This is a genomic window from Sulfurimonas sp., assembly GCF_047622445.1.
Taxonomy (GTDB): Bacteria; Campylobacterota; Campylobacteria; order Campylobacterales; family Sulfurimonadaceae; genus Sulfurimonas.
Map to the genome: position 1 here is coordinate 57672 of NZ_JBLHOE010000001.1, position 57671 is coordinate 115342.

General features: G+C 32.7%; 60 protein-coding genes (2 of these 60 cut by a window edge). 40 read left to right on the forward strand and 20 right to left on the reverse strand.

All coding sequences use genetic code 11. The annotated features are described in order from the left end of the window. A protein-coding gene (locus ACI9TV_RS00290; RefSeq protein WP_415248754.1) for a TonB-dependent receptor crosses the window boundary here: on the reverse strand, positions 1-1201 show its 5' portion. The gene continues 776 nt to the left of window position 1, outside the view; the window shows 1201 of its 1977 coding nt (coding positions 1-1201); the start codon lies at positions 1199-1201; the stop codon falls past the left edge of the window. Between the two features lie 168 nt (positions 1202-1369). Further along, on the reverse strand, positions 1370-2368 hold the full coding sequence (locus ACI9TV_RS00295) for an agmatine deiminase family protein (RefSeq protein WP_415248755.1): 999 nt from the start codon (positions 2366-2368) through the stop codon (positions 1370-1372). A 27-nt stretch (positions 2369-2395) separates the two neighbouring features. Between ACI9TV_RS00295 and ACI9TV_RS00300 the strand changes: the two genes are divergently transcribed. Next, entirely contained in the window at positions 2396-3400 is a 1005-nt protein-coding gene (locus ACI9TV_RS00300) for an alanine racemase (protein WP_415248756.1), read from the forward strand. Between the two features lie 40 nt (positions 3401-3440). Here the strand turns inward: ACI9TV_RS00300 and ACI9TV_RS00305 are convergent, their stop codons facing one another. The 5 genes from ACI9TV_RS00305 to ribA all read right to left on the reverse strand — a co-directional run bounded on the left by ACI9TV_RS00305 (position 3441) and on the right by ribA (position 6453). Continuing rightward, positions 3441-3833, reverse strand: a complete 393-nt coding sequence (locus ACI9TV_RS00305; RefSeq protein ID WP_415248757.1) for a hypothetical protein — start codon at positions 3831-3833, stop codon at positions 3441-3443. Next, positions 3833-4063, reverse strand: a complete 231-nt coding sequence (locus ACI9TV_RS00310) for a PP0621 family protein (RefSeq protein WP_415248758.1) — start codon at positions 4061-4063, stop codon at positions 3833-3835. Before ACI9TV_RS00310 ends, ACI9TV_RS00305 begins: the two co-directional genes overlap by 1 nt. Continuing rightward, entirely contained in the window at positions 4060-4656 is a 597-nt protein-coding gene (gene rsmG, locus ACI9TV_RS00315; protein WP_415248759.1) for a 16S rRNA (guanine(527)-N(7))-methyltransferase RsmG, read from the reverse strand. Before rsmG ends, ACI9TV_RS00310 begins: the two co-directional genes overlap by 4 nt. Before the next feature lie 37 nt (positions 4657-4693). Next, positions 4694-5788: a diguanylate cyclase domain-containing protein gene (locus ACI9TV_RS00320; protein ID WP_415248760.1), complete on the reverse strand. Its 1095-nt coding sequence runs from the start codon at positions 5786-5788 to the stop codon at positions 4694-4696. 89 nt (positions 5789-5877) lie between these two features. After that, complete coding sequence (gene ribA / locus ACI9TV_RS00325; RefSeq protein ID WP_415248761.1) at positions 5878-6453, reverse strand: GTP cyclohydrolase II; 576 nt, start codon at positions 6451-6453, stop codon at positions 5878-5880. Between the two features lie 57 nt (positions 6454-6510). On the opposite strand from ribA, the gene hemB reads away from it, so the two are divergent. Then, positions 6511-7482: a porphobilinogen synthase gene (hemB, locus tag ACI9TV_RS00330; protein ID WP_415248762.1), complete on the forward strand. Its 972-nt coding sequence runs from the start codon at positions 6511-6513 to the stop codon at positions 7480-7482. Between the two features lie 20 nt (positions 7483-7502). Here hemB and ACI9TV_RS00335 read toward each other — a convergent pair whose 3' ends face one another. Then, complete coding sequence (locus tag ACI9TV_RS00335; protein WP_415248763.1) at positions 7503-10103, reverse strand: HD domain-containing phosphohydrolase; 2601 nt, start codon at positions 10101-10103, stop codon at positions 7503-7505. Between the two features lie 128 nt (positions 10104-10231). Between ACI9TV_RS00335 and argF the strand changes: the two genes are divergently transcribed. Both argF and ACI9TV_RS00345 read left to right on the forward strand, forming a co-directional pair. Next, on the forward strand, positions 10232-11158 hold the full coding sequence (gene argF, locus ACI9TV_RS00340) for an ornithine carbamoyltransferase (RefSeq protein WP_415248764.1): 927 nt from the start codon (positions 10232-10234) through the stop codon (positions 11156-11158). After that, positions 11158-12348: a hypothetical protein gene (locus ACI9TV_RS00345; RefSeq protein ID WP_415248765.1), complete on the forward strand. Its 1191-nt coding sequence runs from the start codon at positions 11158-11160 to the stop codon at positions 12346-12348. Before argF ends, ACI9TV_RS00345 begins: the two co-directional genes overlap by 1 nt. A gap of 13 nt (positions 12349-12361) precedes the next feature. Here the strand turns inward: ACI9TV_RS00345 and trpS are convergent, their stop codons facing one another. Beyond that, on the reverse strand, positions 12362-13330 hold the full coding sequence (gene trpS / locus ACI9TV_RS00350) for a tryptophan--tRNA ligase (RefSeq protein ID WP_415248766.1): 969 nt from the start codon (positions 13328-13330) through the stop codon (positions 12362-12364). A 131-nt stretch (positions 13331-13461) separates the two neighbouring features. On the opposite strand from trpS, the gene hpf reads away from it, so the two are divergent. Next, entirely contained in the window at positions 13462-13791 is a 330-nt protein-coding gene (gene hpf, locus ACI9TV_RS00355; RefSeq protein ID WP_415248767.1) for a ribosome hibernation-promoting factor, HPF/YfiA family, read from the forward strand. 29 nt (positions 13792-13820) lie between these two features. After that, positions 13821-14342 (forward strand): CopD family protein, encoded by a 522-nt coding sequence (locus ACI9TV_RS00360; protein WP_415248768.1) that lies wholly within the window; start codon positions 13821-13823, stop codon positions 14340-14342. A 12-nt stretch (positions 14343-14354) separates the two neighbouring features. Here ACI9TV_RS00360 and der read toward each other — a convergent pair whose 3' ends face one another. Then, positions 14355-15860: a ribosome biogenesis GTPase Der gene (gene der / locus ACI9TV_RS00365; protein WP_415248769.1), complete on the reverse strand. Its 1506-nt coding sequence runs from the start codon at positions 15858-15860 to the stop codon at positions 14355-14357. Positions 15861-15966: 106 nt separating this feature from the next. Further along, entirely contained in the window at positions 15967-16569 is a 603-nt protein-coding gene (locus tag ACI9TV_RS00370; RefSeq protein ID WP_415248770.1) for an LPP20 family lipoprotein, read from the reverse strand. A 91-nt stretch (positions 16570-16660) separates the two neighbouring features. On the opposite strand from ACI9TV_RS00370, the gene ACI9TV_RS00375 reads away from it, so the two are divergent. After that, a complete protein-coding gene (locus ACI9TV_RS00375) occupies positions 16661-17101 on the forward strand; it encodes a phosphoribosyltransferase (RefSeq protein ID WP_415248771.1) in 441 nt (146 codons plus the stop codon). A gap of 11 nt (positions 17102-17112) precedes the next feature. Here the strand turns inward: ACI9TV_RS00375 and ACI9TV_RS00380 are convergent, their stop codons facing one another. The 4 genes from ACI9TV_RS00380 to ACI9TV_RS00395 all read right to left on the reverse strand — a co-directional run bounded on the left by ACI9TV_RS00380 (position 17113) and on the right by ACI9TV_RS00395 (position 19691). Then, a complete protein-coding gene (locus ACI9TV_RS00380) occupies positions 17113-18036 on the reverse strand; it encodes a diguanylate cyclase (RefSeq protein ID WP_415248772.1) in 924 nt (307 codons plus the stop codon). Positions 18037-18141: 105 nt separating this feature from the next. Continuing rightward, positions 18142-18537: a hypothetical protein gene (locus ACI9TV_RS00385; RefSeq protein WP_415248773.1), complete on the reverse strand. Its 396-nt coding sequence runs from the start codon at positions 18535-18537 to the stop codon at positions 18142-18144. 1 nt (position 18538) lies between these two features. After that, positions 18539-19294, reverse strand: coding sequence for a DnaJ domain-containing protein (locus tag ACI9TV_RS00390; RefSeq protein WP_415248774.1), 756 nt, complete (start codon positions 19292-19294; stop codon positions 18539-18541). Positions 19295-19349: 55 nt separating this feature from the next. Continuing rightward, positions 19350-19691, reverse strand: coding sequence for a cytochrome C (locus ACI9TV_RS00395; protein ID WP_415248775.1), 342 nt, complete (start codon positions 19689-19691; stop codon positions 19350-19352). A gap of 144 nt (positions 19692-19835) precedes the next feature. Between ACI9TV_RS00395 and ACI9TV_RS00400 the strand changes: the two genes are divergently transcribed. The 14 genes from ACI9TV_RS00400 (at position 19836) to aguB (ending at position 35356) form a co-directional block, all read left to right on the forward strand. Then, positions 19836-21002, forward strand: a complete 1167-nt coding sequence (locus ACI9TV_RS00400; RefSeq protein ID WP_415248776.1) for a diguanylate cyclase domain-containing protein — start codon at positions 19836-19838, stop codon at positions 21000-21002. 65 nt (positions 21003-21067) lie between these two features. Beyond that, positions 21068-21955 carry a DMT family transporter gene (locus ACI9TV_RS00405; protein ID WP_415248777.1) on the forward strand — a complete coding sequence of 296 codons (888 nt, stop codon included), beginning with the start codon at positions 21068-21070 and terminating at the stop codon, positions 21953-21955. A gap of 51 nt (positions 21956-22006) precedes the next feature. Continuing rightward, the gene (gene kdsA, locus ACI9TV_RS00410) at positions 22007-22798 is read left to right on the forward strand and encodes a 3-deoxy-8-phosphooctulonate synthase (RefSeq protein WP_415248778.1); all 792 of its coding nucleotides are present in this window, start codon (positions 22007-22009) and stop codon (positions 22796-22798) included. Positions 22799-22930: 132 nt separating this feature from the next. Further along, entirely contained in the window at positions 22931-23395 is a 465-nt protein-coding gene (ribH, locus tag ACI9TV_RS00415) for a 6,7-dimethyl-8-ribityllumazine synthase (protein WP_415248779.1), read from the forward strand. Continuing rightward, positions 23395-23799 (forward strand): transcription antitermination factor NusB, encoded by a 405-nt coding sequence (nusB, locus tag ACI9TV_RS00420; RefSeq protein ID WP_415248780.1) that lies wholly within the window; start codon positions 23395-23397, stop codon positions 23797-23799. Before ribH ends, nusB begins: the two co-directional genes overlap by 1 nt. A 3-nt stretch (positions 23800-23802) precedes the next feature. Next, the gene (locus tag ACI9TV_RS00425; protein WP_415248781.1) at positions 23803-26208 is read left to right on the forward strand and encodes a multiheme c-type cytochrome; all 2406 of its coding nucleotides are present in this window, start codon (positions 23803-23805) and stop codon (positions 26206-26208) included. After that, on the forward strand, positions 26208-26651 hold the full coding sequence (locus tag ACI9TV_RS00430) for a DUF302 domain-containing protein (RefSeq protein ID WP_415248782.1): 444 nt from the start codon (positions 26208-26210) through the stop codon (positions 26649-26651). Before ACI9TV_RS00425 ends, ACI9TV_RS00430 begins: the two co-directional genes overlap by 1 nt. Beyond that, positions 26636-27685: a dehypoxanthine futalosine cyclase gene (locus ACI9TV_RS00435; protein WP_415248783.1), complete on the forward strand. Its 1050-nt coding sequence runs from the start codon at positions 26636-26638 to the stop codon at positions 27683-27685. Before ACI9TV_RS00430 ends, ACI9TV_RS00435 begins: the two co-directional genes overlap by 16 nt. Further along, on the forward strand, positions 27685-28965 hold the full coding sequence (locus tag ACI9TV_RS00440) for a M16 family metallopeptidase (RefSeq protein ID WP_415248784.1): 1281 nt from the start codon (positions 27685-27687) through the stop codon (positions 28963-28965). The genes ACI9TV_RS00435 and ACI9TV_RS00440 overlap by 1 nt, the downstream gene beginning before the upstream one ends. A gap of 183 nt (positions 28966-29148) precedes the next feature. Continuing rightward, entirely contained in the window at positions 29149-30441 is a 1293-nt protein-coding gene (locus tag ACI9TV_RS00445) for an Ig-like domain-containing protein (protein ID WP_415248785.1), read from the forward strand. Between the two features lies 1 nt (position 30442). Further along, positions 30443-32077 (forward strand): hypothetical protein, encoded by a 1635-nt coding sequence (locus ACI9TV_RS00450; RefSeq protein WP_415248786.1) that lies wholly within the window; start codon positions 30443-30445, stop codon positions 32075-32077. Positions 32078-32384: 307 nt separating this feature from the next. Further along, on the forward strand, positions 32385-34178 hold the full coding sequence (gene recG, locus ACI9TV_RS00455) for an ATP-dependent DNA helicase RecG (protein ID WP_415248787.1): 1794 nt from the start codon (positions 32385-32387) through the stop codon (positions 34176-34178). A 39-nt stretch (positions 34179-34217) separates the two neighbouring features. Continuing rightward, positions 34218-34496 carry a peptidylprolyl isomerase gene (locus tag ACI9TV_RS00460; RefSeq protein WP_415248788.1) on the forward strand — a complete coding sequence of 93 codons (279 nt, stop codon included), beginning with the start codon at positions 34218-34220 and terminating at the stop codon, positions 34494-34496. 11 nt (positions 34497-34507) lie between these two features. Next, positions 34508-35356, forward strand: a complete 849-nt coding sequence (gene aguB / locus ACI9TV_RS00465; protein WP_415248789.1) for an N-carbamoylputrescine amidase — start codon at positions 34508-34510, stop codon at positions 35354-35356. Here the strand turns inward: aguB and ACI9TV_RS00470 are convergent. From ACI9TV_RS00470 to miaA, 3 genes are all read right to left on the reverse strand, one after another. After that, the gene (locus ACI9TV_RS00470) at positions 35351-36763 is read right to left on the reverse strand and encodes a diguanylate cyclase (protein ID WP_415248790.1); all 1413 of its coding nucleotides are present in this window, start codon (positions 36761-36763) and stop codon (positions 35351-35353) included. The genes aguB and ACI9TV_RS00470 overlap by 6 nt on opposite strands. Positions 36764-36861: 98 nt before the next feature. Next, on the reverse strand, positions 36862-37122 hold the full coding sequence (locus ACI9TV_RS00475) for a hypothetical protein (RefSeq protein ID WP_415248791.1): 261 nt from the start codon (positions 37120-37122) through the stop codon (positions 36862-36864). Between the two features lie 67 nt (positions 37123-37189). Next, entirely contained in the window at positions 37190-38092 is a 903-nt protein-coding gene (gene miaA, locus ACI9TV_RS00480) for a tRNA (adenosine(37)-N6)-dimethylallyltransferase MiaA (protein WP_415248792.1), read from the reverse strand. A gap of 79 nt (positions 38093-38171) precedes the next feature. Here miaA and mqnP point away from each other — a divergent pair, with 79 nt between their 5' ends. The 17 genes from mqnP to ACI9TV_RS00565 all read left to right on the forward strand — a co-directional run bounded on the left by mqnP (position 38172) and on the right by ACI9TV_RS00565 (position 51991). Continuing rightward, positions 38172-39029 (forward strand): menaquinone biosynthesis prenyltransferase MqnP, encoded by an 858-nt coding sequence (mqnP, locus tag ACI9TV_RS00485; protein ID WP_415248793.1) that lies wholly within the window; start codon positions 38172-38174, stop codon positions 39027-39029. Beyond that, the gene (locus ACI9TV_RS00490) at positions 39029-39547 is read left to right on the forward strand and encodes a hypothetical protein (protein ID WP_415248794.1); all 519 of its coding nucleotides are present in this window, start codon (positions 39029-39031) and stop codon (positions 39545-39547) included. Before mqnP ends, ACI9TV_RS00490 begins: the two co-directional genes overlap by 1 nt. Then, on the forward strand, positions 39547-40083 hold the full coding sequence (locus ACI9TV_RS00495) for a DUF6115 domain-containing protein (RefSeq protein WP_415248795.1): 537 nt from the start codon (positions 39547-39549) through the stop codon (positions 40081-40083). Before ACI9TV_RS00490 ends, ACI9TV_RS00495 begins: the two co-directional genes overlap by 1 nt. Next, a complete protein-coding gene (locus tag ACI9TV_RS00500) occupies positions 40084-41262 on the forward strand; it encodes an FtsW/RodA/SpoVE family cell cycle protein (RefSeq protein WP_415248796.1) in 1179 nt (392 codons plus the stop codon). Next, positions 41263-42288, forward strand: coding sequence for a UDP-N-acetylglucosamine--N-acetylmuramyl-(pentapeptide) pyrophosphoryl-undecaprenol N-acetylglucosamine transferase (locus tag ACI9TV_RS00505; RefSeq protein ID WP_415248797.1), 1026 nt, complete (start codon positions 41263-41265; stop codon positions 42286-42288). It abuts the gene before it with no gap. Then, a complete protein-coding gene (locus ACI9TV_RS00510; protein WP_415248798.1) occupies positions 42281-42883 on the forward strand; it encodes a DedA family protein in 603 nt (200 codons plus the stop codon). Before ACI9TV_RS00505 ends, ACI9TV_RS00510 begins: the two co-directional genes overlap by 8 nt. An 8-nt stretch (positions 42884-42891) precedes the next feature. Further along, positions 42892-43350, forward strand: coding sequence for a DUF420 domain-containing protein (locus ACI9TV_RS00515; RefSeq protein ID WP_415248799.1), 459 nt, complete (start codon positions 42892-42894; stop codon positions 43348-43350). Positions 43351-43367: 17 nt separating this feature from the next. After that, positions 43368-43835 (forward strand): peroxiredoxin, encoded by a 468-nt coding sequence (locus tag ACI9TV_RS00520; protein WP_415248800.1) that lies wholly within the window; start codon positions 43368-43370, stop codon positions 43833-43835. 175 nt (positions 43836-44010) lie between these two features. Then, positions 44011-44778, forward strand: a complete 768-nt coding sequence (gene rpsB, locus ACI9TV_RS00525) for a 30S ribosomal protein S2 (RefSeq protein WP_415248801.1) — start codon at positions 44011-44013, stop codon at positions 44776-44778. Then, on the forward strand, positions 44778-45830 hold the full coding sequence (gene tsf / locus ACI9TV_RS00530) for a translation elongation factor Ts (RefSeq protein ID WP_415248802.1): 1053 nt from the start codon (positions 44778-44780) through the stop codon (positions 45828-45830). Before rpsB ends, tsf begins: the two co-directional genes overlap by 1 nt. Positions 45831-45930: 100 nt before the next feature. Continuing rightward, positions 45931-46572: an ABC transporter ATP-binding protein gene (locus ACI9TV_RS00535; RefSeq protein ID WP_415248803.1), complete on the forward strand. Its 642-nt coding sequence runs from the start codon at positions 45931-45933 to the stop codon at positions 46570-46572. A 4-nt stretch (positions 46573-46576) separates the two neighbouring features. Further along, complete coding sequence (gene fliR / locus ACI9TV_RS00540; RefSeq protein WP_415248804.1) at positions 46577-47341, forward strand: flagellar biosynthetic protein FliR; 765 nt, start codon at positions 46577-46579, stop codon at positions 47339-47341. Between the two features lie 81 nt (positions 47342-47422). Then, on the forward strand, positions 47423-49135 hold the full coding sequence (locus ACI9TV_RS00545) for a DNA topoisomerase IV (protein ID WP_415248805.1): 1713 nt from the start codon (positions 47423-47425) through the stop codon (positions 49133-49135). Further along, positions 49135-49758, forward strand: coding sequence for a guanylate kinase (gene gmk / locus ACI9TV_RS00550; protein ID WP_415248806.1), 624 nt, complete (start codon positions 49135-49137; stop codon positions 49756-49758). The genes ACI9TV_RS00545 and gmk overlap by 1 nt, the downstream gene beginning before the upstream one ends. 53 nt (positions 49759-49811) lie before the next feature. After that, complete coding sequence (locus ACI9TV_RS00555; protein WP_415248807.1) at positions 49812-50066, forward strand: twin-arginine translocase TatA/TatE family subunit; 255 nt, start codon at positions 49812-49814, stop codon at positions 50064-50066. A 3-nt stretch (positions 50067-50069) separates the two neighbouring features. Continuing rightward, positions 50070-51671 (forward strand): arginine--tRNA ligase, encoded by a 1602-nt coding sequence (gene argS, locus ACI9TV_RS00560; RefSeq protein ID WP_415248808.1) that lies wholly within the window; start codon positions 50070-50072, stop codon positions 51669-51671. After that, positions 51671-51991 carry a hypothetical protein gene (locus tag ACI9TV_RS00565; protein WP_415248809.1) on the forward strand — a complete coding sequence of 107 codons (321 nt, stop codon included), beginning with the start codon at positions 51671-51673 and terminating at the stop codon, positions 51989-51991. The genes argS and ACI9TV_RS00565 overlap by 1 nt, the downstream gene beginning before the upstream one ends. Before the next feature lie 88 nt (positions 51992-52079). Here ACI9TV_RS00565 and ACI9TV_RS00570 read toward each other — a convergent pair whose 3' ends face one another. Both ACI9TV_RS00570 and ACI9TV_RS00575 read right to left on the reverse strand, forming a co-directional pair. Continuing rightward, positions 52080-55112 carry an ABC transporter substrate-binding protein gene (locus ACI9TV_RS00570; protein ID WP_415248810.1) on the reverse strand — a complete coding sequence of 1011 codons (3033 nt, stop codon included), beginning with the start codon at positions 55110-55112 and terminating at the stop codon, positions 52080-52082. 8 nt (positions 55113-55120) lie between these two features. Continuing rightward, positions 55121-55840: a L,D-transpeptidase family protein gene (locus tag ACI9TV_RS00575; RefSeq protein ID WP_415248811.1), complete on the reverse strand. Its 720-nt coding sequence runs from the start codon at positions 55838-55840 to the stop codon at positions 55121-55123. Positions 55841-55893: 53 nt separating this feature from the next. Between ACI9TV_RS00575 and ACI9TV_RS00580 the strand changes: the two genes are divergently transcribed. Both ACI9TV_RS00580 and ACI9TV_RS00585 read left to right on the forward strand, forming a co-directional pair. Next, on the forward strand, positions 55894-56517 hold the full coding sequence (locus tag ACI9TV_RS00580) for an acyl-CoA acyltransferase (protein WP_415248812.1): 624 nt from the start codon (positions 55894-55896) through the stop codon (positions 56515-56517). Between the two features lie 183 nt (positions 56518-56700). Beyond that, positions 56701-57671, forward strand: partial view of a Na+/H+ antiporter NhaC family protein gene (locus ACI9TV_RS00585; RefSeq protein ID WP_415248813.1) — the 5' portion only. It continues 229 nt past the right edge of the window; the window shows 971 of its 1200 coding nt (coding positions 1-971); the start codon lies at positions 56701-56703; its stop codon lies beyond the right edge, outside the window.

Genomic DNA, 57671 nt, shown 5'->3' on the forward strand with positions numbered 1-57671 from the left:
TAACATGATCAGTAGGAACTATATCTGTAGAGTCATATCTAGCTCCAATTTCTACATCGAGGTTTCCAAAAGATTGTTTTGCTTTTGCAAAAATAGCTTTATTTTCAGTTGTAGTATGCGTTAAGCTTGTTGCATAGTTACTTGTTAATCCTGTACTAGCACTAGTCATAAATGTTTGTCCAGTCCACGTTCTCTTACTTCCATCTAAACCAAATAAAATGTTAGTTCCATCAAGATCTACAGTGTTTTTTAGTTTTACACCTTGCATTGTAGTTTGAAGTTGGTTTGTTTTATAGTTAGTCGTACCCATCATTCTATACTTAAGACTCATTGGATGATCAACGTCTGAATAATAATATTGCACATTTAGATTTTTATATGCGTTTGTTAGATTGTTTATATTGTATTCTATGCTATAGATATTTGAATCATCATACATAGCATCCATTTTCGTGTTTGCATATAAAATATCATCACTTCTATTTCCAGTATAGCTTAAGCGAAGCTCTTGCTTGTCAGTTACACTTATAAATGCTTTTGCCATAACAGATTTTTTATCATATGCATCCATATTTTCATATTTTGGTTGGTATTTAAACATACCTGAGTTTGGATTGTTTTTAAGCTGCTGAGAAAGAGTATTTCCGTCTCCATCTTCATATTGCCCACTAGATTCTGTTGACGCAGTTACTAAAACTCTGATCGTATCATTTCCGCCACTTGCAGTAGCTCCAAGTTTTTTATATCCCCAGCTACCAACACCAGCAGTAACTTCACCAGTAAAACCCTTAGTAGGCTTTTTCGTTGTAATCTTGATACCACCACTCATAGTCCCAAATGTTGTTATATCATAGGGGCCTTCAGTAATTTCGATTGTCTCGATTTGGTTTGCTAAAACATGAGAAATTGGAGGATCCATTCTATTTGGACATGCACCATGAACCTTCGTTCCATCAACTTCTACAGAGATATTATCTCTTTTTTGTCCACGAATATATACATCATTAGCAATGCCACTACGACGAACCATATCGATACTTGGCACGTTCTTACTTAATGCTTCAGCCACATCAGCTGACGTTTGAGCATTCTGGGCTACTTCTGTAATTATAGTTGACTCAACACCAATTGGTGCGAGTTCTATCTCAGCTGCAGATAGTGACAACACTGCAATTAAAGATAATGGGATAATCTTTTTCATAAAATTCCTTCATTATTATATGCCTTGGATAATAGTAAAAAAATGTTACATTAGTGTTAATTTTGGTAGAATTCCATTATGAATACAATAGAAAAAGTAAAAAAAATAGTTTTAATAGCAATAGGTTTTGGTATGGCAACATACTTGATTATGAGTGGGACTGCGATGTTAAATCAAGAGTCGAACATCACGGGGGAAATTCATAGTAACACAGTGAAGTGAGCCATGTTGTTTGATGAGAGTTGAGCAGTCTATGGGAATAATTTCGTGATTTATAAATGTATTTTTAAAAACTTCAAGAGCTGTTTCATCTTCTTTTATATTATATACAGGAACTAAAACAGCGCCATTTACAAAAAGAAAATTTGCATAAGTCGCTGGAAGTCTTTGGCTATCATTATATATTGGTGAAGCAAAAGGTAAAGCAATTAATGTAAAGTTCTCATCCTTGGCAATGGATTGAAGCTCTTTTTCCATAAGCTGGAGTTCTTGATAATGTTCATCCTCTGTATCTTCACATTTAATGTACATAATTGTATCTTCACTAATAAACCTAGCAAGAGTATCGATATGTGAATCTGTGTCGTCTCCGGCTAAGTAACCGTGTTGAAGATAGTGAATTTTGTAAGAACCGAGTGTTTGGACGAGTTTTTTTGTAATTTGTATAGAGTCTAAACTTGGATTCCTATTTTTGTTTAAAAGACATGCGGAGGTTGTTAAAATAACTCCTTCACCATTGCTCTCAACTGCACCACCTTCTAAAACAAAATTTACAGGTTTTAAGTCTTTGAGATAGATATTTTGCATCGCTAAACTCAAATTATTATCTTTAGAGGACTCAAACTTATTTCCCCAAGCATTAAAAGTAAAATCCAATAGTGTTACCTCGCCATCTATTTCAACAGATAAAGCAGAACAGTCTCTTGCCCATGTATCGTCTGTTTCATGTTCTGCAAAGTAGAGATTATCATGAGAGCTAAAGAGTGATTTCACATAGGTAATATCGGCACAAATAATGAAGCATTTTTGATACAAAGCAATAGCCTTGATGATATTTATAAAAACTTCCTCAGCTTGGGTTAAATACTCTACCCAGTCGGTACCCTTGTGGGGGAAAATAATCTGAGTAAAGCTTTGTTCTTCAAATTCCGCAATGAATCTTTTCATTTAATTTACCTCGGGTATAATTCTTTTATGGCTTACATAATTCTCAATAAAAGTAATTTTTTTAATAACCTTGATGTTATCGCAAAGAAGACTAAAAGTAAAGACAAAATAGCACTTGTTTTAAAAGACAATGCATATGGACATGGTATTTTAGAAGTAGCATCTATGGCACAAGAGTATGGCATAAAAAGAGCAGTTGTACAATTAAGCAAAGAAGCAAAAAAAATAGAACAGTATTTTGAATATATTTTAGTTTTAGCAGATTTTCCAGAAATAGCAAGTGAAAAAATAAGATATACAATCAATGATATTAACACAATAGAAAAATTCTCAAGTGGCACAAATGTAGAACTAAAAGTTGATACAGGGATGCATAGACATGGTATAAAAATGGATCAACTTCATGATGCTTTAAAGAGAATAAAAAAACAAAACTTACACTTAGAAGCTGTTTTTACACATCATGGATCTGCAGATGAAGAAACAGATATGTTTACTACACAAAACAAAAATTTTGAAAAAATAAAAGTAGAAGTTAATAACTTAGGATATACAGATATTAGATTTCATTCTTGTAATTCAGCAGCACTTTTTCGCACCAAAGATTTTAATGAAGATATGGCAAGAGTAGGTATAGCTGCTTATGGGTACTTAGAATTAACAAGTACTCTTACTAAGATCGAACTTAGACCAGTTTTATCAGTATATGCAAATGTGATTTCAACAAGAGAATTACAAAAGGGTGAAGCAGTTGGTTATGGAGCGACTTTTGTAGCTGAGCAAGATTGTGTAGTGAGTAGTTATGACTTTGGCTATGGAGATGGATTTTTAAGAGGGTGTTCTAACAACTACACTTCCCCGAAAGGTTTAGAATTAGCAGGAAGAATTTCTATGGACAACAGTTCATTTGTAAGTTCTGAGAAAAATATACTTATTTTTAATGATGCCAGAGTGGTAGCAAAGTCTGCTAAAACTATCTCTTATGAAGTTTTAACATCTTTAAAATCTGATTTAAAAAGAGAGATTATATAATAAGATAAAAATTACTGGTTTATATTTATACTAGTGATAACTAGGAATTTATTTTGATAATAGCATTAGAAAATATTATTCCATCGACTCCAAGTAATGCTAAGCTTTCGATTTCACTTTCTTCTTCTATAAGTACTAATATCTTGGCATCAAAAAGATAGTCGTTCGCAATCTTATTAGCTTTTTCTGCTAAGTCACTTTTCACGACAATAAATGAAGCATCAAGTGATGAAGCGTAAATGATTTCTGTGATTGTTTGACAACAAATTGATAGAGCTATCTGATTGACTTTTGCATGATTGATTATATCTAGATTGTTTTGCGAAAACTCTACATGGATGACAGAGGAGGAGGGTGTATTTGTTATACTATCAATATCTAATACATGATAAAAAGAAATACTAGGAATAAATCTATGTCCAAAAAGCAACATTATGCTTTATCCACACACTCGTTGGAGCAATAGTATTTATTTGAAGATATAATCGTTTCGCTAAGTTCAGTATATGTTCCACAACTAGCACACTCAACCATATCATTACTCTCTAACTTTTCCTTTTTCTTTTCTTTGATGTCAGCGGGCTTTCTTAATGGTTTTTTCTTTATAAATATAAAATATACAATGCCAATAACAGCGAGTACCAGTAAAACTTTTAATATCATACATTTTCTCCTAGAAGTAAGTAGTGTCGAGAAGTTCCATCATCTTGTGATGTTTGTATAATTTTATGAGGCATTTTTTCATCAATCTCATCAAATACTTTCTGTCCCTTATAAAAAAGGAGAGTGGAAGTAGAGTCTCGAAAGTTCTCACTTAGCTTTAAAAGCATCTGTGTGTCAGTGACGGCACGTGAAGTGATGAGCTCGAAATGTTCAGGTTCCATATCTTGGACTTTCTTCTTTACCACTTGAACATTATCAAGTTTTAAATCAGCTTTGATAAACTGTAAAAAACTAGCTCTCTTCACTAAAGGCTCGACTAAAGTGACTTGGGTATCCGGAAGAGCCATTGCTAAAATCATACCTGGAAAACCTGCACCAGTTCCTATATCTAAAAGATTTTTATAGTGCTTTAAAAAGCTCACAGGAAATACTGCATCATAGATAAAGCTATTGACTGTTGTATCATCTTTAGCACCAGTTAAATTATGAATCTTATTCCACTTGAAAAGATGTTCTTTATACTTTTGAATATTGTAAAAAAAGTTATCAGGTAAGCTAATATTGTCGTTAATAAGTGTAGTCTTTAAATCCACTAAAATCCTTTAAAAAAGCATTTTATCTAATTTTAGTTTAACATGGCATATAAAACTGGTAGTTATCTTTTCCAAGGTCTTTTGCTAAATACATAGCAGTATCTGCATGGCGAAGTAAATCTTGTTCATTTTTAGCATCTTTTTTGTATATACTAATACCTATACTACAAGTAAGTTTAAGAGTTACATTAGAAACTTTGAGAGGTGCTTTTGTAGCCTCAACCAGTTTTTTGGCTAAATTTGCAAGAGATTCACATGATTCGAGTTGTTGGACAAGACATAAAAACTCATCTCCCCCAAATCTTGAGACTGTATCTTCTTGTCTAAGGGTGTTTTTGAGCCTTGAAGCAATTTCACATAAAACTGTATCGCCGATAGAATGTCCGAGCGAGTCATTTATCTCTTTAAACCTATCTAAGTCGATAAAAAGTACTGCAAAGTCTTTGTTAGAGCGATTAGTTTTGATAATGGCTTGATTTAATCTATCTTGAAATAAGACTCTATTAGGTAGTTTAGTCAGGTTATCATAATGAGCTTGTTGAAGTAAATCTTCTTTTTCTTCAAGTAATTGCTTTTGCGCAATATTCTTGAAATGTAATAGTTTTTCTTTTGTTGTGACTTTTATTTCATATAAGTAGATAGTTGATACAGCACTTAAAAAAGGTATTAAAACATATAAGTACTGTTCAACTGTATAAGGTTTGTTTAGTAATTGGGCTAGTACTATAATTGAAATAAAAGAAGCTATAGATGTTAGTAAACCCTCTCTTATCCCAGCTTGATAAAAGGAAAAAATAATTAATACTATAAACCATGAAGGACCTAACAAATACAACATATCATAGGTAAACATCATGGAAACGATAATAAAAAAGATTATAATTAAAATTTTTGTAATTAAATATGTATTTTGAATAGATTTATTTAAGTAATAGATACCAATAAAAGAAACAAGAATAAAACTTATATCAATAATCATGAGTAATCTGTTGGGATAGAAAAGGCGTATAAGGACAAGCCCCGTTGCAAGTATTACTATAACCAAAAGTATGCGTATCAATAGACGGTGCTTTAGTATTAGTTCATTTTCGTCATTAGTGCCAATTGGATAATTATTATCGACTTTTTGCATGCTTTAATTGTATAACAAAAAATATAAAACAACGATGAAAGATTATATACTTTCTTTTGAGCCCCTGTATTAGGTTTTACACAGTTATTTTAGAAAAGGTGACCCATTTCATCTTTTTTAACACTTAAATAATCTTCATTGTGTTGATTAGAATCCATGATAATTGGTACTCTTTCAACAACCTCAATATCATTGAGAGAAGCAATCTTATGAGGGTTGTTTGTAAGAAGTTTTATTTTTTGGATATTAAAATGATTAAGGATATATGGAACTACTTCATAGGTTCTTTGATCAGCTTCGAAGCCTAGTTGATGATTCGCTTCAATTGTATTTAAACCTTGATCTTGCAGGGCATATGCGTTGATTTTGTTTAAAAGACCAATGTTACGACCCTCTTGACGTAGATATATGACCATTCCGTTTGTTTGCTCAGCAAGTTTAAGTGCGAATTCTAGTTGATCACGGCAGTCACATTTTAGGCTACCTATTGCATCTCCAGTAAGACATTCGGAGTGAATTCTCACAATTGGAATCTTTTCAAAATTTTCTTTGTAAATAACAAGATGCTCTTTACAACCATCTCTACAAGCCTCTTTAAAGGCCTTTACTTTAAAATTACCAAAACGTGATGGTAAGTTTGCAACTTCTGATATTTCTATGTTCATTAATTTAATCTTTAAAATGGTAAAATTTTGCAAGATTATATCGAAAAAAGGTTTATAATGTTTCAAAGATTTCGTAGAACTCGTTTAAATAAGCATCTTCGTGCCTTAGTGCGTGAAACTCAGGTAAGTGTAGATGATTTTATTTATCCACTTTTTATACGTCCAGGTAAAGGAATAAAGAAAGAAGTCTCTTCTATGCCAGGTGTTTTTCAAATGAGTATAGATGAGGTTTTAAAAGAATGTCAGGTTTTAAAAGAACTTGGACTATATTCAATAATTCTTTTTGGTATCCCTGATGTGAAAGATTCTATTGGGAGCGATAGTTTATGTGAACATGGGATTATCGCTTCTTCAATTCGTGAGATTAAAAAAGTACATCCTGATATGTTTGTAGTGACTGACCTTTGTTTTTGTGAGTATACAGACCATGGACATTGTGGTATTATCGATGAAGTACATGAAACTGTACATAATGATGCCACACTGAAAATATCAGGACAACAGGCTGTTATCCATGCAAAAGCAGGAGCAGATATGATTGCACCATCTGGAATGATGGATGGAATTATAGAAACACTCAGAACTTCACTTGATGAGGCTGGATTTGAGAATTTACCAATTATGGCGTATTCAACCAAATTTTCATCTGGATATTATGGACCGTTTAGAGATGTTGCGGAATCAACTCCAAGTTTTGGAGATAGGGCATCGTATCAAATGGATCCTGCAAATCGTCGTGAAGCGATTGCTGAATCTATATCTGATGAAGCGCAGGGTGCAGATATTTTAATGGTAAAACCAGTATTAGCCTATCTTGATATTGTTAGAGAAATAAAAGATAGTACCTCACTTCCGATGGCTGTTTACAACGTAAGTGGTGAATATGCAATGTTAAAGTTTGCCGGAATGAATAATTTAATTGATTATGATAGAGTACTGATGGAGACTATGATTAGCTTTAAACGTGCAGGAGCAGATATTATTATCTCTTACCATGCAAAAGAAGTAGCAAAGCTTTTAAGTTCTTAAAGCCTCGTTACTTTTAGTTTCTATATTTTGAACTGAGAACGTATTTTTAAAAATATATTTAAATTTTGGAAAAATATATCAACTAGCTTTGGATCAAAGTGTTTACCTCGTCCATCTTTTATAAGTTGAAATATTTTTTCATCATTCCAAGCTTTTTTATAGCACCTATCACTTCCTAGCGCGTCAAATACATCAGCAATAGCAGTAATTCTTCCAAATATATGTATATCCTCACCCTTTAAACCTTTTGGGTATCCATTCCCATCCCACTGCTCATGATGGGTATAGGATACAATAGCCGCAGTTTGTAATATTTCTCGCTTTGAACTCTTTAGCATTGAATAACCTAATACTGAATGAGACTTCATTATTTTCCATTCATCATCTGTAAGTTTTCCAGGTTTATTTAAAATTGAATCAGGAATTCCTATCTTACCTATGTCATGCATAGGGCTAGCCATTTTCAATAATTCTGCTGTTGTTTCATCAAGTCCATAGTGTAGAGCAAGAACTTTAGAGTACTCGGCTACTCTTTTTACATGATGTCCAGTTTCTTTACTCCGTGATTCACCAATCGCACCCATAGTATAAACAATATCTTTTTGGGTATCTTCTATTTCTTGCTGAATGTTGATTAAATCAGTTATATCATGTAAAACAATCATGAATTCTTCAATAGTTTTATCTTGATTAAAAATTGTATTTATGGAAATATCTGCGTATATGATGCTATCATCTTCTCTTTTAAAAGGGACTATCCCCGACCAGGTAGCTGTTCTTTGGAGAAGTGCATACATGTGGTCAAATTCTTTGTAAAGAAATTGAGGTTCTAATATTTCGGATATGTTTTTATCAAGTAAATCTAGAGGAGTTTTTTGAAAAAGAGCAGCAAAAATATCATTACTATGTATAATTTTAAAATCTTTATCGATCCGAAAGAAAGAGGTACTAAGATTAATTGTTTTTTCATATTGATCTAAAAGATAACTTTTTGTTTCTGTTTGTTTTTCTAGATAATCTATGGTACCTTCAAGTAATTCTTTTCTTTGCATCTCCTCGGTAATATCATCACGGATAGAGACATACTTAATAATTTCATTATTTATATCTAAAATAGGAAAAATATTTGATTTTACAAAATAATTTTTACCATCTTTAGATTTATTCTTAATAATACCACTCCAATGTTTTTTACTTTGAATTGTTTTCCACATATCTTCATATATTTTACTTGGCATATTAGAATGACGTACTATATTATGGGGGTTACCTATAAGTTCTTCTTTTGAATATTTAGATAAGTCTACAAAGCGTTGGTTGACATCAGTAATGATACCTTTAGGGTCTGTTGCAGAATAAAGAGTTGTTCCTTTAATAAGGTGTTCTAATTGTTTTAAGCTATTATTTTTTTCTTCAACATGTTTAGAAGTAGTTTTAATCAAATGTGTAAGTGCAGAAAGTGTACGGGTTGAAGCATCTTGGTCTAGACTGTGAAAATCAAGGGAATGTTTTACATCAGTATCTTCACTAAGTCCAATAAATGTGGAGGATACATTTAACATTTTATTGTATTGATTATGTTTGAAAAATTCTCCATAGGTTATAAATCCACTTGTTGGTGCGATTTTTTGAAGCATTTCAAATTCATGATTAAGATGATTTTTAAAAAAATACTTTCGAGCAGAACATGAGTATATAAATATACTTTCAATAGGTAACTTAGAAAAGTTTTCTATTGAAGTTTTTACATTGAGAGCATTAAGAGCTAAATCTCCAAACCCAAATTTAACTTTAGAACCTTCTCTCATATGTCCTGCCATTACAAGTGATCCACTTTGTCCAACTGCAACAGGTGACCTAGCAATAGACATTTTATCTTGCGTAAAGACAAGAGGAAACTCTACAGCAGAAGAAGGGAGGTTATCTGCAACATCATCACCTAAAAATTCTCGATAAACATCTTGTGCTTTTTTATTGTCAATTTCATGAATGATGCTATTTTCAGACTTAGTGACTGTCATTGTTTCACCAATATCTTGCCAATTAAATAAATATTCATTAAATACTTGGAGTATATCAGAATCAAATATTGCGACTCCAATAGCACTAGTAGAGACATTTATATCTGCTCCTACGATAGTTTGAAAAGAAAACTTTCCATTATCTCCTGCGTTACCACCTGCAATGTTTATATTTGGGTTATGTCTTGCAATCGCTTCTATAAAATTTTCGCCATCATTATTATAAACATTGTTAAAGACTAAAATAAGTTTTGTTTTTGAACTGATAAAATTTGAAAATAATGTATCAGCCATTTCTTGTTCTGATTTACCTTCTAAAAGGTGTACACTCACTTTAGTAGACTTAAATGTACTGATAGATACAACTGTAGTATTTTCTTGCATTCCACCCTCAAGAATTTCTCCAGCAGTTGATGTAGCAATAATAGAAGCGTATGGGAGAATAGTCTTAATCTGTTGAAGTGTTAATTTAAGTTTTTCTGGATTGTTATTACCTATGAAAACTTGTACAAAGTGTTCTTGGCTAACATCAATAGTACTGTCTTTTATAAAACGAGAAAACTGCTTTTGAGATATAAAAAAATGGTTTATAGTTGTCAACTTGTTGATCCTATTATAGTTATTATATAATTTAGTTATAAATTTATTATATCTAAATTGAAGAAATATTTTGATGATTTAGAATAAAAACAGTATAATAACTTTAATATGAATATTTGGATAATTAAATGAGACACTTTTTAACACTTAAAGATTTTACAAAAGAAGAGATTTTAGAAATAATTGAAATCGCTCTTGAGATAAAAAAGAATTTAAAGAACAAAATATATAACAAAGAACTCGCGATGCAAACTCTAGGGATGATCTTTGAGAAGAGTTCAACACGCACACGTGTGAGTTTTGAGACAGGAATGTTTCAGCTTGGTGGTCATGCACTCTTTTTATCAAATCGTGATATTCACTTAGGTCGCGGTGAACCTGTAAAAGATACGGCAAGAGTGATAAGCTCTATGTGTGATATGGTAATGATTCGAACATTCGAGCAATCGATGATAGAAGAATTTGCTGAGTACTCAAAGGTTCCAGTTATAAATGGGCTTACAGACTCATACCACCCCGTACAGCTTTTAGCTGACTATATGACAATGGTTGAGTATGGAATACATGAAAATGCAATTGTGGCGTATATTGGTGATGGTAATAACATGACACATTCATGGTTGATGTTAGCTGCGAAACTCGGATTTGAGCTTCGTATCGCAACACCAAAAGGTTATGAAGTCGATTCTGTAATACTTGAAGATGCAATAAAGATGGCTAAGAAAAGTGGCGCTATCATTAAAGTTTCAAATAATATCGATGAAGCACTGTATGGTGCGACAATTGTTACAACTGATACATGGGCTTCAATGGGTCAAGAAGAAGAAAAAGAAGCAAGAGTTAAAGCATTTAAAGGTTATATGGTAGATGGACTCAAAATGTGTCTTGCGAAAAAAGATGCAAAATTCTTACATTGTCTTCCTGCGTATAGAGGTCAAGAAGTTTCAGCAAAAGTATTAGAAGATCATGCAGATATAGTTTTTGATGAAGCTGAAAATAGACTCCACGCTCAAAAAGGTTTGATGGTTTGGTTGGATCAACAAAGAGATAAATAATGAAATTATTTTTCCTTTTTCTAGTACTTAATATCTCATTATTTGGTTCTGCAAGTGTAGAAGTTGGAAAAATGTTTGAAAACTCTCAAAAATGTAAGGCATGTCATCTTCATATTGTAAATCAGTGGAAAGAATCATGGCATGCTAAATCACATTATGCAAACGATGAGTATTTTGCTAAAACTATTGACTATGTTAAAAGAAAAACAAGAAAAAGTTTAAATGGTGTAAAGGTGCAATGCGCAACATGCCATAATCCTAGAATTTCAGTTACTAGTACAGGTATAGACTATGAGATAGATGCTGTTATGGGTTTAGATAAAGACTCTGATGTAAATAAAGCACTGAGTAGTGAGAATATTAGTGAGGGAATTAACTGTGTTGTATGTCATAACATAGATAAAATTCATACATCAGCAGATGAAAGTATTCGTGGGATTAACAGAGTAGAATGGACTAAGTCAGGTGTGATGAGTGGACCCTATGAAGACTCAGCTTCACCCTATCATAAAGTAGAACATCGTGAATTTATGGATAATAAACCAGATCAACTTTGTTTTGTTTGTCATGCTAATGACAGATCTGTAAGTGGTCTTGTTTTTACAGATATGAAGAGTGAGTACAAGAAAAATAAAAAGTCTTGCGTAGATTGTCATATGGGTAAAAGAGAAAATGGACTTGCGGCTACAATTAGAGATACTAATGGGCAAAGGAAACAAAGGAAAGTACGTACGCACAGATTTGAAGGTGCACATACTCCTTATATGTGGAAAGATGCTTTAGAACTTACTCTTACGCAGAAGAAGAATGATTTACTTATAGAGATTAAAAATCCACAACCGCATAATATTCCAAGTGGTTTTGGCTCACGTGAACTCGTAGTTGAGGTTATTTTCCATAGTAAAGCTAAGGATGTAAAAACCAAAATTTTTTCTTTAACAAAACATTATACAAGTAAAAGAAATAAGCCTACTATTCCGCACTTAGCAGTAAAACAGAGTAAGGATATGAGTATACAAGCAGATGAAAAAAAAATTCTTAAAGTAAATATTGAATCAAATAGTGATAGAGTAGATGTGAATCTTTATTATGTATTAGTAAATGATGAGGTACGTACTTTGTTAAAACTCGAAGAAAAGATTTGGAGCAAGAGAAACTTTATAGCTCAAGACACTCTAAAGTTACAATAAAAATAAGATACTTTTAGTATCTTATTCCTGTTGCTGTTCTTATTTTTTCAATCATCTCAGCAGAGATTGCAGAAGCTTTTTGCGCTCCAAAGTTAAGAATTTCTCTTACTTCCCCTTGATTATTGAGGTAGTGTTCTCTTTTAGTTCTGTATTCACTAAAATAATCCCACATAACTTCCCCAAGGTAAAGTTTAAAATGGCCATGCCCTTCACCACCAGATGCATATCTATTTTGTAGGCTAAGTAAATCATTTTCATTTAAAAATAGTTTTGCCATATTATAAACATTACAGTTAAGAAACTCTTTTGGCTCTTCCATCGCGACGTTCTCAGTTACAATTTTTTTAATAGTTTTAAGTTGTTTTTTCTCTTCACCAAAAATATTAACAGTATTTCCATAACTCTTGGACATTTTTTGTCCATCTGTTCCTGGAACTGTTGCTACTTCTTCTTGTATCTTAAATTCTGGAATCTTAAGCACATCTCCGTACTCATTGTTAAACTTAACAGCGATATCACGCGCGATTTCAACATGTTGAATTTGGTCTTTTCCAACAGGTACAATATCTGGTGAATAGAGTAAAATGTCCGCAGCCATTAAAACAGGGTAGGAAAAAAGTGAATGGTTTGCTGCAATCCCCTTGGCTGTTTTGTCTTTGTAGCTATGAGCACGTTCAAGTAAGCCCATAGGTGTAAACCCAGAGAGAACCCAGTAAAGTTCTAGAACTTCTTTTACATCTGATTGAATCCAAAAAGTAGATTTTTCAGGATCTATTCCTAGTGCTAAAAAATCTGTTGCAGTTTGCATAGTAAGCTTAGCTAATTTTTCGCCACCATTTCCGCTACTCATAGCATGGTAGTTCGCAACAAAAGCAAAAGTCTCATTACTTGCTTGTGCTTCAACCATTTGTTTAATAGAACCAAAATAGTTCCCAATATGCAAGTCTCCGGATGGTTGAATTCCAGTTAAAAGTCGTTTCATTATTTTTCCTCAAGTGCTCATTATATAGATATTAATTTTTTTTGAAATTATATCCAAATGTAAACTAATTTTCGTTATCATCTATATATAAAGAGAAGAGAACACGAGCTTCTTGATATAAAGGATTTATTATGAACGTACAGATTAGAGCAAAAGATTTAAACCTTAACGCACAAACAAAAGTGCATATCGAAGCAGCAATTGATGCTTTTACTAAATATCAGTTAGATATTACCACTGTAAATGTTAGTTTAAATGCTGAGAAAAAAGGTGTTTCCATCGAGTTTGATATTCATATTGCTCATGCACAACCAGTTGTAATTAATCAAAGCGATGATAATTTAGATGCTGCGATAGATTTAGGTATAGAAAGAGCTTCAAAAGCACTTCGACGTTTACACACTAAAGTGATTGAAAAACAAGCTACTTCTGTAAAAGACTTAGAAACTTTAGACGCATAGTTCTTATAAAAGACTTCTAAATGGATATTATGGATTATTATTTATGGATTGTTGTTTTTCATATTATGGCATTCATGTCATGGATGGCAATGCTTTTTTATCAACCAAGGTTATATGTATATCACACAGAGCATAAACATAAACCTGATTTTGTAAACGTTGTGAAAATTCAAGAATATAAAATGTATAAATATATAGGGCTTCCTGCAATGTGGGCAACGGTATTTAGTGGGGCTTGGATGCTATTTCTTAGACCAGAGTTACTACAGGGCGATATATGGATGTATGCTAAAATTGTAGTAGTTATTGTACTAATGGCATATTCATTTTCTTTAGAGTATTATAGAGTGCAACTAGAACGTGAAAATTATTCTAAAAGTGGAAATTTCTTTAGAGCTTATAATGAAGTACCAACTGTATTATCTTTATTAATTGTAGGTTATGTGATAACTAAAACATTTTCTTTTGTATTTACTTTTATAACTTTGGCGATTGGTGCTTTTATAATTTATAGAGTAATAAAGCAAATACCAAAAGATATTACACAATAGAGAGAAATAAACTTATTTCTCTCCTTTCTTTTTCGCTTTAAATAGTACAGGTGTTCCAGTAAAATTAAATGCCTCACGAAGTTTGTTTGTTAAGTATCTTCTATAAGTAAAGTGTAGACCTTTAGGTTTATTCATAACAATCGCAATTTTTGGTGGTCGTGTTTCATACTGTGTCGCGTAATAGATACGAATAACTTGTCCACGCATAGATGGAAGTTGGTGTCTTCTCATCGCTTTTTCCATTGCTTCGTTTAGTCTAGATGTAGAAATTCTTTGTGAGTAATTCTCATTAATTTCTAAAATTAAGTCATGAAGCTTATCAACTCTTTGATGAGTCAATGCAGATAGAGTAATAATAGGTGCATACGCAAGAAATTTAAATCTATCACGGATGTCTTCTATTATCTTATCATGCTCTTCACGTTTAGAAATATCCCACTTGTTTAAAACGATGATACACCCAAGACGGTTACTGTCTACAAGTCCGGCAATTTTTTCATCAAGGTCTAAAAAAGGCTCAGATGCATCAAGTACAACCAAAGCCATATTTGAGTTTTCTAGCATCTCACGTGTACGCATAAGAGCGTACTTTTCAATCCCTAGAATTTTACCACGACGACGAAGACCCGCAGTATCTACAAATGTAAGTTGCTTATCTTTATAGTCAACTGTCTCATCAATAGGGTCTATTGTTGTTCCAGCAACTGAACTTACAACACAACGCTCTTCACCGAGTAGGGCATTAAGAAGTGAAGATTTCCCAACATTAGTACGACCAATGATTGCAATTTTTATATGATTGATATCTTCTTCGTTAAATTCTTTCATTTTATCGTTTTGACCAAAAATGGTATCATCTTCAATAACGCCATCCATCTCGTCATCATCCCAATATGTGAAACCATCATCTTCTTCATCATGCTCGGCTTGATTTTCAAAGAAGTCTTCATCGCTAAGTTCTGGTTTAATAATGTTTATTCCATCATCTTCTTCAGTCTCTTCATCATGATCTTCTTCTTTGATGATGTCTGAATCTGGAACTTTTGAAGCTATCCAGTCAATTAATTCGACAGTATTTCGGTTATGTGCAACAGAGATACCAAAAATGGCGTCTGTTCCGAACTCATAATATTCCCAAAGTTTTTCTTTCATTTTATCGTTGTCAATTTTGTTTACAACAAGAGCCATATCTTTACCCATAGCTTGAAGTTCATAAAAAAGTTTTTTATCTTCTTCTTCAGGTAAGCCTTTACCATCAACCATATAAAGAATGATGTCTGCTTTGTATGCAGCTTTTAGGGACATCTCTTTAATTTTGTCAAAAAGCTCACACCCTTTATCCAGTCCACCAGTATCTAGTAGTTGTACCTCTTTGTTGATTATGACAGCTGTACGTCTTTTTACATCTCTTGTAGTTCCTGCTTGTTCAGAAGTAATAGCATCTCTTTTTTTAACAAGACGATTAAAGAGTGAAGATTTTCCAACATTTGGACGACCGATAATGGCAATTTTTTTCATGAGTGACCTTGTGAAGATAATTAAATATTATTGGAATTATAGCTAAAATTAAAGTAAGTGAAGAACATCCCTCAAAAGAGGAAGTTTGAGAGCGGTAAAGTGAAAGTTATTCTGTTGGAAATTCAGCGTCTAGAGAATCTAAAGCTTGTTTAGATTTAAATTGTTGCCAAAGTGCATTATCTGATTTAAAGCTTGTTCTTACTGCATTTTTAACTTCTTGGTTTACGCCAGAAGCTGGAACAGTCACTAACATATAAAGTGTACCCGATGGTGCATCCCAAGTATCAATTCCTTTAGAACCTTGTAGGTCAACTTTTGCAAGTTGTTTTGAAACAGCAGTTGTTACCATATCTACAGTTTCATGCTCTCCATTTCCAGTTGTACCAGTGTATGTTTCAACTTTATCTTTCACTTGAGATTGGATTTGTTGTGCTAAATCACTTCTTCCATTTGCAAGTGCTACTCTTCTCATATGACCCATTCCCGCAGCACTTTTAGGAGCGATTCCAACACCAGCATAGTAATCAGCCACTATTGGGATACATGTCCACTTAGGAGCTGAAACACCTTCTTGTTTACAACCAAATTCATTTACTGAAGCTGCTATTACCTCTGCCTCAGTCGGTGGTTTAGGTGGCTCTTCACTACATCCTGTGAATGATAAAACTGCAAAAGCAGTTACTGTGATTGATAATAAAGTTTTAATCATTTTATTTACCTTTTTCTTATGTATTGGGATGATTTTACCATAAAATAGTGACTCAATTGTGTAGTAGCAATTACTTAGTTATAATTCTGATATGAAATATTATTCCTATGAAAACTTTAAAGATGACACAAACATTCTTATAAAAAATGTAAAAGATTTTAATCCTCAAGTTGTAGTAGCTATTGCGAGAGGTGGTCTTACTTTAGCACATACAATGGCAGAAGGCTTAGATATTAGAGATGTACAAAGTATACGTACAGAATTATATGATGGTATACAAAAGAGAGAAAGAATAACACTCTTTGGTAGATGTGAGCTAGAAAATAAACAAAGAATTTTAGTTGTAGATGATATCGCAGATAGTGGTGAAACCTTAGAGTTTGTAATGACTAGTTTAAAAAAATCATATCCTAATGTGGAGATGAAATCGTGCACATTATTTTACAAAAAAACATCAGTGATTGCACCTGATTTTTGGATAAATGAAGCCAATGAGTGGATAGACTTTTTTTGGGAGAGTGATTTTAAATAGAAAGTTAAAATTTATTCGCCATTAGATTGCTTGGATACAACCATATTTCGGCCAGAATTTTTAGCTATATATAAAAGTTCATCAGATTTTTTTATCATTGTATCCATCTCCTCTCCCTCATATTCAACGACACCAAAACTAGCAGTAATTTTTAAATTCTTAGCACTGTGTGAAGCATCTTCGACTTTAATGCGTATTCTTTCAGCACGATTAATAGCTATTTTAGAAGTCGCGTTTGAGAGAAATATGATAAACTCTTCTCCACCTAAACGTATAAGTGAATCATCTCGTCTGATAGATCCCATAATAATATCTGAAAAACTTACTAAAACATCATCTCCAATATCATGTCCATAGGTGTCATTTACTGATTTAAAATGGTCTATATCAACCATTATAATAGAAAAAGGTTCACTATAGGCCTTTACTCTTGATGTTAGGCTGTGAAATACATCTTCACAGCCATAACGGTTATAAGCACCAGTTAGTTGGTCCATAGTACCTCTGCCTTCACTTTGTATAAGAGAGTCTTGCATTACATGTAGATTTAATTGTGTAATACTTAGATAGTTTAATAATCTTGAGGCTTGGTGTTGCCAGTTTTGTTTACACATTGTAGAAATAATATTAAAATTTAAAAATTCGCTTGATAAGTTTTCAATTTCTTTGATATCTGAAAGCATAATGATTGGTGCGAATTTATTTTCATAATCGCTAGAGATATGATCTAGAAACTCTAGAGCATTGGGCTGACCTATAGATAAGTCAAGTACAATGATGTTAGCCTTATAATCCATTAAGTGCTCTAAAGCATCCATGAAAGTAGATTCTTGTGAGAGCTTTAAATCAACAGTCTCAGATATTTCTTTGCAACCAGAAATAATTTCTTTTGTGTCTGATATTAGTAATACTCTGTAATTAAAATCTGCATTCATAATTATTTCTCATCAAGTTATTTATCGTTAGTGTTATTATATATGTTTATCCTGATAGTTAACCTAAATCTTTTAATTTTAGTATATGTTTTAAGTTTATGAGAGCTATTGGTGAAATAATGTGAGTAGGTAAATGAATTTCTTTTTTGAAAGTGATTTTTTCGAAGACCTATAAATAATATGCTCGATATTATTCTCTGCATCTATACTTGAAATTCTATTTTTTTTATTTTCAATGTCATTTGCGACTTTTTTAGATTCAGCGTAAGGATCATACTGAGCATCCTCTCCAAGTTTAATATCTGAGAATACGTTATCTTCAGCATATGGTTGTTTAATGATAGGTGTTTCATATTTATGGCTTATTGGGACGAATTTTATTTTGGATGTTTGAGAAGATTTTTTTTGGATGTTTGTAGTGAGAGTATTTGGTTTAATAAAATCAAGATTAAAAGCTTCAATATTCATAGCAAATATAAAGATTAAAGCAAATGTTCTCATACTATTTTTTCGCTTCTTTAATCATCTCATAGGCTTGATTAATCTCTTGCGTTTTTTCAGTTGCTTCTTGCATATAGGCTTCACTCTTGCCTTGTGATTTAATAATATCAGGATGGTATTGACGTACAAGTTTTCTGTATGCTTTTTTAATAGTGGAGATATCATCATTATCACTCACACCTAAAAGTTTATAAGCATCAGCAATGTTAGCCTTTGGTTGTACATTTCGCATCATTTTTTCAAACTGATCAAAAATAGTATGGTAAGCATTTGGATCAAAGTCAAAAGCTGCTGCAATCGTTTGTAAAACTTCGTCTTCACTATCACTTACTTCACCATCTGCAAACGCCAGTTGAATTAAGAATCCCATAAATTGTTGTTGTTTACTTCTATCTTTTCGTATAGTATGTGCTAAATCTTGAGCGACTGCTTCAAGGTTATCTGGTATATCTTTTTGTTCTTCGAAAATCTCTTTTAAGATACTTTTAGTCTTCTCTGGTTCTGGAAATACAGCCGCAATATCATCAAACATGATTCCAACAAGTTGGGCTTCAAGTGCATCAACTTTTCCATCTGCTTTTGCAACTTTAGCAACGAGTGCTACAAACATACCAAGTTCGCTATTTCCAATTGACTCTTTTGTAACAGTCATATTTTTGAAAGATTCTTTAGTATATTGTGTGCTATAAGAAGAGTAACTTTTAAATATATAGTAAAAAACTGCACCTAAAATTGCGAATAAAATTATATTTCCCATAAAAAACCTTTGATAAATGTAGACGAATTATAGCTCGTTTTGATGAATAAATATTTTAATTAGATGGAAATTTTGTATCGTATAGATATGCAGAGATTATTTCTAAAGTACTGCAATCATAACCTAGTTCAGGCATAAGCTCATACGTTTTTACAGCATCAAGCATAATGGAAGTTTTTTTACTTGGTTTTTTTACCCATGTAGACATAGCATACACAAAATTATTTTTATCTGGAAATGCTCTTAAATAATTTTCTTTAATTTCACTAATTGAGGGAGCTGAAATAGCTGTACTTTCATGGTGACAAGTGATACAGTTTCCATTAAAAAGTAATGCACCCATATCTTTTGCATTTAAAGAAGAAATTAATAATAAACTTAAATAAAAATGTTTCAATGTGTCTGTTCATCTCCTACTTTTTATAGAGATTATACACCAAAGAAGTGAATAGTAATGTTATGAAAGCTAGTTGATGGAAGGTTAATATTTTATTAACTGTAATGGTATATAATGACTTATTATATACGATTAGGTGTATGCATGATGATTAAAAGAATTTTAGTTTTTTTCCTTTCTCTGGGTTCTCAACCTTCTGATAGCAAAGAGCTAAGCCTTAAGAAATCTTCACTTGTTCTGGTCCCATTGATCATTGGACCAGCTGCATTTATATGGGGATTATTATATATATATTTAGACCATCCAATATCCGGTGCCATACCTTTATCGTATAGTATAATCTCAGTATTTAATCTCTGGCATTTTCATAAAACAAAAAATATTATGCTTTTACAAAGACCACAAATGATGCTTGTTCTTTTATTGCCATTTATGCTTATGTGGTCACTTGGTGGATTCGCGTTAGGAAGTTTTGTTTTTATATGGGCCTTTTATGCTCCGATAGCTTCTTTAACATATGAGAGAGAAAATCGTTCTTTTTATTGGTTTTATGCTTTTTTATTTTTAATTGCTATCTCAGTTTTACTAGATTCTTATTTTGCACAAGATCATGTATCGTGCATGCCGATAGCTGCTGTAGAGATGTTCTATTTTCTAAATATTACAGCAGGTTTATCTGGTATATATCTTTTACTAGAACATTTTATAGGTACAAAAGAAAAAAATGCTCATGCCCTTTTGCAAAAAGAGCATGAAGCATTAAAAATAACTACGCAAGAATTGGAAGAAGTAAATATAAAATTAAATACTTTAGCAAAATATGATACTTTAACTCAAATATCAAATAGATATAACTTTAGAGAAAATTTAATAAAAATGATTGCACACGCGAAGAGAGAAAATTTTTTTGTAGCATTGTTCTTCTTAGATTTAGATGGTTTTAAAAGTATAAATGATAATTATGGCCATGCTGCTGGTGATAAAGTATTGGTAGAGATTTCAAATCGTTTGAAGTTTTTACTTAGAGAAGGAGATACTGTAGCTAGATTAGGTGGAGATGAGTTTACGGTAGTTTTAGGAAACCTTACTAGTATGGAGTATATAGATACAATTGCAATACGTATAATTGATGAAATAAATAAAGATTATGAATCTATAGTAGCTCCTTCACCAATTGGAGTGAGTATAGGTATCTCCCTATATCCTGATGATGCTCATGATATTGACAGTCTAATAAATAATGCAGATCAAGCTATGTATGATGTAAAATATAATGGAAAAAATTCGTATAAACGTTATGGACAAGAATGAAATAGCTACAATTGGTGTTTAAAAGCTAAAGCTTAATGCAGGGAGGAACTAAATGCCGAGTCGTGATGAAAAGAATTAAAGAATTAAATGCAGGTGTAAAGTACATGTTAATTGCATCTTTTACATTTGCAATAATGGGCGCCTTTGCAAAGATAGCAAGTGCATATATGCCTTCACTTGAAGTTGTGTTTTTTAGAAATATTGCAGGTGTGATTTTAGTAGGAATTGCAGTTCTTAAAAAACCATTACAAAACAAAGGAGGAAAGCCATTCTTACTCTTTTTTCGTGGTTTTATGGGCTTTACAGCATTACTCGCCTTTTTTTATAACATTGCACACATTCCACTTGGGGATGCTATGACATTTTCAAAAACTTCACCTATATTTACAGCTATATTTGCTTGGATGTTTTTGTCAGAAAAATTATCTTTAAAAGCATGGGCAGCGATAGGAGTTGGCTTTATAGGAATTTTGTTTATTACACAACCTAGTAGTATTGGACTCTCAAAGTATGATGTGCTTGGAATATTTTCTGGTGTTGGTGCAGCTTTAGCATATACATCTATTCGTGAGCTAAAAAATTATTATGATACTCGCGCTATAGTACTTTCTTTTATGGGAATTGGAACAATCGGGCCTGTTATTTTGTTTATGGTCTCGCCGTATTTAGATATGCCAGAACTTGATTTTATGCTTGGCACATTCATTATGCCACAAGGAATAGTTTGGTTTTACGTGATTGGGATGGGAGTTTTTGCAACGATTTCTCAACTACTTATGACTAAAGCATATGGTGAAACAAAGGCTGGAATTGTAGGGGCTGTAAGTTATTCAAATATCGTCTTTTCTATCGCTGTAGGAATGCTTTTGGGGGATACTTTTCCAGATGCAATTACAAGTATAGGAATTGTTTTAATTATTTTAGCTGGTATCATGGTTGCAAGGTCTAAGTAGAGGTTAATTGCTTTATGATATAATCATTTTCTATTTTTCAAGGGGTAAAGAATGACATTATTGACAGGACCATGCGTTATTGAGAGTGAAGAAAATATTTTTAAAATAGCTAAATCTTTAGAGCAGTATCAAAACGATTCTGAGATTGATTTCTATTTTAAAGCTAGTTTTGACAAAGCAAACCGTACATCACTGGAGAGCTTCCGTGGTCTTGGAATTGATGAAGGTTTGAGAATTTTGCAAAAAGTTAAAGATGACTTTGGATACAAAATTGTTACAGATGTGCATGAATCTACGCAGGTAAAGCAAGTTGCAGAAGTTGCGGATATGCTGCAAATTCCAGCTTTTTTATGTAGACAAACAGATCTGTTAGTGGCGTGTGCGCAAACAGATAAAATTGTTAATATTAAAAAAGGTCAGTTTCTTAGTGGCTCTGCGATGGAGTACCCAGTTTTAAAAGTACTGCAAACTCGTGGATGTAACGAAGCTACGTATGAAAACTCACTTAAACATGGTGTGTTTTTATGTGAGAGAGGAAACTCTTTTGGATATGGAAATATGGTTGTTGACATGAGAAATCTTGTAACTATGCGAAAATTTGCACCAGTTATTTTTGATGCAACGCACTCTGTACAAATGCCAACAGCTGAGAATGGAAAAACCGGTGGAGATAGTTCTATGGTTCCTTACTTAGCATCTGGCGCAGCAGCAGTTGGTGTTGATGGTTTCTTCATGGAAACACATTTTGACCCAGCGTGTGCACTTAGTGATGGACCAAATATGGTAACACTTGAAACACAAGAAGCTTTAATAGCAAAAATTAAAAAAATACAAGCAATATAATCTCTCTTTTGTAAAAAGAGAAGCTTTAGTGACCCAAGCGGTTTTAGCGTAAGTAGCGGAATTACTTCCAGTACTGTGATAATAGATGAAGGGTTCCCTTCATTTTATGAAATAAAATTAAGGAATATAAATATGAATTTAGTTGAAGGTAAGTTAAAAGTAGTAAATGGCAAGAAAATTGCGATTGTGAGTACAAGATGGAATCATTTTATTGTAGATAGATTAGTTGAAGGTGCTCAAGATGCATTTTCTCGTCATGGTGGAAATCAAGAAGATTTAACTCATGTTTTAGTTCCCGGTGCATATGAATTACCAATGGTAATTGATCAACTTTTAGCAAGTGGAAAATATGACGCTATATGTGCTTTAGGTGCTGTTATTCGTGGTGCTACACCACATTTTGACTATGTATCTGCTGAAGCTACTAAGGGTATCGCTTCTGTGTCATTAGCACATAGAAAACCTGTTTCATTTGGTTTACTTACTACTGACACAATCGAGCAAGCAATCGAGAGAGCTGGTACAAAAGCTGGAAACAAAGGTTTTGAATCAATGACAGTTATCATCGAATTACTTGATCTTTATGAGACTCTGTAGTGGCAACTAGACATCACGCAAGAATGGCAGTAGTTTCACTGCTCTACGCATATGATTTAGGAAATGGAAATATTGCAGAACATACAGCAGAAATCTTAGAAGAAAAAAAGATTCGTAATAAGCAAAAAGACTTTGCCTTAGCACTGTATGAAGGTGTAATGGAAAATATTGAAACTTGTGACGCAGCAATTATTAAACACTTAAAAGAATGGGACTTTGAAAGACTTGGTACTATTGAAAGAGCTACACTTAGACTTGCTTCGTATGAAATTATTTTCGGTGAACTTGACTCTGCTGTTGTTATTAATGAAGCAGTTGAAATTACAAAAGCTTTTGGAACAGAACAGTCCCCTAAATTTATAAATGGTGTTTTAGATGCTATTTCTAAAGATAAACCTGAGTAATTAATGAAAACTGCGTTACTTTTCTTACTTCTTAGCACATACCTCTTTGGGGCTAACCAGTGTATAAAATGTCATGAAGGTCTAGAACATATTCGTCATGGAAGTTCTGGCATGATGCAGGCTATTTTAGAAGTTGCAAAAAATGCTGGACATGAAGGTAATGACTGTATCGTTTGTCATGGCGGTACTCCTACGCAAAAAAGTAAGCAATATGCCCATAAGGGAACAGTAAAGTATTTTAAAGAAAATGAAGGTCCTAAAGAGTTTTATCCCGCTCCTGGATCTACATGGATAAATCAAAATACCTGTGGAATGTGTCACCAAGAGCAAGTAAGTGCTCAGATGAATTCTTTGATGATGACAGAACAGGGAAAAATTCAAGGTGCACTTTGGAGTTTTGGTGGAAAAAATGGCTACAACCATGATATAGGAAATTACAAAACAAAAAATCCTGATGATCCGCATAAACGTCTTGGTACTGATAAATATAAAGCATACATGAGTAAGTTGGCCTTGATGGAACCTCAAGCATTTCCTAGTGAAATGAAAGAACTTCCTCGTGCTCCAACAGCTGAAGAGGTTGAAAAAGACCCATCTTTAGCAGTTTATACTTATCTTCGCCAAGAGTGTTTACGTTGTCATACAGGTTCAAAAGGTCGTCAAAAGAGAGGTGATTTTAGAGGAATTGGCTGTGCATCTTGTCATATTCCTTACTCAAATGAAGGTTACTATGAAGGTGGCGATAAGTCTATTAACAAAAAAGAAAAAGGTCACCTTCTCGTACATGCTATCCAATCATCTCGAGATGCAAAAGTAAAAGTACACGATGTTGAATACTCTGGAATCCCAGTTGAGACTTGTTCTACGTGTCATAATCGTGGAAAGCGTATTGGTGTATCTTACCAAGGTTTAATGGAAAAAGCATATAATTCACCATATGATGATGAAGGAAGTGGACAACCAAAATTACATACAAAACGCTATATGCACATGCAATCAGATGTCCATTTTCAAAAAGGGATGTTATGCCAAGATTGCCATACATCCAATGATATGCACGGTGATGGTTTCTTAGGTGGAGCAAATGCTGCAGCTGTTGAAGTAGAGTGTCAAGATTGTCATGGAACTACAAAAATGTATCCTTGGGAATTACCACTTGGGTTTTCAGATGAGTTTAACACAACGCAGGCAACGGGCGTTGCTCGAGGTGTAACAAAAACTATGGCTGAGTATCTTAAAAAAGGTAGCTACAATGAACCTCGAGACGGTTACCTTATAACTGCTCGTGGAAATCCTTTAACACATGCTGTCAAAGATGGCACGGATATTATTATGCATCTTGCAAGTGGAAAAGACATAAAGCTTACACCACTGAAGAAACTTAAAGAGACAGACAAGCTTTCTCCTAAAGGTCTTCTTGCAATGGATAGCATCTCTTCTCATACAGAGGAGATGGAATGTTATGCGTGCCATGCTGCATGGGCACCTCAATGTTATGGTTGCCATGTTAAGATTGATTACTCAAAAGGTAAACAAAATCCAGACTATTTAAAAGCTTCACATGACCATGATATCCATGGTAAAACTGGTGGGATGAAAGATATGAGAAAGTATCTTGTAGATGGTGCAGTTACAGAGACAAGAAGTTTTATGCGCTTTGAAGATCCACCACTCGCACAAAATGGTGAAGGAAGAATTTCGCCAACAGTACCAGGATGCCAAACAACGATTACAGTGATAGGTAAAGATGGAAAAGCATTACTTAAAAATCATATCTACAAAGTCAAAAATGTAGAAGGTGCTGGTGAAGAAGGACAAAATGCTATAGATATGGCACCTATTCAACCTCACACTATCTCAAAAGAGGGACGTTCTTGTGAGTCGTGTCATACTATGCCTAAGGCAATGGGAATGGGAATAGGTGGAAGTAAAAGTACGATGGATCCATCTTTAACTACAATTACAGACATTATGACAGTAGACGGAAAGATCCTTCCTACTATTGTAGATGAACAAATGCCAGCTATTGCAAATCTAAAATATGATTATTCTAAATTTTTGGATGAAAATGGAACACAACTGCAAACTGTTGGACATCATTGGACACTCTCAGGTCCACTTAGTAAAGCACAACGTGATAAACTCGATCGTAGTGGTGTTTGTTTTTCATGCCATCAAGATATACCAAAAGGGAATCTTGGAGTATCTGCACTGACGCATATAGCTGATATGACAGAGGTAAATATAGATAATAAAATGCATAAAAATATTGTTAACAAATCGCTTAATATAGCTGCATGGTTCCAAGTTATCATAGGTATTTTAGTTAGTATTTTAGTTGCATATGGTATCTATTTACAATTCTTTAAGAAAAAACGAACAAATCCACGAAATGAAGGTTGGAAGTAATGAAAAAACTTATAGTGCTATTGTCGTTATCGATGAGCTTAATCGCGAATGATATCATTGTAAAAGAAAGTTCATGTAATGTTGACACAACAGTAGACAATATAAAAAATATTGTAAGAGCAAAGGGTTTAAGTGTTTTTGCAATCATTAATCATCATGGAAATGCAAAGTCTGTAGATATGAAGTTAAATGAATCAAAGATGGTAATTTTTGGTAACCCAAAACTTGGAACTGCTTTAATGCAGCAAGATATGAAAGTAGGGCTTGATTTACCGATTAGAATTTTAGTATATATGGATACTGACTCTAAGGTAAAAATGGCTTATAGAGATGGCTCATGGTTAGAGAATAGACATATTCTAAATGCTCCTCAAAAAATTAAAAAAATGAATATGGCAATGGATAAAATCACAACAAAAGCTGGAACATGCATAAAAGACTAACAAAAGAAGAAGCACTTGATTTAATTAAAAATGCTGACTTAAATACACTTGGAAAAATGGCAAGTGCTAGAAAAAAAGAACTTCACCCTAAAGGTATCACTACATTTGTAATCGATAGAAATATTAACTATACAAATATCTGTTGGGTAGATTGTAAATTTTGTGCTTTTTATAGACATGAAAAAGATGCGGATGCTTATGTACTTACATTTGATGAGATAGATGCAAAGATAGATGAACTCTTAGAAATTGGTGGAACACAAATCCTTTTTCAAGGTGGAGTTCATCCTAAACTAAAGATAGCATGGTACGAGGATTTAGTGGAACATATACACACGAAATATCCAAGTATTACTATTCATGGTTTCTCTTCTATTGAGTTAGACTTTATCGCTAAAGTTTCTCGTATTACAATCCAAGAAGTTCTATCTCGACTTAAAGCTAAGGGTCTTGCTTCCATTCCTGGTGCTGGAGCTGAAATACTCTCAGATAAAGTACGCGATATTATTGCACCTAAAAAAATTGATGCAGAAATTTGGGTTAACGTTCATCGTCAAGCGCATAAGCTAGATATTATGAGTACTGCTACAATGATGTACGGAACAGTTGAATCCGATGAGGATATCGTAGATCATTTTGAAATGGTCCGTAATCTTCAAGACGAGACTGGCGGATTTAGAGCTTTCATCATGTGGAGTTTTCAAGGAAAAAATACTGAACTTTTAGCTTTGATTCCAGATATGGAAAAACCATCTTCAAATCGTTATCTAAGACTTCTTGCAGTTGCGAGACTTTATCTTGATAATGTACCAAATATACAAAGTTCTTGGGTTACACAAGGTCCATATATTGGTCAAATGGCTTTACGTTTTGGAGCGAATGATTTAGGTTCAACTATGATGGAAGAAAATGTTGTAAGCTCAGCAGGAGCAGCATACTCCATGGCAAAAGAAGAAATGGTTCATCTTATTCAAGATATTGGCGAAATACCAGCAGTACGAAACACTGCATACGAAACATTAAAGTTTCTGTAATGAGATACTTTTTAACACTACTACTTTTAGGACAGATAATTATGGCAGCGACAATACAATACATTGAGACAAACGGTTTAAAAATACCTCTAATTTATGAAGAAGATAAAAGACTTCCACTTGCTACTATGCAATTTACTTTCACAAATGCTGGAAGTATTACAGATACAGACAAAGCAGGTCTTGCAAAGATGTCTGCTAGAGTAATGAATGAAGGTACAAAAAAACTTGGTTCATATGCTTTCGCAGAGCAATTGGAATCTCAGGCTATTCATATATCTGCATCAACAGGTGCAGAGACTTTTGTATTGGAAGTAGGTTCGTTAACTGAGAATTTTGATGTAGCCTTAGGTTACTTTGCATCACTCTTAGCAGATCCTAACTTCACCGAAGATGCATTAAGTAAAGTAAAAACTACAACTATAGGTGCTTTAAGTAGAAAAGAGAATGACTTTGATTATATAGCTTCGAATGAATTGAAGTCTATCCTTTTTAAGGGCACACCTTTAGCTAATCCCTCTTCTGGAACAGTTGAAAGTATTGAGAGTATTGAACTCAAAGATATAAAAAGTTTTATTCAAAAGAATTTAATTAGCTCTAAGTTGATTGTTATTTTGGGTGGAGATGTAGATATTGAAGCTGTAAAAGAAAAGGCAGCACAAATAATTTCTACGCTTTACAAGGGTAGAAGTGAAGAAGTTGTTAATTATGAAGTTGTAGAAAATGCAAAAGATAGCGTTCTCCTAAAAGAAACTGAACAAGCGTATGTTTACTTTGGTTCACCGTACAATATGAAAGCAGACGATGAAGAATACTATAAAGCAAGAGTTGCTACATACATCTTAGGTACTGGTGGTTTTGGAAGCCGACTTATGGAAGAGATACGTGTAAAACGTGGACTTGCGTATTCTGCATATGCAAGAGTCAGTGTTACAAAATCAAGTTCATATATGACAGGGTATTTACAAACAAAATTAGAGTCAATGGAAGAAGCTAAAGCGACTGTAAAAGAAGTGATCGCTAAGTTTGTAAAAAAAGGTGTGACACAAGAAGAGTTAGACCAGACCAAGAAGTTTTTACTTGGAAGTGAGCCACTAAGAGTTGAGACAATGAATCAAAGACTTAACCGTACTTTTATGGAGTATTATAAAGGTCAAGAGCTTGGTCATTCACAAATTGAATTACAAAAGATAGAATCCTTAACTCTCAAAGATTTGAATAAGTTTATCACGAAACATAAAGAGATTTTAGACCTAAGTTTTGCAATAGTTACAAAATAGTTATTTTCTTTAGTCAACAAGGTTTGGATTATTACTTTCTAAACCTTTAATCTATCCTCCTCCTAATTAAATCAACATCAAATATGCCCTAATATACATAATCTATTTATTTATATTATATAGGATTAAGTTTCAATATAAAAAAACATGATATAATTTTTTTATCACAAAAAAAGGATTTCAATGTTTAAACTTATTATAAAGTTATTTATAATGTTTAGTGTTTCAATGAGTGCATACGCTCAAAGTGGTTTTAGCCAAGAACATTTAGTTTCTGTATCTCCAGACAATTTAACTCAATTTGTAGCAAATGACACAAGCATAGAAATAGAGTTTGATTTAAATATAGATGAAAAATCTATAAAAAAGAATACTATAGTTTTAAAAAGGGAAATAGAAAATACTAAAAACGTCATGATTGATGGTACTACAACTATTAAAAATGCTACTACTTTCATTTTTACCCCTAATGAAGCATTACTAAATGCTAGGTACAATGTAAAAGTAAAAAAAATAAAACTACAGGACTTCTCTAACGAAAATAAAACTAGATTTCAAAAGTATGCACAAAAGATATGCTCATATTTTTATGATGATGTAGAAAAATGTTTTTTATATAGATATGCATGTAGTATTAAAACGAAAGAAATCAAATACTCATTTAATGTAGAAGACATTCAAGTGCAAGTTATAAGTTTAACACTCAATAAATCAAATATACAACTAAATGAAAACAACCAAACAGATATAAATGTAACTGCAAGTTATGATGATAACTCAACTCAAGATGTAACTCAAGATGTAGAATGGATAATGAGCAATAACTCAGTTATATCTGTATCTAATAATATAATTACACCTTTAAGTGAAGGAACAACAACATTACAAGCAAAGTTGAATAATCAAACATCAGCACAAATACAAATAACTGTATACAAAGAGATAAACGGTTATAAACTTCCACCTGAACCAGACCCAACTATAAACAACTCTACTCTTCTTGGAATAGACTCTAATGATAATGGCGTTCGGGATGATGTAGAGATATATGTTATAAAAAGATTTGCACAAGACCTAGAATTTCCTAAAACTAAAACAGCTATAGCTATGCAATATGCTTGGGCTTCTCAGAAGATACTTGAAAGTCCATTTATTGAAAGTAAAAGATATTCGAACGATGCGATTGATTGTCAATATTATTGGTTCCATCAAAAACAAAAAGATATTAATCAAAGAATTATAGACCTTGATGAAACAGATTTTAATGCAGCAATTCAAGAAAGTTTAAAAGCTGGTAAATGGAGAAAAGAAAATAAAGTATTTAATGATTCTGAAATAAAAGAAAAAATTCATAATACTAGAGAAAGAATAGAGCAAAAATTTTCTTATAACGCTGCATTAAGCGGAAGTATATTTAATGGACGTAGTGAAAGTATTGATAACTGTCAAATAAATATAGATAGTTTAGGAGAATAATATGAAAAAAATATTTATATTAATTTCAACAATTTATATTTTCTTGAACGTGGCTTATGCTCAAGCGATCAATGAGTGTAAAACAGACATTTATTTTGGTAATGGTGTTTGGAATAGTCCAGAAAGTGCAGATGATAGCATTAAAGCAATGAATAAAGAAATTATTAATCCATTTATAATAAAAAACAATCCAAACCTAAAAGCGAAATATGGAGAAGTTAAACTCCAATACAATTGGGGACAAGGCACTATGCTTGATGTCTTAGAAACATATTATCAACTAAAAGCAGCAGGACAAGTGAATAATTATCAATTTTTTACTGTTATGGCAATTTTAACAGGAGGAAGTTCTATTTTGACAATCAGTGCTGTTTCTTCACAAGCACTCATGGAACCATTGACCAGAGGTTGGGAACAAGGAAATGTTAATGAGATGTGGCAAAAATATTATAATGAAAGTTTTAAACTTTCCCACAAAGTACTATTAATCTCACATTCACAAGGAGGCTTGTTTGCTAATCGTGTTCATGACATAATAGCTCCAACCCAATACCAAAATTACTTTGCAAACTTACAAGTTGCATCTCCCGCAAGTGTTGTAAAGGCTACTAAAGGTGACTATGTGACTTTATCAACAGATTTAGTTTCTGTTGACCCTATAGTAAACTTCATCCCAGGAAGTATGAGTCCAAATGCATCTGGAGATAGTGGTCATGAATTTATATCAGCTTATTTATCACAAGCAGATCCATTGGCAAAGATAATAACAAAAACCAAACAGCTTCTTACAAATTTAGATTCTGAGTCTTCCCAATGGGAAACTGAAAGTGAACAAAACAAGAATACAAAACAGTACCGTATAACGGTAAAGCATAGATTTGATACAAGCATAGGAAATATTGCAAATGTATACCCATTTGCTCCATCAAAAGAACTTTATTCAGTAAATGGAGAGTATGTAAAAGCTAGTTGTGGTGGTACAAAGATTTTAGATGCTGATATTGACACTTGGAATAATAAAAAGGATAACGAATTTTATTATTTGGAAGGAACAGGGGAAATGATATCTATGCAACAGTTGTATAAAATCATTTTTTCATTAACAGCAGGGAATGGGATTATTTCAGATAATCCAGATATAAATATATATAAAAATATTAATAATAAGTTTAGCTTTGTTGATTCAATTAGCCTCAATAATTTAGATTCAAATATATATCAGTTATACACTCAAGGGTTTGAAAACTGTTCAATGTATGCCGAATACCCAGTAAGTGTTCCTGATCCAATCTTAAATTTAAATGAAGAATATTTAAAAATGCTGAAGTATGAATTTATATTTGATTCAAGTCAAGTTATATCAGTGATTGAGTCAGTAAATGATTCCGGCGTATATAAAAAAAGTTATGAAACATGGTTTGATTCAGTAACCCCTTACCAGTGTGCACATTTTGATGGCGTAGGGTATGATGAAGCATTGGGAAATGAAGCAGATAATATTGGATATGTATTTCTTGGTCAAATAGATATTGGTTTAAGAAGTGGATTTAATTTTAACCAAGATTTATTTTTAGACAAACTGTCTTTGTATCTACAATCAAGTTTACTGTTACCTAATTTAAAATTGAGTTTATAAGAAAGTAAATGTTTAGTGCCTTAGCAAGTTTTACTTGGTAAGGCACATGGTAAAGAAATTACACCCAGTTGTGAATGGTACTAATTTAAATTACGTTCCGAATTACATCCTTGTGAATGGAATCTCTACTTTCTCTTGTTATCAAGCTATATTTTTGCTCATACAGCTAGAACATGTTAAATCAATAATGAAAAATATGAAGATATTTTAAAAGAATGAATGAGTGCAATTACAAATGATGGATAATAAAAATATGTCATTTTGCAAAGTTATTTACTTAGTATAGATTTATGAGTATAATTAAGCTATGAAACTCACAAAAGACATACAAACAAAATTTTCTAAATTAGGTATCAGCTCTTGGGCTGAACTTTCTTTAATTATTCCTCATTCTTATGAAGATTTTCGTCTTCATGATACACTTCAAACACATAAAAATCAACTCATTGATGCAACGATAGAATCTGTTTTTCGAGCTCAAAATTCTATTCAAATAACTTTCTTCGCTCATAATTTTGGACATAGCATGAATGGCGTTATATTTCGTCCAAAATCATATGCGATGCACCAATTTAAAGTTGGAGAAAGAGATTATTATTATGGGATGATTGAGTGTAAAACTGGGTCTTGTAGTATGTCAATGCCAAGAAAAATAACTACTGTTGGGGCAATCACACCAAAGTATAAATCTGCTCTTCGTAATGATGTAATGGGAAGGTTTATCTCAAAGTATTTAACGTATGAGAATTTGGTATCTGAGGGCTTAGAAAGTGATGCTATAGAAGAAGTATTAAAGCTTCATAATCCTAATGATTCACTCTTAGAGAATAAAGATTTGAGTGAAGAATCTGTACGTGCACTGAAGTACATTGAGTTATATGTCTATATGAAACTCCTAGCTGGAAAAAGACGATATTTTAAAGCAAGTATGTCTAAAGAATGCACTTACGATATGTGGGCGAAAACTCTTCCCTTTACATTAACTCCAGAGCAGATACAAACCATTGAAGATATTAAAGTAGATTTTGCAAAAGATGTCGCTTCAAAAAGAATGATTGTAGGTGATGTTGGTAGTGGAAAAACGATGGTCATTTTAGCATCTGCATTTATGATGACTCCTAGTCGTTCGATTTTAATGGCTCCGACAACTATACTTGCAAAACAGCTCTTTGAAGAAGCACAACTTCACCTACCAATGTTAAAGAGTGTCTTAGTTACGAACAAAAGTAAGAAAATGGACTTAAGTGAATATGATTTTATTATTGGCACACATGCCTTACTCTATAGAGAATTACCAAAAGCTGATTTAGTGATGGTAGATGAACAACATCGCTTTGGTACTGCGCAGAGAAATTTACTTGAAAAGTTAGTTAGTAATGGTGAAGTCAAGCCTCATTTTCTTCAGTTTTCAGCAACGCCAATTCCAAGAACACAAGCGATGATTGAAACAGCAAATATTGATGTTTCATTAATCACATCTACGCCATTTACTAAAGATATAACAAGTAATGTAATTCATAAAAGTGATTTTGCTGACTTATTAGAACGTATTCGTTGTGAAGTAGATAAAGGTAATCAAGTTCTTTTAGTATATCCTTTAGTAGAAAAAAGTGAAATGATTGAATATCAAAGTATTGATGAAGCACGTGGGTACTGGGAAAAAAACTTTGAGAATGTATATGTTACACATGGAAAAGATAAAGACAAAGAACAGGTTCTTTTAGATTTTAGAGAAAAAGGAAGTGTTTTAATAGCAACTACTGTTGTAGAAGTTGGTATATCACTCCCAAGACTTAGTACGGTTGTAATTGTTGGGGCGGAACGATTAGGTCTTTCAACACTTCACCAGTTACGAGGTCGTGTAAGCAGGACAGGTTTAAAGGGTTATTGTTATCTTTATACAAATCAAAATTCTTCTGATAGATTGGATAAGTTTGTAACAACAACAAGTGGGTTTGATATAGCAAACTTAGATTTAAAATTTAGAAAAAGTGGAGACCTACTCAAAGGTTCAACACAGAGTGGTAGTCAATTTAAATGGGTTGATTTGGCTGAAGATGAAATAATAGTTACTCAAGTAAAGCAAGATTTAGGAATTTAGTGTAAAATTTCATAGATAAACATTAAGGAGACCATTAAAATGGCATGGGCAACAGCAAGACATATATTAGTAGACACAGAAGAAAAATGTAATGAAGTGAAAGCAGAGATAGAAGCAGGATTAGATTTTGGAGATGCAGCAAAAGCAAATTCTTCTTGTCCATCAAAAGCTGATGGTGGAGATCTAGGTAAATTTGGACCTGGACAAATGGTTCCTGAGTTTGATAAGGCTATTTTTAGTGGAGATGTTGGAGTTCTTTATGGCCCAATTGAGACACAATTTGGTTTTCACCTTATAGACATAACTGGTAGAGGTTAGTCTACAAAGTAATGGTAAAAGTATCTGCAATTCAAATGAGTATGAGTGAAGATAGAAGCTCAAATGTCTCTCGAGCTATTAATTTAGTTCGAGAGTCAGCTCACAACGATACACAGATTATACTTTTACCAGAACTTTTTGAGACTCCATATTTTTGTAAAGATATGGACCCACAATACTTTTCACTTGCAAGACCTCTCAAAAATAATTCCCTAATACAGCAATTTTCTCTTCTTGCAAAAGAGTTAGATGTAGTTTTATTAGTAAGTTATTTTGAAAAAGCACAAGCAAATTATTTTAATTCTTTAGTCGTTATAGATGCAAACGGTGAAGTAATGGATAATTACCGTAAAACACATATCCCTGATGGACCAGGGTATGAAGAAAAATTTTATTTCACACCTGGAGATACTGGTTTTAAAGTTTGGGATACAAAGTATGCAAAAATAGGTGCAGGAATCTGTTGGGATCAATGGTTTTGTGAGAGTGCTCGTACCTTAGCTCTCAAAGGTGCAGAGATTATTTTTTACCCAACAGCTATAGGAAGTGAACCTGAAATTGGTCTTGATTCAAAAGATCATTGGCAAAGAGTTCAAATGGGCCATGCTGCTACAAATACAGTACCTGTTGTTGTAGCAAATAGAATTGGTAAAGAAGTAGGAAAAAGCTGTTCTCTTACATTTTATGGTTCATCGTTCATAACAGACTATGCAGGAAAAAAAATAGCAGAAGCATCACGTGAAAAGCAAGAGATTATCTACGCTGAGTTTGATTTAAAAGATAATGCAAAGAAGAGAGAGTATTGGGGTTTACTTAGAGATAGAAGAAAAGAAACTTATACTGATATTTGTCAGTTATAAATATTTAACCAAGTTTCTACCGCTATGTTTTGCCTTGTATAGAGCTTTATCAGCCCTTGAAACCAACTCATTCATTTTATCGTCATTTGAGTAGAGTGTAATACCAAAACTTGCTGTTTTATGCTTTACAAAAGCAAATTCATGCTCATCTACTGCTAATCTTAATTTTTCAGCTAATTTCATAATATTTTCTTTATTGATATTATCTACAATAATAAGAAATTCTTCGCCACCCCATCTTCCAACTATATCAGTTTCTCGAGAACAAGCTGTTAATAAATCTGAAAACTCACATAGTACAGCGTCCCCCGTTTGATGTCCATATTTGTCATTTACTGCTTTAAAATAATCAATATCAAGAAGGATAATTCCAAAAGTGTTACTATATCGTTTTGAATGTTTCATCTGTTTATCTAGAACTTCATCTAGCTTAGAACGGTTATATAAACCTGTTAGGTAATCTTTTGTAGCTAAAGATGCTAAAAGTATATTTTGTCTTTCTATCTCTTGTGTTCTTGATAGTAATTTTTTATGATTTTGTTCTTTCTCTATTGCAACAGAAGCTAAATGAGCGTAAGAACTAATTAGCTTTAATTCAAATTCGCTTGGTTTTTTTGGTTTCTGGTTATAAATAGCAAAACTACCTAGTATCTCATTCTCAGATGAAAATATAGGTTCAGACCAACAAGCGTGTAAATTAGCCTTAGTTGTTAATGGTAAGTAAGACTGCCAGTTTTCATGTTCATCAATATTTTCAATGATTACCCTTTCTTTTTTAAAGGTAGAGCTTCCACAAGAACCAACTTGTTCTCCAATGGCAATGCCATGAATAGCTTCATTATAATAATCAGGAAGACTTGGAGCTGATCCTAAGAGAAGGTTTTGTTTAGTTTCATTAAGTATTAAAATCGTGCATATAGAATTATTAATTCGACTTTCAGCTGTATTTACAATCTTTTCTAGCATATTGCTTAAGTTGTCATTCTTTGTAATATATTCTAGTATTTCTTGAGTATCTTCGTAGATAAATTCATATTGTTTTTGTAAGGTAATATTTTTTGCTATGTAAAAGATTCCTAATTGATTTTTTTTATCGTCATAAATAACTTGTTGCTTTACTTTAAAATAATCAAAGAAACCATCTTCTCTTTTAAAGTTATGGATAGTGTTAAGAGGTTTACTATTTGCTAAAACATTCTTATCTATTTTCACATATTCAGTGGCATCTTTATGTGAATAAAGATCAAAGGCTGTTTTACCGATAATATCAGCTCTATTTAATTTTTTATAGGCTGAAAATGAATCATTACAGTGAGTATATATCCCTTCAACATTTTTAAAAAATGCCAAGTCAGGAATTAATTCAATAAAAGTATTTAAATTTTCCAAAGATGTAGTTTTCTTCATAATTTAATACTAGCATAGATTATATTAAATTATTGCGTGAAAGAATATTTTTACTAGTTTTATTGAGAACAAATACTAAACGAAAAGAGTACTTATAACTAGTTACTGTTTTTTTTCTCTTTGAGTGTATTAATAATTTTCTTACCTTTTTTTATTTGTATGGATATAATTTCACGATCTTCTTGAAGTTGTACTAATATTTTTTTATTCGTTTCTTTTTTTATTTGTTTTAAAATTTGAAGTCGTTTCTCTTTGAGTTTTTTAAGAAGGTTTTTCATGCATTTTTTTTCATTTGATGAAGAGCATTTCTCTGATTTGAAGTAGGTTGAGACCGTTTTAACAAAATTTTTCACATTCATTTTGTATCCTTTTTAATCCTAAGATGGATTGCTAGTTACATTATTGCATAATGTGACTACAATAGGGTTACAATTTTTGAAGTATTATCTTCTCTAGTTCATGTAGTGGAGCTGATGTGATGTTGTTAAATTGTGTGCGATTAAATGTTTGCTGTCTTTTTGCAAGTTGTGCAGTATGTGTAGATATATTCTCGAGCATTATTTCTTTTGTGACTTTTCCATCTAAGTATTCTAGTACTTCAACTATTCCTATGCTTCCCATCGAATGTGCTAATCTTGCATACTTTTTTTCTAAGTAACACACTTCATTTATCAGACCAAGGTCTATCATCTTATTAGTTCTTGAAGTAATTCTTTGTCTGAGGGTATCTCGTGAGACATCAATGTTGAAAATATTTAAATCCTTTATGATTGCTTTAGGAGGGTGAAGTTCAAACCACTGAGTAGGTAAAAGCTGAGATGCTCTATAAATGAGTAAAGCTTTTTCAATTCTGTAGCTATCTTTTTTATCAATATTTTTCATGTATTGTGGGTCTATGTCACTTAATAAATTATAACAAGATGCTAAGTTTGAAAGCTCTTTTGCAACATTGTGAGATATTTCCTTTGTAATTTTAGGAAGTTGGGACAAACCTTGAAGTAAAGACTTGAGATAAAAAGAAGTACCACCAACAATTACTAAGTTTTTAGATTCTTTTTTACATTGCTCTAGTAAGTTTTTGTAAAGATTTATAAAGATATCAACACTAAAATATTCATCAGGGTTTAAAACATTTATGCCAAAATGTTTCACTTGTGATAGTTCCTCTTTGGAAGGTTTAGCGGAGACAATATCTATCTCTCTATAGATACTAAGTGAATCAATAGAGAGTATATATGCGTCAATTTTTAAGGCAATATTTATTGCCAAGTCACTTTTTCCTGAGGCAGTTGGACCGATAATAGCTAACTGAGTAATCTCTTTTTTCATAAGCAAATTATATCATTTTAAAACAAGTTTAGATAAAATAAGTCTAAATTATATTTTAGATATTTGTAAAGGTAAAAACTTGGAAAGAATCATACAAAAAGCAAAAGATTTTAACGAACTAGTAATGTTTGAACACTCGATTTTTTCGCTTCCTTTTATTTTTATAGGTATGGTTGTTGCAGCCGATGGCTGGTTTGGTTGGTGGCTACTTTTTGTGGGCGTGTTAGCTGCAATAAGTGCGAGAAATTTTGCAATGGGTTTAAACCGATATGTAGACAGAGATATCGATGCGATTAACCCTAGAACTGAAAATAGACCAAACGTTGATGGGCGAATAGGAAGTTCTTCTATTTTAATTTTTGCTCTTGTAAATGCTTTTGTTTTTATAGCAGTTGCATATATGATTAACTCTTTAGCATTAATTTTAAGTGTACCTATCTTGATAGTGTTGGGTGGGTATTCTTACTTTAAAAGGTTTTCTTCTTTAGCTCATATTGTGCTTGGTATTTCTCTTGGGCTCGCGCCAATAGCTGGAGTTGTAGCAGTGACTGGTACTATTACAGATTGGTCTGTGATACTCAGTCTTGGAGTTATTTTTTGGGTAGCAGGCTTTGATTTATTGTACTCACTCCAAGATATGGACTTTGACAAAGAAAATAATTTACATTCTATTCCATCAAAGTACGGATCGAGTGCTACACTTTTAATTTCATCATTTTTTCATATACTAACTGTACTTTTTTGGGCTCTTTTTGTTTGGGTCGCTGGACTTGGAATTTTTGCATTTATTGGAGTTGTTGCTAGTGCTGTGATGTTATCATATGAACATTATCTTGTTAGAAAAGATTTTACACAAATTGATAGGGCATTCTTTACCATAAACGGCTATTTAGGTATTGCTTTTCTCATTCTCATCATTTTGGATAGGACAGTATAATGGAAGCTCGTTTAGTAAATGCTCCCATTAGTTTAGTTTTTTCTCAAGCCGATCTTAATGCAGAAGTGTTTGAGAGGGAATACCATCAACTAAGTGAATCAGAAGATAATGCTATAAACCAATGGTTAAAACTTGCTAAAGCACGAGGTGAAACTTCTGATTCTGATCCAGTACTTTTAAATCTAATAGTAGAACTTCATAATAAAATTGATGCACTAGAACAGTTTCTAAGAGATGAAGAACCTGTAAGAATTTCGCTTACAGTAGAAGCTCATATTGATTCAATAGGTTTTGAGCATTTCAATCTTTCAGACTCTCTTTTAGAAGTTGGAGTGCAATACTATGGTCGCATTGAAATGCCAGTTCACCCAAAACGTGATGTTGGAGTATTTTTTAAGGCTGAGAGTGAGACTTTAGCAAAAATCACTCGTATCCATGATAGAGATGAAAAAGAATGGGGTGCATATATGACAGCACGTGAGCGAGTTTTAATTAGAGAAGCAAGAGAGAAGAAGTAATGAATTTTGACGTAAGTACTATACAAGATTATTTTAATGTAGAATATATCTTAGTTGGCATGGCAGGCATAATTTTATACTTACTTTACTATGTCTACACAAAAGATGCTCTCTACAACAAAAACATTCACTCGGTTGCTTCAGTGGCAGAAGAACTCAATCGTGAGATATATTATCTCAAAAAAAATATGACCGAAACACAAAAGTCAATCCAGCAAAATACTCGAGGGATGAGCGATAAAGAGATTTATGAAGAGATAGAGCGAAGTGTGTATGATATGGTACAACCACTTTCTCTTGGTTTTAAGCAACTTCAAGAAAATATTATAGCGATTGATTCTCAAATAGAATCACGTGTATCTTCCCTTGAGAATGGAGTAAAGCAGTTTTCAATTCCTAATTCAGTAAATGGAAATGATGATGAGAAAATTCTTTCATTGTATAAACAGGGGATTAGTTTAGAAACCATTTCAAAAGAGTTAAATATCTCTCAACCAGAAGTTGAATTTGTTTTAAAAATCAATAAGTTACAATAGATGGCAGATAGAAAACTTTTTGCACTTGTCTCGACCCTTATTGGGATGAGTATTATTTTGTCGTATTCATTGTCGACATATACTACTCTTTTATTCGGTGTAAGCGAGTTTCATTTTGTAATGAGGCAAAGTGTTTTTGGTCTTATGAGTATAACTGTTATTTGGATTTTGGCACAGTTAGATCCAGATAAATATTTAACACCTATTGGATTTCTTCTTTTTCTTGGTTCAGCCTCACTTATGATTGCTATGCCATTTTTACCAGAATCAATTGTTCCCGCAGTAGGTGGAGCAAAGCGTTGGATAAAAGTAGCAGGATTTTCTTTAGCTCCAGTAGAGTTTTTTAAAATTGGTTTTGTGTATTTCCTTGCATGGAGTTTTTCTAGAAAACTTGGTCATCATGCAAATATGGGACTTGTCAATGAGTTTAAAAGATTCTTCCCTTATGCTCTCGTTTTTGTAGTAGCTATGTTTGTAATCGCTTTTGTGCAAAGTGACTTAGGTCAAGTTGTTGTTCTTGGTCTTACCCTTCTTTTCATGCTTATGTTTGCAGGAAGTAGTTTTAGATTTTTCTTTAGTATTCTCTCTGCTGTATTAACATTTTTTATCTTTTTTATTTTAACAGCTGAGCATAGAGTCTTACGTATAAAGTCTTGGTGGGCTTTAGCCCAAAACTCGGTACTCGAACTGTTTCCAGCATCTATTGCTGAGCAGCTTCGTGTACCAACGGAGGTAGAACCCTATCAGATAGGACATTCCCTTAATGCAATCCATAATGGCGGTTTTTTTGGAACAGGTATAGCAAACGGAACGTTCAAACTTGGATTTCTATCTGAAGTACATACAGATTTTATCTTAGCTGGAGTAGCAGAAGAGTTTGGTTTTTTTGGTGTTTTCTTTGTCGTGTTTATTTTTATGTGGATGCTACAGAGAATTTTTAAAGTAGCGAACCGTACAGATGATGACTCTATTTATCTCTTTAGTATTGGTATCGGAGTACTTCTTTCTTTCGCATTTTTAGTAAATGCTTATGGGATTAGTGGCATTACCCCAATTAAAGGAATTTCTGTACCATTTCTGAGTTATGGTGGTTCTGCAATTCTTGCTGCTTCTATAGGTGTAGGAATGGTCTTAATGGCTTCAAAAAAAGCAGATATGGATAAAAGAGGGAAGTATTAAATGAAACTATGTATAACAGGTGGTGGCACTGGTGGACACTTGATGATAGCTAGAGCTCTTGTAACTTCAGCAGTTAAGAAAGGTCACGAAGTTATTTTTATAGGTTCTACTCATGGTCAGGATCAAAAATACTTCTCCCAAGGGAGTTTGTTTAGTGACGTGTACTTTTTACCAACAACAGGTGTTGTTAACCAAAAAGGTTTAGGAAAACTAAAAGCTCTGTATAAAATATTTAAAGCATTTTTAAATTCTCGAAGTATTTTGAAAAAACATAAAATTGAAGCTACATACAGTGTGGGTGGATTCTCTGCAGCTCCCGCATCTTTTGCAAGTTTAAGTAAAAAAATTCCATTATTTATTCATGAACAAAATGCAGTTGAAGGTCGATTAAACGGATTACTTAAGCCTTATGCGACGAGATTTATATCTGCGTATGATGCTACTTCACCGATTAAAGGTTATCCAGTTGAAGAAACTTTTTCCAAAACTGCTAGAGTAAGAACTGAGCTAAAAACTATAATATTTTTAGGTGGTTCTCATGGAGCTAAAGCAATTAATAATTTAGCTCTTAGTGTGTGTGAAGAACTTAGATCTAGAAATATCAAGATACTTCACCAAGCTGGTGTAAGTGATTATGATAGAGTAAAAAAAGAGTATGAAAACCTAGGAGTAGAAGTCGAACTTTATGGTTTTACAAAAGAATTAGATTCTCTGATACCTCAAGCAGATTTAGCTGTTAGTCGTGCGGGTGCTAGTACTCTGTGGGAACTTACAACTAATGGCTGTCCAGCTTTTTATGTACCGTATCCATACGCTGCAGGTGATCATCAGTATCATAATGCAAAGTTTATAGTAAATAATGAACTTGGTTGGTGCGAGAGAGAAGGTAAAAAATTACACGCTAGATTTTTAGAAATTCTTGAAGTGAACTTAGAGAGTAAAAGTAAAGCACTCATGGAATACGCGAGTATAGATGTGGCTTCACAGATGATAGATGATATTGTTGTAGGTAGTACAAATGATTAGAGAAATAGCACAATCAATAGTAGACTTAATATTTGACTGGGGTTATATGGGAATTTTTTTACTCATGGCGATTGAAAGTTCTTTCATTCCTTTTCCTAGTGAAATCGTACTAATTCCTGCTGGATATTTAGCATCAAAAGGCGATATGAATTTTGGGATTATTCTGGCAAGTGGTTTAGGTGGTTCTATGGTAGGAGCTTTTATAAACTACTATCTTGCATTACTTTTAGGTCGTAAAATATTAATGCAATATGGAAAGTACTTTTTTATTAGTCACGAATCAATGGATAAAATGGATAACTTTTTCCTAAAGCATGGAGCAATTTCTACTTTTATAGGAAGACTGATTCCTGGTATTCGTCAGCTTATATCTATTCCAGCTGGATTATCCCGTATGAATTTAGCAGTATTTTCAACCTACACAGCTTTAGGAGCTGGAATATGGGCTTTAATACTTGTAAGTTTAGGTTACTTTATAGGTGAAAATCAAGAGTTAATTGATACATACTTAAAGCAGATAACTATAGTCGTTTTGGTATCATTAGTTTTACTGGGTGTTGGGTATACTTTCACTCAAAGAAATAAAAAAGCATAAGGGTTAGAATGTTAGAGTTAATGAATTTACCAGGATTTTTTGGAACGAGAGCTCCTTTATTTATGGATATAGTAAGTTTAATAGTCGCAGCTTTACCCTTTTTAATGTTAGGGATTATCTTTTTAGCAAGAATGAAAAATTATAAACTTCATGCACTTTTACAAGCTGTGTTATATGTAGTATCTGTTTTAGTTTTAACATTTTTTGAAATTGGTGTTCGCTTTGTTGGGGGCTTTAAAAGTTTTATGGAAGGGAGTGGTGTAGGACATGACTACGCTTTCATAGTTTTGATATTTCATATTATGGTGTCTGTAATGACTTTAATAATCTGGACAACAACACTTTTAATGGCAAAAAAACAATTACAGCTTAATAAACACAAGCGTGCAGGATGGTTGACTTTCATAGGTGTTACTATGACTATGTTAACTGGTGGATGGGTATATTTCTTACTCTTTGTATACTAAAAATTTAAGGAAATAGATTGATAAAAATAGATGATAAAGCACCAGCATTTTGCTTAGCAAATCAAGATGATGTAGAAATATGCTTGAGAGACTTAAAGGGAAAATGGATAGTTTTATATTTTTACCCGAGAGATAACACTCCTGGTTGTACAACTGAAGCATGTGAGTTTACCCTAGCAGCACCAGACTTCTCAGATTTGGATGCGATTATTTTAGGGGTAAGTGCAGACACAACTAAAAAACATAGAAATTTTATAGAAAAACAAAATATTGGAATTACACTTTTAAGTGATGAATCTACGGATATGATGCAGGAATATGGTGTTTGGCAAAAGAAGATGAACTTTGGAAAAGAATATATGGGAATAGTAAGAACTACTCTTATTATTAATCCAGAAGGAATTGTAAAAGCAGTTTTTGAAAAGGTACGGGTAAAAGAGCATGTAGCAAAAGTACAAGCTGAGTTAGAATCACTTCAAGCATAAGTTAAACTAAACTTGGATATAATTTCGCGATTTTTATTATGTATTTGCATATTAAAATATTAACAGATTATGTCAAAAGTTAGTGCGACTTCCTCATTAGGATAGAATCGTCCGACATTCTCAAAGACTAACTAACAAAACTCTTGGCTTGTTAAAAGCCACTTAAGGATTACCTATGGTAACTATGAAAGACCTTTTAGAATGTGGTGTACACTTCGGACACCAAACTCGTCGTTGGAACCCGAAAATGAAAAAATATATTTTTGGTGTTCGTAAGAATATTTATATTATTGACTTACAAAAAACTTTACGTTATTTCCGTAACACATATACAATCGTTATGGATGCTGCTGCTGAAGGACAAACTGTTCTTTTTGTTGGTACAAAAAAACAAGCTCGTAACTCCGTAAGAGATGCTGCTATCGCTTGTAATATGCCATATGTTGATAATAGATGGTTAGGTGGTATGCTTACTAACTTCCCAACTATTCAAAAATCAATTCGTAAACTTGATGTTATTACTGAGATGCAAGAAAATGGTCAAATTGATCTTTTAACGAAAAAAGAAGCTTTAATGCTTACTCGTAAAAAAGTTAAACTTGAAGCATATTTCGGTGGTATTCGTGAAATGAAAAAACTTCCAGATATGCTTTTTGTTGTTGATGCAGTAAAAGAGCACATTGCTGTTTTAGAAGCAAGATGTCTTGGTATTCCAGTTGTTGCACCACTAGATACAAACTGTGATCCAGATTTAATCACTTACCCAATTCCTGGTAATGATGATGCAATCCGTTCTATTCAACTTTTCTGTCGTGAAATGACTGCAGCAATTAATGAAGGTAAAGCTCTTAGAGATGCACCTGCTGAAGAAGAAGAGCAAACTGAAGAAGTAGCAGTAGAAGCTGAGGCAACTGAAGCACCAGCAGCAACAGAGGAAGCATAATGGCAGCAGTTACAGCAGCAATGGTAAAAGAGCTTCGCTCTGCAACTGACGCTCCTATGATGGACTGTAAAAAAGTTTTAGTTGAAGCTGATGGAGACATGGTTAAAGCGACTGAACTTTTAAAAGCACGTGGTATCGCTAAAGCTGCTAAAAAGGCAGATAGAGTTGCTGCTGAAGGTCTTGCTGGAATTATGATCGCTGATGATTTTTCAAAAGCTTCTGTTATTGAGATTAACTCTGAAACAGACTTTGTTGCTCAAAATGAAGGTTTCCAAAATCTAGTAAAAAATTCTGCAAAAGAAGTTTTTACTAATCAACCTGCTGATGTTGCTGCATTTATGGCGAGTGATTTTGGTGCTGATTTTACGGCGCAAGTTATTAAAATCGGTGAAAAGATTGAAGTAAGACGTTTTAATACTTTAGCTGCTGATGCAACTACGGCATTAAATGGTTATATTCACTCAAATAGTCGTATAGCTGTAATTATTACTGCAAAATGTGACTCTGAGAAAACTGCTGAAGGTATGAGAGCTACTCTTAAACAAGTTGCTATGCATGCATCTGCTATGAAACCAACTACACTTTCTTACAAAGATTTTGATGCTGCATATGTTACATCTGAAACTATAGGAAGAATCGAAGTTATCAAAAAAGATAACGAAGAATTAGCTCGTCTTAAAAAACCTCTTAAAAATGTACCTCAGTATATTTCTATGAGTCAATTAACTGAAGATGTTTTAGCACAAGCTGAAGCTGATATCAAAGCTACTCTTAAAGAACAAGGTAAACCAGAAAAAATCTGGGATAAAATTGTTCCTGGATCTTTAGCTCGTTTTATTTCTGATAACTCGACTTTAGATAAAGAACAAGCTTTACTTGAGCAAAACTATGTTTTAGACGAGAAGTTAACAGTAGCACAAGCTATTGATAAAGCTGCTAAAGCTCTTGGCGGTACTGCTGAAATTACAGAATTTGTTCGCCTTGAAGTTGGGGAAGGGATTGAGAAAGCTGAAGATAATTTTGCTGCAGAAGTTGCTGCTCAAATGGGTTAATCCTTAGGATTAATTTCTTTCTTTTTCAACTAAAGGCTAGGACTTCGGTCTTGGCCTTTTTTTTTGCTAAATTTTTACCTACATTTGCTATAATCTAGTTATGAATTTATTATCCGCTAAAAACCTTTCCCACACTTTTGAATACGAACTATTCTCAAACATAAACTTAGATTTAGAATCAAGAGAATCAATAGCTATTATCGGTATGAGTGGTAGTGGTAAGTCCACATTATTGCATATATTGTCTTCTCTTTTAGAACCTGAAAACGGTGAAGTGGCAATATTTAGTGAAGACATCTACACTATGAATAAGAAGAAATTATCTGAAATTAAAAGAGACTCTTTAGGCCTTGTTTTTCAATCGCATTATCTTTTTAAAGGATTTTCTGCATATGAAAACTTAGAAGTAGCGGCAATTTTAAGTGATCAGAGTATTGATGATGAACTTTTAAATCGTTTAGATATCCAAGAGTGCATTCAGCAAAAAGTTACAGAACTCTCAGGTGGGCAACAACAACGTGTATCTATTGCTAGAGTTTTAACAAAAAAACCACGAATAATATTTGCAGATGAACCAACAGGAAATCTTGATAAAAAAACAGCTAACGAAGTGATGAAACTTTTCTTTGAGTATTGTCAAAAAGAAGATGCTGGAATGATTTTAGTTACACATGATGAGAATCTAGCACATATGTGTACTCATGTGTATAAGCTTGAAAATAAAGCTTTGAATAAGATTTAATGCTATGGAATGGGTAGAAGTTCTTAAAGAAGAGAATATAGTGAGTTTTTTACTCCTTTTTTTTCGATTTGCTGCTCTATTCTTAGCTGTTCCTATCTTCTCCCACCGAAATATTCCGATGACTATAAAAGCTGCTTTGGCTTTTTTCTTCACTATCGTTTTTTACCCATCTATGCCTGAATTAGCCTTACAAATAAACCTTGTTAGCGTCCTTGTCGCGATATTAAGTGAATTTCTGCTTGGGCTTGTTGTTGGGATAATACTACTTCTTGCATATAATGTTATTACTTTCGCAGGTGGCCAAATCTCATTCATGATGGGTTTTTCAATGGCCAGTGCAATTGATCCTCAAACAGGTGTTTCAATGCCGATAATATCTCAGTTTTTGTCATTAATGGGGCTTATGGTTTTACTTGCACTTGATTTACATCATTGGGTTTTGATGTTTGTGGATGCATCTATAGTATCTATACCTTTAGGTGGATTTTTAATGACAGAAGATTTGTTTAATTATATTATTCATGCTACTTCAAGAATGTTTATGGTTGGTTTTATGATTGCTTTTCCAATTATTGCTTTGTCTTGGCTTGCCGATATAATTTTTGGAATGCTAATGAAGACGATGCCACAATTTAACCTTTTAGTTATAGGGTTCCCAATTAAAATTATGGTTGCATTTGGAGTTTTGATTGCTACTTTTACTGCCACGATGCTCATAGTGAAAACCGAAATGTTAGAAGCATTTAACGTCTTGGAGATGTTTTTTTAATTTTTTCTGATACAATATAAAGATAAAATAGATTTAATCTTTAGTCGTCTATATAGGCGAAATAAAATTAAGGAAATAGCCTTGAAAATACTCCTTGTAAATGATAATCCAGTTGTTAATAAACTCGTTACATTAAGTGCGCAAAAGACTTCAGATGAGTTAGAAGTTGTAGGTAGCATTGATGACATTAGCGAAAAATTTTATGATTTACTGGTGCTAGATGATACAGTATATACCCCTGACTTAGTATCTGAGATTAAAGAAAAAATCACATTTTCGAAATCACTTTATATCTGTTCTCGTAATGCCCAAGAGGATGATACTTTTACAAAAACCATCAAAAAACCATTTTTACCAACTGACTTAGTAGAATTGTTTTCAATTTTAGGTAGAGAAGTAGCTGAGATTGATTTATCTCAAGATAATTTTGAAGAAGTGGCTCAAGAGGATACAGTGGAATCTAATAGTAGCTTAGAAATTGATGAGTTTAACTTGGATGATACTATGGACCTAGAGGAACTCAACATAGAAAGCTTGAGTGAATCTATTGAGGATTTAGAACTTGATGAATTTGATTTGGATAGTGATATTGATTTAGAATTAAATGATGATGACCTAGGGGTATCCGAGTTAGAAGAATTTAGTGATTTAGAACTAAGTGAAAATATGTCAAGTGAATCTAGCGAAGTCTCAGAAGTTGATGATCTCGAAGAGATCAGCTTAGAAAATGATACTGACTTAGATGAAGAGATTGAAAGTATTCTTGATAAAGAGGAATTACAAGAAGTTCAAGACCTTCTTGAGGACGTAAATGAAGACAGCTCTAGTGAATCTGGCGAAGTTCCAGAAGTAAATTTAGAAAGCTTGAATGAATCCAATGAAGTTTCAGAAGTAAATGAACTCGAAGAGTTCAGCTTAGAGAGTGATACAGACTTAGAAGAAGAGCTTGATCTAAATACCGAGGATCTTCTTGAAGTAAATGAAGACAGTTCTACTGAATCTAGCGAAGTTTCAGAAGTAAATGAACTCGAAGAGTTCAGCTTAGAGAGTGACACAGATCTAGAGGAAGAACTTGATTTTAATACTGAGGATCTTCTTGAAGTAACTGAAGACACTCCAGCTGAGTCTACTCAAAGTACAGATATTGATGACCTTGAAGAAACAACTCAAGACAGCTCTAGTGAATCTAGCGAAGTTTCAGCAGTAAATGAACTCGAAGAGTTCAGCTTAGAGAGTGACACAGATCTAGAAGAAGAGCTTGATCTAAATACCGAGGATCTTCTTGAAATAACTGAACATACTCCAGCTGAAAGTATAGAAATTGATGAACTCGAAGAGCTTAGCGTAGAAAGTGATACAGACCTAGAAGAAGAATTTCATTTAGAAGGTGCATTAGATTTTACTGAAGAACTCAATATAGAGTCAGAAATAGAGAATGCAGTGAGTGAATTAAGTCAAGAAGATCTAGATAGTGAACTTGATGAGGAGACTCTTTTAGATATTGTGAAAAATGAAATAGATAGTATTGATTCACTAAATGCAAGAGATCTGCAGATGGCTATAGGGGAAGAAGTAACAGCTCCTGAGAATTTAACTGAACCTAGTGAAGATTCAGAGCTTGATGAAGTCGAAGAATTCAGCTTAGAGAGTAGCCCAGGGCTAGAAATAGAACCAAATAACCAAGGTATAGAGTCATTGAAAAAACTACTTGCTGCATTAACAAACGAAGATGTAGCTGCTTCAATGAAAGGTATGAAAATCAGTATTAACATAGAACTTGGAGATAATAAATAGTGAATTATAATACTGGAGCGATACTTGTACTTTCTGGTCCAAGTGGAGCTGGGAAAAGTACACTTTTAAAAAAAGTAATTGATGATATTGGCGAGTGTTATTTTTCTATATCGACAACAACTCGTGATATACGAGATGGTGAAGTAGATGGAATAGATTATCATTATGTAAGTAAAGAATCATTTCAAAAAGATATAGAAGATGATATGTTTTTAGAGTATGCAAATGTACACGGCAATTATTACGGCACTTCAATTAGACCTGTTAGAAAAGCTTTGAAGGATTCTAAGCTGGTCATATTTGATATTGATGTACAAGGGAATGCGGTTGTGACTAATAGACTTGGAGATATTACAACATCAGTATTTATTTCACCACCAACACTCTCTCAACTCAAAGAAAGACTCGAAGGTCGAAAAACTGATTCTCAAGAAGTAATAGATGGCCGTTTAAAAATGGCCAAGAGAGAGATACAACGTATAAGCGAGTATGATTACTTGATTATCAATGATAATCTTGAAGAAGCAGCTCAAATACTTAGGACAATTGCAAAAGCTGCAAGGTTAAAAGTCCCAGGAAATGAGATTAATGAATTTACGCAAAAATGGGAAGATATAGACTAATTTAATCTTAATTAGTTATAATCTTGGATTAATTTTTTACAAGGAAATATACTATGGGCATGCCTAGTGGAACAGAACTACTAATAATTTTCGGAATCATCGTACTAATGTTTGGTGCGAAAAAAATACCAGATTTAGCTAAAGGGATTGGTAAGGGAATCAAAAACTTTAAATCTGAAATGAAAGAAACTGATGAAGTTACAGAAGTTGCAGCTGATGAACCTAAGAAAGTTGAAACTACTGAACAAGTAGCATCAACTGAAGCTCCAAAAACTGAAGCTCCAAAAACTACAACAACTCAAGCATAAGTCTTGAAGCAACGAGTATCGACGCTTCTGCGTGAAAAATTCGGTTACGAAGTTGTTTTAGAAAAACCAAAAGATCGTTCTTTTGGTCATTTCGCCACTCCAGTTGCTTTTTCTTTAGCAAAAGAACTACGAAAATCCCCAATGATAATTGCAGAAGAATTAGCTTCTTCATTTTCTCAAGAATCAGATATTTTTTCAAGTGTTGAATCAGTAAAAGGGTATTTAAATTTTCGTCTGAGTGAAAACTTTTTAAGTGAGTATGCTAATTGGGCACTCTCTCATCCATCAGAATTTGGAAAACAAGATAAGAAACAAAAAGTTCTTTTAGAATTTGTTAGTGCAAATCCAACAGGACCTCTTCATATTGGACATGCTCGCGGAGCTGTGTACGGAGATACCCTTTTTAGACTTGCAAAACATCTTGGTTATGACATTACAGCAGAGTATTATGTAAATGATGCTGGTAATCAGATTGATTTACTTGGTCTTTCTATTGCTTTATATGCACGTGAAAATATTCTTGGTGAAGCAGTTGAATACCCAGAGTCTTACTATCGTGGTGAATATTTAGAAGGTCTTGCTAATGGTGCGATAGAAAAGTTTGGTAAAGAAATATTTTCTGACACAGCTCGTTATAAAGAACTAGCAATGTGGGCAAAAGATGGGGTAATGGAAATCGTTGTTGATTCTTTGAGCGCATTAAATATTCACTTTGATACTTTTGTAAAAGAATCATCACTTTATTCTGACTGGGATAGAGTAATGGTGAAGATGGGCGAGGGATGTTACGAAAAAGAAGGCAAAATGTGGATTGCTTCCGAAGCTAAAGGGGATGATAACGATAGAGTTGTTGTTCGCGAAGACGGAAGACCTACATACTTAGCTGGAGACATTGTTTACCATAACCAAAAGTTTGAACGTGGATATGATCATTACATTAACATTTGGGGAGCTGATCATCATGGTTATATCCCGAGAGTAAATGCAGCAGTTGAATACCTTGGATATGACTCAAATAAACTAGAAACACTTCTTGCTCAAATGGTTTCACTTCTTAAAGATGGTGAACCATATAAAATGAGTAAACGTGCGGGTAATGTAATTCTTATGAGTGATATAGTAGAAGAAATTGGTGCAGACGCACTTCGTTTTATTTTTGCTTCTAAGAAATCTGATACTGCACTCGAATTTGATTTAGCAGAGTTTAAAAAACAAGATAGCTCAAATCCTATTTTTTATATCCAATATGCTCATGCAAGAATAAATACTATTTTTTCGAAGTCTACGATAGCTAAAGAAGAGATTTTAGCAGCATCTTTGCAAGGATTAGGGGAGAATGCAGATAGTTTACTTTTTGATGCATTACTACTTCCAGAAGTGATAGAAGATGCATTTAATTCACGTCAAGTGCAAAAACTTACTGATTATATAAAATCACTTGCAGCATCTTTACATAAGTTTTATTATGAGTGTAGAGTTATTGGAAGTGAAGATGAGGCAAAACTATTAAAATTATTTATGGTTGTTGCCCTTTCACTAAAAACTGGACTTAGTATTTTAGGTATAGAAGCGGTAGAAAAAATGACTAGAGAAGAGGAAGCTTAATGGGTAAAACAATTACAATACCAGACCCCAGAACAGGTTTCTCTATGAAAATTGATGGAATACAGTTAACTCGTCCTGACTTACATGAAATTGCGGCAGATTTAGGTATTGCTACTAAAGATATACTTTTTAAAAATACAATTCTAACTGTTTATAATACTTCAAAAGCGAGTCAAGAGATTATAGATGATAATGCTTTAGTTACATTTGTAGCTATGGCTCTTGATATCCCTGCTGAAAGTATAAGCGAATTGACAGCGGTTAAGGCAAAGCCAAAAACTATAGAAATGGATGATATGGACGAAGAAGATGAAGATTAGAGTTAATTAGAACCTTCTATTTATTTATTACTCGGTAAACAATTATCGAGTATCTTCAGCTTCTTTTGAAGGCATCTTTAACGTGTGGTTAACACTCAACTCTATTTCTGCCACTATCTTTAGCAATATATAATTTTTCATCAGCTTTTTTAATTGTTGCTAATATGTCATTTTTTTCATCATGAATGCTACATCCAAAACTACAAGTTATCGAATGAACATCCTTAAATTCATATTTTTCTATTACTGATCTTAGATGTTCAGCTATTTGATGTAAAAATTGATCTTCATTAATCTCTACAATTATTATAAATTCTTCTCCACCCCATCGTATTATTTTATCAGTATCTCTTGTAGACTGAGTAACAAGTAATGCTAGTTTATTGAGAACATAATCGCCTATAGTATGACCATATGTATCATTAACTTTTTTAAAATGATCTATATCAAAGAAAATTATTCCTGTCCTCATATTATGCTTTTTGTGTAATTTTAAGATATTTTCTATATTTTTACTAAAATAGATTCTGTTGTAAAGTTGCGTCAATTCATCTATAGTCGCGTCTCTTTTAAGTTCAAGCTTTTCAAGCATAGTATCGCTTATATCAGTGAAAGTTACTATATGTTCATCATTTTCATAATCATTAATAGAAACAGAAAATGCATGAGGCTCAGAATGATGGTTTACCATAGATACTATTCTTTGTCTTCCACTTAGTTTTAAAATACTTTCAATCCAAGTGTCTTCTTCAGCTTTTCCTAAATGAAAAAAATTATCTTGCTTTACGAATCTTTCGCAGATACAGTTGTAGTGTTTTTTAAAGTCATCTAAGCTTTTGTATCCAAAATATTCTAAGAATGTTTTATTTGCAAACTTTAATTTATTTCCGTCTATCAGTATTACTATTGAGTTTTGAGTGTCTATTAACTTTTGCAGTTTTTCTCTTATTTCATCTTCTTGTTTTTTTTGATTAGTTATGTTTGTAATATAACCTATAAAATATTCTATAAAACCATCGTTATCTTTTTGAGTTACTGTATAGTCTATTACCCATTTAACTTTACCAGATTTTGTAATAATACGGTATGGATCATGTTTGAAAAAATCAAGATTATATTTGATTGCTTGTTCAACTTCTTCCTTTACGTGTTGAATATCATCTTCATGGATACATGATGAATAAGCAATCTCGTTATCTAAAAATTCAGACTTTTCATATTCAAGTAACTTGCTAACATTGTTTGATACATAATGAATACTCCAAACAGTATTATTACTCCATTTAAAAAGGATTGAATCCCCTTTATCAAATAAAGATAATAGATTTCTTTGTTCATTCTCAACTTTTTTACGATTTTTTATTTCTATATTGAGCTTTTTATTTGTTCTAAGTATGATGAATAAAATAGTGATAAAAAATAGTGACAAAACTCCTAACCATTGAAAAATAATTGTGTAGTCAACTTCCTGCGCATAATTAACAGATACTCTCTTATTTAAAATTTCTTGATGTTGTTTTATGGAAATATAATCAATAGCTTTATCAAAAATAATTTTCAATTGTGGCTCATCATTTCTAATTCCTATTCCAAGTTCCCATTTTTCATTTAGCTTACCAGCAATTTTTAATTGACTTACATATTTTTTTTGTATCTGGTAACCTATAGTTGTGAGTGCTCCTATATAACCGTACAGTTTTCCAGCCCTAACTTGCTCAAGTCCGTCATTTGTATTTTCTACATCTAGAAGTTGCATGTTAGGATATTTTTCTCTTAAAATTTCAGCAAATGCATATCCCTTCACAATGCCTAGTTTTTTATCTTTTATATCTTCTATATTATTTATAAATTGTTTCTCTATTGTTGTTGCGACTACAAGGGGTATTTTTACATATGGTTTTGTGAAATTCAGATATTTTTCTCTACTACTTGTTGGCATTAGTAGAGAAACAATATCGCATTTTCTTTGCTTAGAAAACTCAATAGATTCTGTCCATAACTTTGTAGGAACCAAATTAATAGGTATATTTAACTGTTCTTCAAAGAGTTTAAAGTAATCTGCTGTCATACCAATATGCTTACCATTAGAATTTTTTTCATATGGCATCCAGTCTGGATCTATACACATAGTAATAGTAGATTTTTGTGCTAAGTAGCGATTTTCTTCTGGAGTCAAATTTGATGGAGTGTTAAAAGATTTAAAAATATATTCATTCAAGGGGATATCATTTTTTATTAAGCCAAATTGCTTGTATAAATTTAATGTATATTGAATTCTGCCTTTATCGAAAGTACCCAAAGGTATAGAGTTCCTATTTATCATTTGATCTATTGCGTCTGCTTCGTACCGTAAATGCTCAATAGATTTATTACTAGAGTATTTTCTTTGAATAAGTTGAATAATTTCTTCTTTATGATCCAATGCATATTCCCAACCTTTAAGAGTAGCCTTTTTAAAACTTTCTACTCTTTTTGGATGGTTTTTTGCTTCATCTACATTTGTAAATAACATATCACCATACAAATCAAAACCATAATTTGCTGGATCTATTATATTAATATCAACTCCCATTTCTTTAAAATGAAATGGTTCATTAGTTAAATAGCATGCATATGCATCAACTTTTTTATCCTTTAGAAGAGTATATTCTTCTGTTCCCCTTGTTCTCTCAATTTTTGGATGAGTGTCAATACTTTTAAGCATAGCAAGGACATCAAAACCATCTATGTCTTTTTTGTAAAAGGCAAGCTTTTTATTTTTTAATTTGTAGGGAGTATCTAGACCACTACTCTTTAATGTAATAATTACACTTGGAGAGTGTTGAAAAATAGGGGCTACTATTTTTATAGGTTGTTTTTTCGCAGTATACAATAGGATTACGGAATCAGATATACCATATTGTGCATCACCATTTATGACCTGCTCAACATTATTATATTTTAAATTTCGTTCTTTGATTTGTACATCAAGTCCATTTTCTTGATAAAATCCTTTTTCTTTTGCTGCATAATAACCTGCAAATTGAAACTGGTGCATCCATTTTAATTGTAAAGTTACTTTCTCATTTGCATGAGATAAAAAAGATGTCATAAAAAATATAAGGATTATGTATAGTTTCATTAGTTGTTCTAATTTCTCTCAAGGTTAGTGTGATTTTTTAAAAGTCTAGAACTTGTTAGTTCTGGGTAAAGTTTTAAAATTTCATTAGATAATGACTTTGGTATTTGTATCAAAATTGGATTCTTTTTTTTATCTAACCAAGTAACTATTTTTTTTAATTTTTCTAACTTCATTGAAGTACATCCCGCAGTTCCAGCATTTTTTTTCTTTTGAACATGGATAAAGATACAAGAACCACGTTTAAATTCTGCATTTTTATTATGTTCGACTACAACACCAAGTTTATACTGTAAATCATCTCGTTTCATAAATTCAAAGCTTTTTGGTTTTTCTTTAGGCATAGATATAATTTTATTATATTTTTTTGAGTTACTGTCGTCCACACATATTAGATTTTTTGATGTATGAATGTACGGAATACTCAAATTGTTATTTTTTGAGTAACCAAAGACTTTAGAGAGTTTAAATACACCGATGGGTGCTTTTTTATCTCCCTCAACTTTGATTGGATCGTTCTTTCTTTGAGAAAGTTTTATTTCCCCAAGTCCCCAGCCTAGGCCTTTTTTTCCGATGTTTACATCTATGCTTTTATGGATGATATTTCCATCTTCAAAGCACTCTAATTTTGCTTTTGAAGTATTGAAATCATCTGCTACAACTAAAACGATTTGCTGTGATGAGAATAAGAATGTTGAAAAACTTATAAGGATTAAGAAACTTTTTATCATAAGATATGGTACTATTACTATTATATGATTTAAATTAAATTTTGGAAGAAATTATGAGTATTAAAATAAGAAAGGCTACTGCTACTGATTCCGCTTTTTTAGCGCAGATGATTTTGCAAAGTTCACGTGCTGGAAAAAAAGATGGAATCTTCGATTTAATCTTTGCTACAAATGATGAGGCAGTGATTTTACCTAAGATTGAAGCGCTTACAAAAACGACTGCAAAATCCCATTGTAATTTCAACAATTTTTTAATTGCAGAGATGGATGGTAAATGTGTCGGTACATTGTGTTCTTATGAGCCAAGAATTGCTACAAAAGAAGCCTTCGTTACTGCATTAGAAGAAGTTGGTTGTTCTGAAAGTTGTGAAGAAGCCTTAGATGTGATGACTTGTTGTAACTTTAATTTAAACAACAGAACCCTCATGTTTGACTTTATGGAAGAACTTGAAGGCTTTATAGATGTTGGTGTTTTAAAAACATTGATGACGAAATCACTTTTAACTGCAAGACTCAAAGGCTACAGAATTGGTCAGGCTCTTGTTGAAATTGGCTCTTTAGAAACTATTTTATTTTACAAAAAACTAGGTTTTAGAATAGTCGAAGAAAAAGAGTGTGATTTATACAAAGAAAAATTTGGACGTGCTGGTCAAGTACTTTTAGAATTAGAGTTTTAGGAAAATTTTATAGAACTCTCTAGTCTTTCTCTTCTTCCTTCTATTTTAGCAATCGCCTTGGCATTGCTAACTCGTAAGGTTATTTTTTCTCTTTTTAGTGGAACTTTTTTAGGCCTTTTACTATTGAACCATTTTGATATTTTTCTCACCCTTGAAGCTACTTACACTCTCTTTATAATGCTTATGAGTACACCATGGATACTTAAAACACTTGGATTTGTAATCTTAATTGGAAGTATTATGGCTTTAATAGAAAAAAGTGGAGGCGTTGGGGGCTTTGTTCATTTCGTACTTCACCAAAAAGCTTTTGTTTCATCGAAACGTTCTGCTCTACTGTTGAGTTACTTTTTAGGGGTGTTTATTTTTATAGAAACTTCTATTACGGCGCTTATCTCCGGTGCAGTTGGCAAACCACTTTGCGATAAATACAAAATACCTCATGCTAAGCTTGCTTATATCTGTGATTCTACTTCGGCACCTATTGGGTCATTAGTTATCTTTAATGGCTATGGAGCATTGCTTCTAGGCTTAATAACGACACAAATTAGCCAAGGCTCTTTAGAGGGAACGGCATTTGAACTTTTACTTGATTCGGTGCTCTATAATTTTTATGCGATGAGCGCATTACTTGTAGCCTTTTTATTTATATGGTTTGGGATTGATATAGGTCCAATGAAAAGACTTGAATATAAAAAGTCAGAAATTTATGTAGAAGAAAAAGTAAATAGTATGTATTTAATGCTTCTTCCAATATTTTTGATGCTTGTTTTAATTTTTGTATTTTTATATATAACTGGTAATGGTGAAATTTTAAAGGGGAGTGGTTCAAGCTCTATTTTTTATACTATGCTTAGCGTACTTGGATTTATCTTCATTTATTATGTAGGTACAAAAAATATGAGTATTTTAGAATATTCCAAAATTTCATTCAAGGGAGCAAAAAAACTATTTGCTGTTTCTATGATTCTTATTTTTGCTTTTTCTATTGGTGAAGTTACTTCGCAGCTAAAAACAGGTTTATACCTTGCTTCGTTTGCAAGTGAAAATCTCAATGTTGTTTTTTTAGCAGGGGCTATATTTTTGCTCAGTAGTCTTATTTCTTTTTCTACGGGGACATCTTGGGGTACGTTTAGTATTATGATTCCTATTGCGGT

Bases quoted from the DNA above. Each gene is read 5' to 3' on its own strand.
- argF (WP_415248764.1), top strand. From the start codon at position 10,232: ATGAGACACTTTTTAACACTTAAAGATTTTACAAAAGAAGAGATTTTA.
- ACI9TV_RS00305 (WP_415248757.1), bottom strand. From the start codon at position 3,833: ATGTTGCTTTTTGGACATAGATTTATTCCTAGTATTTCTTTTTATCAT.
- ribA (WP_415248761.1), bottom strand. From the start codon at position 6,453: ATGAACATAGAAATATCAGAAGTTGCAAACTTACCATCACGTTTTGGT.
- ACI9TV_RS00390 (WP_415248774.1), bottom strand. From the start codon at position 19,294: ATGGGAAATATAATTTTATTCGCAATTTTAGGTGCAGTTTTTTACTAT.
- ACI9TV_RS00440 (WP_415248784.1), top strand. From the start codon at position 27,685: ATGAGATACTTTTTAACACTACTACTTTTAGGACAGATAATTATGGCA.
- der (WP_415248769.1), bottom strand. From the start codon at position 15,860: ATGAAAAAAATTGCCATTATCGGTCGTCCAAATGTTGGAAAATCTTCA.
- ACI9TV_RS00575 (WP_415248811.1), bottom strand. From the start codon at position 55,840: ATGATAAAAAGTTTCTTAATCCTTATAAGTTTTTCAACATTCTTATTC.
- ACI9TV_RS00435 (WP_415248783.1), top strand. From the start codon at position 26,636: ATGCATAAAAGACTAACAAAAGAAGAAGCACTTGATTTAATTAAAAAT.
- ACI9TV_RS00310 (WP_415248758.1), bottom strand. From the start codon at position 4,063: ATGATATTAAAAGTTTTACTGGTACTCGCTGTTATTGGCATTGTATAT.
- ACI9TV_RS00360 (WP_415248768.1), top strand. From the start codon at position 13,821: ATGGATTATTATTTATGGATTGTTGTTTTTCATATTATGGCATTCATG.
- ACI9TV_RS00385 (WP_415248773.1), bottom strand. From the start codon at position 18,537: ATGAGAACATTTGCTTTAATCTTTATATTTGCTATGAATATTGAAGCT.
- aguB (WP_415248789.1), top strand. From the start codon at position 34,508: ATGGTAAAAGTATCTGCAATTCAAATGAGTATGAGTGAAGATAGAAGC.
- ACI9TV_RS00535 (WP_415248803.1), top strand. From the start codon at position 45,931: ATGAATTTATTATCCGCTAAAAACCTTTCCCACACTTTTGAATACGAA.
- ACI9TV_RS00405 (WP_415248777.1), top strand. From the start codon at position 21,068: ATGAAAAGAATTAAAGAATTAAATGCAGGTGTAAAGTACATGTTAATT.
- ACI9TV_RS00475 (WP_415248791.1), bottom strand. From the start codon at position 37,122: ATGAATGTGAAAAATTTTGTTAAAACGGTCTCAACCTACTTCAAATCA.
- ACI9TV_RS00505 (WP_415248797.1), top strand. From the start codon at position 41,263: ATGAAACTATGTATAACAGGTGGTGGCACTGGTGGACACTTGATGATA.
- ACI9TV_RS00450 (WP_415248786.1), top strand. From the start codon at position 30,443: ATGAAAAAAATATTTATATTAATTTCAACAATTTATATTTTCTTGAAC.
- ACI9TV_RS00345 (WP_415248765.1), top strand. From the start codon at position 11,158: ATGAAATTATTTTTCCTTTTTCTAGTACTTAATATCTCATTATTTGGT.
- ACI9TV_RS00580 (WP_415248812.1), top strand. From the start codon at position 55,894: ATGAGTATTAAAATAAGAAAGGCTACTGCTACTGATTCCGCTTTTTTA.
- ACI9TV_RS00495 (WP_415248795.1), top strand. From the start codon at position 39,547: ATGAATTTTGACGTAAGTACTATACAAGATTATTTTAATGTAGAATAT.
- ACI9TV_RS00490 (WP_415248794.1), top strand. From the start codon at position 39,029: ATGGAAGCTCGTTTAGTAAATGCTCCCATTAGTTTAGTTTTTTCTCAA.
- ACI9TV_RS00565 (WP_415248809.1), top strand. From the start codon at position 51,671: ATGGGTAAAACAATTACAATACCAGACCCCAGAACAGGTTTCTCTATG.
- ACI9TV_RS00460 (WP_415248788.1), top strand. From the start codon at position 34,218: ATGGCATGGGCAACAGCAAGACATATATTAGTAGACACAGAAGAAAAA.
- trpS (WP_415248766.1), bottom strand. From the start codon at position 13,330: ATGAAACGACTTTTAACTGGAATTCAACCATCCGGAGACTTGCATATT.
- ACI9TV_RS00400 (WP_415248776.1), top strand. From the start codon at position 19,836: ATGATGATTAAAAGAATTTTAGTTTTTTTCCTTTCTCTGGGTTCTCAA.
- fliR (WP_415248804.1), top strand. From the start codon at position 46,577: ATGGAATGGGTAGAAGTTCTTAAAGAAGAGAATATAGTGAGTTTTTTA.
- ACI9TV_RS00430 (WP_415248782.1), top strand. From the start codon at position 26,208: ATGAAAAAACTTATAGTGCTATTGTCGTTATCGATGAGCTTAATCGCG.
- ACI9TV_RS00445 (WP_415248785.1), top strand. From the start codon at position 29,149: ATGTTTAAACTTATTATAAAGTTATTTATAATGTTTAGTGTTTCAATG.
- ACI9TV_RS00370 (WP_415248770.1), bottom strand. From the start codon at position 16,569: ATGATTAAAACTTTATTATCAATCACAGTAACTGCTTTTGCAGTTTTA.
- hemB (WP_415248762.1), top strand. From the start codon at position 6,511: ATGTTTCAAAGATTTCGTAGAACTCGTTTAAATAAGCATCTTCGTGCC.
- ACI9TV_RS00555 (WP_415248807.1), top strand. From the start codon at position 49,812: ATGGGCATGCCTAGTGGAACAGAACTACTAATAATTTTCGGAATCATC.
- kdsA (WP_415248778.1), top strand. From the start codon at position 22,007: ATGACATTATTGACAGGACCATGCGTTATTGAGAGTGAAGAAAATATT.
- ACI9TV_RS00470 (WP_415248790.1), bottom strand. From the start codon at position 36,763: ATGAAGAAAACTACATCTTTGGAAAATTTAAATACTTTTATTGAATTA.
- ACI9TV_RS00515 (WP_415248799.1), top strand. From the start codon at position 42,892: ATGTTAGAGTTAATGAATTTACCAGGATTTTTTGGAACGAGAGCTCCT.
- ACI9TV_RS00425 (WP_415248781.1), top strand. From the start codon at position 23,803: ATGAAAACTGCGTTACTTTTCTTACTTCTTAGCACATACCTCTTTGGG.
- ACI9TV_RS00320 (WP_415248760.1), bottom strand. From the start codon at position 5,788: ATGCAAAAAGTCGATAATAATTATCCAATTGGCACTAATGACGAAAAT.
- ACI9TV_RS00300 (WP_415248756.1), top strand. From the start codon at position 2,396: ATGGCTTACATAATTCTCAATAAAAGTAATTTTTTTAATAACCTTGAT.
- rpsB (WP_415248801.1), top strand. From the start codon at position 44,011: ATGGTAACTATGAAAGACCTTTTAGAATGTGGTGTACACTTCGGACAC.
- miaA (WP_415248792.1), bottom strand. From the start codon at position 38,092: ATGAAAAAAGAGATTACTCAGTTAGCTATTATCGGTCCAACTGCCTCA.
- ACI9TV_RS00570 (WP_415248810.1), bottom strand. From the start codon at position 55,112: ATGAAACTATACATAATCCTTATATTTTTTATGACATCTTTTTTATCT.
- ACI9TV_RS00380 (WP_415248772.1), bottom strand. From the start codon at position 18,036: ATGAATGCAGATTTTAATTACAGAGTATTACTAATATCAGACACAAAA.
- ACI9TV_RS00510 (WP_415248798.1), top strand. From the start codon at position 42,281: ATGATTAGAGAAATAGCACAATCAATAGTAGACTTAATATTTGACTGG.
- ribH (WP_415248779.1), top strand. From the start codon at position 22,931: ATGAATTTAGTTGAAGGTAAGTTAAAAGTAGTAAATGGCAAGAAAATT.
- ACI9TV_RS00295 (WP_415248755.1), bottom strand. From the start codon at position 2,368: ATGAAAAGATTCATTGCGGAATTTGAAGAACAAAGCTTTACTCAGATT.
- ACI9TV_RS00375 (WP_415248771.1), top strand. From the start codon at position 16,661: ATGAAATATTATTCCTATGAAAACTTTAAAGATGACACAAACATTCTT.
- recG (WP_415248787.1), top strand. From the start codon at position 32,385: ATGAAACTCACAAAAGACATACAAACAAAATTTTCTAAATTAGGTATC.
- hpf (WP_415248767.1), top strand. From the start codon at position 13,462: ATGAACGTACAGATTAGAGCAAAAGATTTAAACCTTAACGCACAAACA.
- tsf (WP_415248802.1), top strand. From the start codon at position 44,778: ATGGCAGCAGTTACAGCAGCAATGGTAAAAGAGCTTCGCTCTGCAACT.
- ACI9TV_RS00500 (WP_415248796.1), top strand. From the start codon at position 40,084: ATGGCAGATAGAAAACTTTTTGCACTTGTCTCGACCCTTATTGGGATG.